This window comes from Kribbella sp. NPDC051718, assembly GCF_040681515.1.
Lineage (GTDB): Bacteria > Actinomycetota > Actinomycetes > Propionibacteriales > Kribbellaceae > Kribbella.
On record NZ_JBFAYZ010000005.1, the window covers coordinates 1 to 55367 of the forward strand.

Annotated in this window: 52 protein-coding genes, 7 tRNA genes and 1 riboswitch (1 of these 60 running past the window's edge); of the genes, 28 read left to right on the forward strand and 31 right to left on the reverse strand. The window is 67.5% G+C overall.

Annotated features, from left to right (window positions below; genetic code table 11):
• The 4 genes from cysD to AB0M15_RS19235 form a co-directional block, all read right to left on the reverse strand.
• The coding region (gene cysD, locus AB0M15_RS19220; protein ID WP_363820286.1) for a sulfate adenylyltransferase subunit CysD at positions 1-623 on the reverse strand (623 nt) is incomplete at its 3' end.
• Positions 620-1303: a phosphoadenylyl-sulfate reductase gene (locus AB0M15_RS19225; RefSeq protein ID WP_363820289.1), complete on the reverse strand. Its 684-nt coding sequence runs from the start codon at positions 1301-1303 to the stop codon at positions 620-622. The genes AB0M15_RS19225 and cysD, both read right to left, overlap by 4 nt.
• On the reverse strand, positions 1300-1449 hold the full coding sequence (locus AB0M15_RS19230) for a hypothetical protein (protein ID WP_166678852.1): 150 nt from the start codon (positions 1447-1449) through the stop codon (positions 1300-1302). Before AB0M15_RS19230 ends, AB0M15_RS19225 begins: the two co-directional genes overlap by 4 nt.
• Positions 1446-3134 carry a nitrite/sulfite reductase gene (locus AB0M15_RS19235; protein WP_363820292.1) on the reverse strand — a complete coding sequence of 563 codons (1689 nt, stop codon included), beginning with the start codon at positions 3132-3134 and terminating at the stop codon, positions 1446-1448. Before AB0M15_RS19235 ends, AB0M15_RS19230 begins: the two co-directional genes overlap by 4 nt.
• A gap of 383 nt (positions 3135-3517) precedes the next feature.
• Here AB0M15_RS19235 and AB0M15_RS19240 point away from each other — a divergent pair, with 383 nt between their 5' ends.
• Both AB0M15_RS19240 and AB0M15_RS19245 read left to right on the forward strand, forming a co-directional pair.
• Positions 3518-3940: a winged helix-turn-helix domain-containing protein gene (locus AB0M15_RS19240; protein ID WP_363820295.1), complete on the forward strand. Its 423-nt coding sequence runs from the start codon at positions 3518-3520 to the stop codon at positions 3938-3940.
• A 105-nt stretch (positions 3941-4045) separates the two neighbouring features.
• Entirely contained in the window at positions 4046-5896 is a 1851-nt protein-coding gene (locus AB0M15_RS19245; RefSeq protein WP_363820298.1) for a glycoside hydrolase family 9 protein, read from the forward strand.
• Here the strand turns inward: AB0M15_RS19245 and AB0M15_RS19250 are convergent.
• From AB0M15_RS19250 to AB0M15_RS19260, 3 genes are all read right to left on the reverse strand, one after another.
• The gene (locus AB0M15_RS19250; protein ID WP_363820301.1) at positions 5893-6366 is read right to left on the reverse strand and encodes a MarR family transcriptional regulator; all 474 of its coding nucleotides are present in this window, start codon (positions 6364-6366) and stop codon (positions 5893-5895) included. The two genes, AB0M15_RS19245 and AB0M15_RS19250, sit on opposite strands and share 4 nt — an antisense overlap.
• 83 nt (positions 6367-6449) lie before the next feature.
• Entirely contained in the window at positions 6450-7898 is a 1449-nt protein-coding gene (locus AB0M15_RS19255) for a glycine hydroxymethyltransferase (RefSeq protein WP_363820304.1), read from the reverse strand.
• A gap of 44 nt (positions 7899-7942) precedes the next feature.
• A riboswitch (ZMP/ZTP riboswitch) is annotated at positions 7943-8026 on the reverse strand.
• Between the two features lie 22 nt (positions 8027-8048).
• Positions 8049-9674: an acyl-CoA dehydrogenase family protein gene (locus AB0M15_RS19260; protein ID WP_363820306.1), complete on the reverse strand. Its 1626-nt coding sequence runs from the start codon at positions 9672-9674 to the stop codon at positions 8049-8051.
• An 18-nt stretch (positions 9675-9692) separates the two neighbouring features.
• Here AB0M15_RS19260 and AB0M15_RS19265 point away from each other — a divergent pair, with 18 nt between their 5' ends.
• The 3 genes from AB0M15_RS19265 to AB0M15_RS19275 all read left to right on the forward strand — a co-directional run bounded on the left by AB0M15_RS19265 (position 9693) and on the right by AB0M15_RS19275 (position 12975).
• Positions 9693-10976 carry a YihY/virulence factor BrkB family protein gene (locus tag AB0M15_RS19265; RefSeq protein ID WP_363820309.1) on the forward strand — a complete coding sequence of 428 codons (1284 nt, stop codon included), beginning with the start codon at positions 9693-9695 and terminating at the stop codon, positions 10974-10976.
• Positions 10977-11139: 163 nt separating this feature from the next.
• Positions 11140-12207, forward strand: a complete 1068-nt coding sequence (rsgA, locus tag AB0M15_RS19270; protein WP_363820312.1) for a ribosome small subunit-dependent GTPase A — start codon at positions 11140-11142, stop codon at positions 12205-12207.
• 24 nt (positions 12208-12231) lie between these two features.
• Positions 12232-12975: an SDR family oxidoreductase gene (locus tag AB0M15_RS19275; protein WP_363820315.1), complete on the forward strand. Its 744-nt coding sequence runs from the start codon at positions 12232-12234 to the stop codon at positions 12973-12975.
• Between the two features lie 143 nt (positions 12976-13118).
• Here the strand turns inward: AB0M15_RS19275 and AB0M15_RS19280 are convergent.
• From AB0M15_RS19280 to AB0M15_RS19290, 3 genes are all read right to left on the reverse strand, one after another.
• Positions 13119-13190 (reverse strand) — tRNA-Val (locus AB0M15_RS19280).
• A 31-nt stretch (positions 13191-13221) separates the two neighbouring features.
• A tRNA-Cys gene (locus AB0M15_RS19285) sits at positions 13222-13292 on the reverse strand.
• 29 nt (positions 13293-13321) lie between these two features.
• Positions 13322-13394, reverse strand: a tRNA-Gly gene (locus AB0M15_RS19290).
• Positions 13395-13588: 194 nt separating this feature from the next.
• Between AB0M15_RS19290 and AB0M15_RS19295 the strand changes: the two genes are divergently transcribed.
• The gene (locus tag AB0M15_RS19295) at positions 13589-14032 is read left to right on the forward strand and encodes a pyridoxamine 5'-phosphate oxidase family protein (protein ID WP_363820318.1); all 444 of its coding nucleotides are present in this window, start codon (positions 13589-13591) and stop codon (positions 14030-14032) included.
• 272 nt (positions 14033-14304) lie between these two features.
• Here the strand turns inward: AB0M15_RS19295 and AB0M15_RS19300 are convergent.
• The 3 genes from AB0M15_RS19300 to AB0M15_RS19310 all read right to left on the reverse strand — a co-directional run bounded on the left by AB0M15_RS19300 (position 14305) and on the right by AB0M15_RS19310 (position 14589).
• A tRNA-Val gene (locus AB0M15_RS19300) sits at positions 14305-14376 on the reverse strand.
• Between the two features lie 17 nt (positions 14377-14393).
• Positions 14394-14464 (reverse strand) — tRNA-Cys (locus tag AB0M15_RS19305).
• 52 nt (positions 14465-14516) lie between these two features.
• Positions 14517-14589, reverse strand: a tRNA-Gly gene (locus AB0M15_RS19310).
• Positions 14590-14769: 180 nt separating this feature from the next.
• On the opposite strand from AB0M15_RS19310, the gene AB0M15_RS19315 reads away from it, so the two are divergent.
• The gene (locus AB0M15_RS19315; protein ID WP_363820320.1) at positions 14770-15603 is read left to right on the forward strand and encodes an aminotransferase class IV; all 834 of its coding nucleotides are present in this window, start codon (positions 14770-14772) and stop codon (positions 15601-15603) included.
• A 101-nt stretch (positions 15604-15704) separates the two neighbouring features.
• On the opposite strand, the gene AB0M15_RS19320 is transcribed toward AB0M15_RS19315, so the two are convergent.
• On the reverse strand, positions 15705-16265 hold the full coding sequence (locus AB0M15_RS19320) for a CGNR zinc finger domain-containing protein (RefSeq protein WP_363820323.1): 561 nt from the start codon (positions 16263-16265) through the stop codon (positions 15705-15707).
• A 121-nt stretch (positions 16266-16386) separates the two neighbouring features.
• Here AB0M15_RS19320 and AB0M15_RS19325 point away from each other — a divergent pair.
• Positions 16387-16458: transfer RNA gene (locus tag AB0M15_RS19325), tRNA-Val, on the forward strand.
• A 209-nt stretch (positions 16459-16667) separates the two neighbouring features.
• Here the strand turns inward: AB0M15_RS19325 and AB0M15_RS19330 are convergent.
• From AB0M15_RS19330 to AB0M15_RS19345, 4 genes are all read right to left on the reverse strand, one after another.
• A complete protein-coding gene (locus AB0M15_RS19330) occupies positions 16668-17120 on the reverse strand; it encodes an Imm1 family immunity protein (RefSeq protein ID WP_363820326.1) in 453 nt (150 codons plus the stop codon).
• A gap of 16 nt (positions 17121-17136) precedes the next feature.
• Positions 17137-17868, reverse strand: coding sequence for a DddA-like double-stranded DNA deaminase toxin (locus tag AB0M15_RS19335; protein ID WP_363820330.1), 732 nt, complete (start codon positions 17866-17868; stop codon positions 17137-17139).
• A gap of 86 nt (positions 17869-17954) precedes the next feature.
• Entirely contained in the window at positions 17955-18359 is a 405-nt protein-coding gene (locus AB0M15_RS19340) for a hypothetical protein (RefSeq protein ID WP_363820332.1), read from the reverse strand.
• Positions 18337-18594 (reverse strand): hypothetical protein, encoded by a 258-nt coding sequence (locus tag AB0M15_RS19345; protein WP_363820335.1) that lies wholly within the window; start codon positions 18592-18594, stop codon positions 18337-18339. The genes AB0M15_RS19340 and AB0M15_RS19345 overlap by 23 nt, the downstream gene beginning before the upstream one ends.
• A 12-nt stretch (positions 18595-18606) precedes the next feature.
• Between AB0M15_RS19345 and AB0M15_RS19350 the strand changes: the two genes are divergently transcribed.
• From AB0M15_RS19350 to AB0M15_RS19370, 5 genes are all read left to right on the forward strand, one after another.
• The gene (locus AB0M15_RS19350; protein WP_363820337.1) at positions 18607-18744 is read left to right on the forward strand and encodes a hypothetical protein; all 138 of its coding nucleotides are present in this window, start codon (positions 18607-18609) and stop codon (positions 18742-18744) included.
• A 148-nt stretch (positions 18745-18892) separates the two neighbouring features.
• On the forward strand, positions 18893-20086 hold the full coding sequence (locus AB0M15_RS19355; protein ID WP_363820340.1) for a helix-turn-helix domain-containing protein: 1194 nt from the start codon (positions 18893-18895) through the stop codon (positions 20084-20086).
• Positions 20083-20619 (forward strand): flavoprotein, encoded by a 537-nt coding sequence (locus AB0M15_RS19360; RefSeq protein WP_363820343.1) that lies wholly within the window; start codon positions 20083-20085, stop codon positions 20617-20619. The genes AB0M15_RS19355 and AB0M15_RS19360 overlap by 4 nt, the downstream gene beginning before the upstream one ends.
• 423 nt (positions 20620-21042) lie before the next feature.
• On the forward strand, positions 21043-22176 hold the full coding sequence (locus tag AB0M15_RS19365) for a hypothetical protein (RefSeq protein ID WP_363820346.1): 1134 nt from the start codon (positions 21043-21045) through the stop codon (positions 22174-22176).
• 592 nt (positions 22177-22768) lie between these two features.
• A complete protein-coding gene (locus AB0M15_RS19370) occupies positions 22769-24253 on the forward strand; it encodes a M28 family metallopeptidase (protein WP_363820348.1) in 1485 nt (494 codons plus the stop codon).
• A gap of 14 nt (positions 24254-24267) precedes the next feature.
• Here the strand turns inward: AB0M15_RS19370 and AB0M15_RS19375 are convergent, their stop codons facing one another.
• The gene (locus AB0M15_RS19375) at positions 24268-25755 is read right to left on the reverse strand and encodes a glycosyltransferase family 39 protein (RefSeq protein WP_363820351.1); all 1488 of its coding nucleotides are present in this window, start codon (positions 25753-25755) and stop codon (positions 24268-24270) included.
• A 131-nt stretch (positions 25756-25886) separates the two neighbouring features.
• Here AB0M15_RS19375 and AB0M15_RS19380 point away from each other — a divergent pair, with 131 nt between their 5' ends.
• The 4 genes from AB0M15_RS19380 to AB0M15_RS19395 all read left to right on the forward strand — a co-directional run bounded on the left by AB0M15_RS19380 (position 25887) and on the right by AB0M15_RS19395 (position 31068).
• Entirely contained in the window at positions 25887-27020 is a 1134-nt protein-coding gene (locus AB0M15_RS19380; RefSeq protein WP_363820353.1) for a GntR family transcriptional regulator, read from the forward strand.
• A gap of 47 nt (positions 27021-27067) precedes the next feature.
• Positions 27068-28678: a histidine kinase gene (locus AB0M15_RS19385; protein WP_363820356.1), complete on the forward strand. Its 1611-nt coding sequence runs from the start codon at positions 27068-27070 to the stop codon at positions 28676-28678.
• Complete coding sequence (locus AB0M15_RS19390; protein ID WP_363820359.1) at positions 28675-29343, forward strand: response regulator transcription factor; 669 nt, start codon at positions 28675-28677, stop codon at positions 29341-29343. Before AB0M15_RS19385 ends, AB0M15_RS19390 begins: the two co-directional genes overlap by 4 nt.
• 207 nt (positions 29344-29550) lie before the next feature.
• Positions 29551-31068: a chromosome partitioning protein gene (locus tag AB0M15_RS19395; protein WP_363820362.1), complete on the forward strand. Its 1518-nt coding sequence runs from the start codon at positions 29551-29553 to the stop codon at positions 31066-31068.
• 105 nt (positions 31069-31173) lie between these two features.
• On the opposite strand, the gene AB0M15_RS19400 is transcribed toward AB0M15_RS19395, so the two are convergent.
• Genes AB0M15_RS19400 through AB0M15_RS19410 form a run of 3 tightly spaced genes read right to left on the reverse strand, consistent with a single transcriptional unit; the run spans position 31174 to position 33523 of the window.
• Complete coding sequence (locus AB0M15_RS19400; protein ID WP_363820364.1) at positions 31174-31971, reverse strand: ABC transporter permease; 798 nt, start codon at positions 31969-31971, stop codon at positions 31174-31176.
• Positions 31968-32612: a DedA family protein gene (locus AB0M15_RS19405; RefSeq protein WP_363820366.1), complete on the reverse strand. Its 645-nt coding sequence runs from the start codon at positions 32610-32612 to the stop codon at positions 31968-31970. The genes AB0M15_RS19400 and AB0M15_RS19405 overlap by 4 nt, the downstream gene beginning before the upstream one ends.
• Positions 32609-33523 carry an ATP-binding cassette domain-containing protein gene (locus tag AB0M15_RS19410; protein ID WP_363820369.1) on the reverse strand — a complete coding sequence of 305 codons (915 nt, stop codon included), beginning with the start codon at positions 33521-33523 and terminating at the stop codon, positions 32609-32611. Before AB0M15_RS19410 ends, AB0M15_RS19405 begins: the two co-directional genes overlap by 4 nt.
• Before the next feature lie 217 nt (positions 33524-33740).
• Here AB0M15_RS19410 and thrS point away from each other — a divergent pair, with 217 nt between their 5' ends.
• Complete coding sequence (thrS, locus tag AB0M15_RS19415; protein ID WP_363820372.1) at positions 33741-35765, forward strand: threonine--tRNA ligase; 2025 nt, start codon at positions 33741-33743, stop codon at positions 35763-35765.
• Entirely contained in the window at positions 35762-36340 is a 579-nt protein-coding gene (locus AB0M15_RS19420) for an HIT domain-containing protein (RefSeq protein ID WP_363820374.1), read from the forward strand. Before thrS ends, AB0M15_RS19420 begins: the two co-directional genes overlap by 4 nt.
• On the opposite strand, the gene AB0M15_RS19425 is transcribed toward AB0M15_RS19420, so the two are convergent.
• Positions 36333-37337 carry a hypothetical protein gene (locus tag AB0M15_RS19425; RefSeq protein ID WP_363820377.1) on the reverse strand — a complete coding sequence of 335 codons (1005 nt, stop codon included), beginning with the start codon at positions 37335-37337 and terminating at the stop codon, positions 36333-36335. The genes AB0M15_RS19420 and AB0M15_RS19425 overlap by 8 nt on opposite strands.
• A gap of 131 nt (positions 37338-37468) precedes the next feature.
• Between AB0M15_RS19425 and pgsA the strand changes: the two genes are divergently transcribed.
• The 3 genes from pgsA to AB0M15_RS19440 are packed head-to-tail and all read left to right on the forward strand — an operon-like array spanning position 37469 to position 40193.
• Positions 37469-38224, forward strand: coding sequence for a phosphatidylinositol phosphate synthase (gene pgsA / locus AB0M15_RS19430; RefSeq protein WP_363820381.1), 756 nt, complete (start codon positions 37469-37471; stop codon positions 38222-38224).
• 3 nt (positions 38225-38227) lie between these two features.
• Positions 38228-39094 (forward strand): phosphatidylinositol mannoside acyltransferase, encoded by an 867-nt coding sequence (locus AB0M15_RS19435; RefSeq protein WP_363820384.1) that lies wholly within the window; start codon positions 38228-38230, stop codon positions 39092-39094.
• A 1-nt stretch (position 39095) separates the two neighbouring features.
• On the forward strand, positions 39096-40193 hold the full coding sequence (locus AB0M15_RS19440; protein WP_363820387.1) for a glycosyltransferase family 4 protein: 1098 nt from the start codon (positions 39096-39098) through the stop codon (positions 40191-40193).
• Here the strand turns inward: AB0M15_RS19440 and AB0M15_RS19445 are convergent.
• Entirely contained in the window at positions 40190-40594 is a 405-nt protein-coding gene (locus AB0M15_RS19445; RefSeq protein WP_363820389.1) for an HIT domain-containing protein, read from the reverse strand. The two genes, AB0M15_RS19440 and AB0M15_RS19445, sit on opposite strands and share 4 nt — an antisense overlap.
• Positions 40595-40642: 48 nt before the next feature.
• On the opposite strand from AB0M15_RS19445, the gene AB0M15_RS19450 reads away from it, so the two are divergent.
• The 3 genes from AB0M15_RS19450 to AB0M15_RS19460 are packed head-to-tail and all read left to right on the forward strand — an operon-like array spanning position 40643 to position 43205.
• A complete protein-coding gene (locus AB0M15_RS19450; RefSeq protein WP_363820392.1) occupies positions 40643-41092 on the forward strand; it encodes a hypothetical protein in 450 nt (149 codons plus the stop codon).
• Complete coding sequence (locus AB0M15_RS19455; protein WP_363820395.1) at positions 41089-41964, forward strand: tetratricopeptide repeat protein; 876 nt, start codon at positions 41089-41091, stop codon at positions 41962-41964. The genes AB0M15_RS19450 and AB0M15_RS19455 overlap by 4 nt, the downstream gene beginning before the upstream one ends.
• Complete coding sequence (locus AB0M15_RS19460) at positions 41961-43205, forward strand: AAA family ATPase (RefSeq protein ID WP_363820399.1); 1245 nt, start codon at positions 41961-41963, stop codon at positions 43203-43205. The genes AB0M15_RS19455 and AB0M15_RS19460 overlap by 4 nt, the downstream gene beginning before the upstream one ends.
• Before the next feature lie 6 nt (positions 43206-43211).
• Here AB0M15_RS19460 and AB0M15_RS19465 read toward each other — a convergent pair whose 3' ends face one another.
• Positions 43212-45350, reverse strand: a complete 2139-nt coding sequence (locus AB0M15_RS19465) for an elongation factor G-like protein EF-G2 (protein ID WP_363820403.1) — start codon at positions 45348-45350, stop codon at positions 43212-43214.
• Positions 45351-45426: 76 nt separating this feature from the next.
• A complete protein-coding gene (locus AB0M15_RS19470) occupies positions 45427-46506 on the reverse strand; it encodes a hypothetical protein (protein ID WP_363820406.1) in 1080 nt (359 codons plus the stop codon).
• Between the two features lie 149 nt (positions 46507-46655).
• On the opposite strand from AB0M15_RS19470, the gene AB0M15_RS19475 reads away from it, so the two are divergent.
• Both AB0M15_RS19475 and AB0M15_RS19480 read left to right on the forward strand, forming a co-directional pair.
• Positions 46656-47912, forward strand: a complete 1257-nt coding sequence (locus AB0M15_RS19475) for a tyrosine-type recombinase/integrase (protein ID WP_363820411.1) — start codon at positions 46656-46658, stop codon at positions 47910-47912.
• 29 nt (positions 47913-47941) lie between these two features.
• The gene (locus AB0M15_RS19480; RefSeq protein WP_363820416.1) at positions 47942-49837 is read left to right on the forward strand and encodes a DUF2207 domain-containing protein; all 1896 of its coding nucleotides are present in this window, start codon (positions 47942-47944) and stop codon (positions 49835-49837) included.
• A gap of 104 nt (positions 49838-49941) precedes the next feature.
• Here AB0M15_RS19480 and AB0M15_RS19485 read toward each other — a convergent pair whose 3' ends face one another.
• The 4 genes from AB0M15_RS19485 to AB0M15_RS19500 form a co-directional block, all read right to left on the reverse strand.
• Complete coding sequence (locus tag AB0M15_RS19485; protein WP_363820423.1) at positions 49942-50469, reverse strand: ferritin; 528 nt, start codon at positions 50467-50469, stop codon at positions 49942-49944.
• A 74-nt stretch (positions 50470-50543) separates the two neighbouring features.
• The gene (locus tag AB0M15_RS19490) at positions 50544-50966 is read right to left on the reverse strand and encodes a hypothetical protein (protein WP_363820428.1); all 423 of its coding nucleotides are present in this window, start codon (positions 50964-50966) and stop codon (positions 50544-50546) included.
• A gap of 17 nt (positions 50967-50983) precedes the next feature.
• Entirely contained in the window at positions 50984-52894 is a 1911-nt protein-coding gene (locus tag AB0M15_RS19495) for a DUF2264 domain-containing protein (protein ID WP_363820431.1), read from the reverse strand.
• Positions 52891-54027, reverse strand: coding sequence for a hydroxyacid dehydrogenase (locus tag AB0M15_RS19500; RefSeq protein WP_363820434.1), 1137 nt, complete (start codon positions 54025-54027; stop codon positions 52891-52893). The genes AB0M15_RS19495 and AB0M15_RS19500 overlap by 4 nt, the downstream gene beginning before the upstream one ends.
• A 215-nt stretch (positions 54028-54242) precedes the next feature.
• On the opposite strand from AB0M15_RS19500, the gene AB0M15_RS19505 reads away from it, so the two are divergent.
• Positions 54243-55157: a PAC2 family protein gene (locus AB0M15_RS19505; protein ID WP_363820438.1), complete on the forward strand. Its 915-nt coding sequence runs from the start codon at positions 54243-54245 to the stop codon at positions 55155-55157.
• Positions 55158-55202: 45 nt separating this feature from the next.
• Here the strand turns inward: AB0M15_RS19505 and AB0M15_RS19510 are convergent, their stop codons facing one another.
• Positions 55203-55367 carry the 3' portion of a DoxX family protein gene (locus tag AB0M15_RS19510; RefSeq protein ID WP_363820450.1) on the reverse strand. Its footprint extends 294 nt past the window's final position, so the window shows 165 of its 459 coding nt (coding positions 295-459); its start codon lies off the right edge, out of view; the stop codon is at positions 55203-55205.

Below are 55367 nucleotides of genomic sequence, written 5' to 3' on the forward strand. Positions count from 1 at the left end.
AGCGCGATCTGCTCGCGCTCGATGTAGTTCCAGATATCCAGCTCGGTCCAGTTCGACAACGGGAACACCCGGACATGCTCACCCGGCTTGTGCCTCCCGTTGTACAGCGACCACAACTCCGGCCGCTGGTTACGCGGATCCCACTGACCGAACTCATCCCGCAGACTGTAGATCCGCTCCTTGGCCCGGGCCCGTTCCTCGTCACGGCGACCGCCACCGAAGACCGCGTCGAACCGGTGCGAGTTGATTGCATCGAGCAACGGAATGGTCTGTAGCTGGTTCCGGGTGCCGTCGGAGCGCTCGCGCAGCCGCCCGTCGGCGAGGTAGTCCTCGACCTTCGCGACCTCGAGCCGCAGGCCCAGGGCCGCGACGGTCGCGTCGCGGTAGTCCAGTACCTCGGCGAAGTTGTGACCGGTATCGACGTGCAGCAACGTGAACGGCACCGACGCCGGCGCGAACGCCTTCCGCGCCAGATGCAGCATGACGATGGAGTCCTTGCCACCGGAGAACAAGATCACCGGCCGCTCGAACTCCGCCGCAACCTCACGGAAAACGAAAATCGACTCGCTCTCCAGCGCGTCCAGTTCGGTCACGACCGACGGCGGCAACGCGGTGGCCGTCATGTGTGCAACCCGCATTCGATCTTGCCTTGGCCGGCCCAGCGGCCACTGCGCGGGTCCTCGCCCGGCGCGACCTGCTTGGTGCACGGCTGGCAACCGATCGACGGGTAGCCGTCGTACTGGAGTAGATTGACCAGTACACCGTTGTCGCTGATGTACCCGTCGAGGTCTTCCTGGGTCCACGGCGCGAGCGGGTTGAGCTTGACCATGTCGCGCTTCTCGTCGTACTCGACGACCTGCGTGTTGGCCCGGGTCGGCGCCTCTTCGCGGCGTACACCGGTCACCCAGGCCTTGTAGCCGGAGAGCACCCGGTTGAGCGGCTCGACCTTGCGCAGCGCGCAGCACTTGTCGGGCTCGTGGGCGAACAGGTCCTTGCCGTACTCCGCGTCCTGCTCCTCGACGGTCTGCTTCGGGGTCGCGTTGATCAGGTGGATGGGCAGGGTCGCGGCGACCGCGTCCCGGGTGCCGATCGTCTCGGCGAAGTGATAGCCGGTGTCGAGGAACAGCACGTCGACGCCGGGCGCCGCCTCGGCCGCCAGGTGGGGGAGTGCTCCGTCGGCCATCGACGCGGTGACCACCAGCTCGTCACCGAACGTCTCCCGCGCCCACGCCAGCACCTCCAGCGCCGAGGCGTCGGCTAGTCGTTCGTTCGCCTCTTCGGCGATCTCCTTCAGATTGCTCATTCGACGCTCACCCGCAGTCCGATCATCTTCAGCTGGAACACCCGTGCACAAGGGCGGCACTCCCAGGCGCCATGGCCCTCTTCGGAAGGACGCAAGTCCTCGTCACCGCAGTACGGGCAGTACAACGGCGCTGCTCGTTCGCTCATTGCAAAGCTCCTTCCTCGGCACGGACGACCCACTGGGCGAAGCGCTCGCCCTCGGACCGTTCTTTCAGGTAGTTCTGGGTGATCCGCTCGACGTAGTCGGCGAGCCCTTCGGAGGTGACCTTGTGGCCTCGCAGCTTGCGGCCGAAGCCGGCGTCCAGCCCGAGCCCGCCGCCGAGGTGGACCTGGTAGCCCGGTACTTGCTTGCCGTCGGCATCGAGTACCAGCTGGCCCTTGAGGCCGATGTCGGCGACCTGGATCCGGGCGCAGGAGTTCGGGCAGCCGTTCACGTTCACCGTGATCGGTACGTCGAGATCGGGGATCCGCTCCTCGAGCTCGTCGATCAGCTCGGCGGCGCGGGCCTTGGTCTCGACGATCGCCAGCTTGCAGAACTCGATCCCGGTACAGGCCATCGTGTTCCGCCGCCAGGCCGACGGCCGGGCCTGGAAGCCGAGGTCGTCCAGCGCGGAGACCAGCGACTCGACCTTCGACTCCTCGACGTCGAGCACGATGAACTTCTGCTGTGCGGTGGTCCGGATCCGGTCCGACCCGTGCGCCGCGACGACGTCGGCCACCTTGGCGAGAGCGCTCCCCGAGACCCGCCCGACGACGGGCGCGACGCCGACGTAGTACCGGCCGTCCTTCTGCTTGTGCACGCCGACGTGATCCCCCTGTACCGCGGGGATCTCCGGCGCCGGGCCGTCGATCAGCTTGCGGCCGAGGTACTTGTCGGACTCGAGGATCTCGCGGAACTTCTCCATCCCCCAGTCGGCGACCAGGTACTTCAACCGCGCCCGGGTCCGCAGCCGGCGGTACCCGTAGTCACGGAAGATCCCGATGACGCCCTTCCAGGCCAGGTGTACTTCGTCCAGCGGGATCCACGCCCCGACGCGCTGAGCGAGCATCGGGTTGGTGGACAGGCCGCCGCCGACCCAGAGGTCGAAGCCGGGGCCGTGCTCGGGGTGGACGACGCCGACGAAGCTGATGTCGTTGACCTCCGGCACCACGTCGTGCGACGGGTGACCGGTCATCGCGGTCTTGAACTTGCGCGGCAGGTTGGAGAACTCGGTGGTACCGATGTACCGCTCGACGATGTCGTCGATGGCCGGCGTCGGGTCGATGATCTCGTCCGCGGCGATCCCGGCGACCGGGCTGGAGATGATCACCCGCGGGACGTCACCACACGCCTCGGTCGTGTACAGCCCGACGGCTTCCAGCTTCTGCCAGATCGCCGGGATGTCCTCGACCCGGATCCAGTGCAGCTGGATGTTCTGCCGGTCGGTGATGTCGGCGGTGTCGCGGGCGTAGGTGCTGGACACCTCCGCGATCACCCGGAGCTGCTCGGCGCTCAGCTGGCCGCCCTCGATCCGGACCCGGAGCATGAAGTACTTGTCGTCCAGCTCCTCCGGCTCCAGGGTGGCCGTCTTGCCGCCGTCGATGCCGGGCTTGCGCTGCGTGTACAGGCCCCACCAGCGGAACCGGCCGCGCAGGTCGGCCGGGTCGATCGAGTCGAACCCGCGGTGGGCATAGATGTTCTCGATCCGGGCCCGGACGTTCAGGCCATCGTCGTTCTTCTTGTTCTCTTCGTTCTTGTTCAGCGGCTCGCGGTAGCCGAGCGCCCATTGGCCTTCACCCTTGCCCTTGCGGGGCCGGGGGGCTTTGCGGGGTACTGATGAGACGCCAGTCATCCGGAACGGTGTCCTTGTCCTAGAGACAGGTGCGTCCGCGTGAGGCTAGCTCGAAGCGTCGTCGATTCGATCTGGTCTGCGCGGTGCGCACCCAGCAGATGTTTCGAGCGGGGTGGCTGTCAGAGCATCGAAGGACGACAGATGGCGCTGCGCATGCGACCGAGGTCGACGTGAATCCGACCTACGAGATGAGTCGAGCGGGCAGCGAGCATGCTGATAAGCGTCAGCGGAATCGGCCGGTAAATCAACTCCCATTCCTACATCGTGAGATGCAATCTCACGATGTGACTATGTGTACCAGTCTGCTGCGGATTGTTTCAGGCGTGAAAGGTCACCAGCAAGAACTCTTGTACAAGAATTCTTGTGGAAGCTAGCGTGGCCTGATGACACCCGCCAACCGCCGGACCGTCGACTCCCCGGCCCCGGCCGCGATCCACCATCCGCTCCGGCATCGGATGCTCGATCTGCTGCGTGCCGACGGACCCGCGACCGCCAGCCGGCTGGCGGAGGCGACCGGCGAACTCGTCGGCAACATCAGCCATCACCTCAAGGTTCTGGCCACCGCAGGTGTCATCGCGGAGGTGCCGGAGCTGGCCAAGACCCGGCGTGAGCGGTGGTGGCGGGTGGCGACGGCAGCCGAGTACTCCTGGTCCACCGAGAGATGGCTCACATTGACGCCCGAACGGCTCGACGAGCTCAGCTCGCGGATCGAGAACCTGATCCGGGAGTACCACGACGACCCGTCCGGAGGTGACGACGCCCGCGAGGTCTTCGTCTTCGCCCATGCCGTCCCGGCCCGCCGATGACCCGGATTGCCGGGCTCCGGACGGTGTACGCCGAGGCACTGCTGCGCTAGCGTGTCGGCAACCAATAGGAAGGTTTCCTAACGGTTGTTGGAGGGGAGCTCCGCGATGGGAACGTTGCGCCGCGTCATCTCGATCACTCTGGCTGCCGGGTTGGCGGTGTCGCCTGCTGCGGCTGCTGCTCATTCGCCGCTGTACTCGGGGCTGATCCGGGTGAACCAGCTCGGCTATACGGGGGCCGCGGGCGAAGCGGCGTACCTGATGACCGGGCAGGTCGCGGCGGGTGCGCGATTCGAGGTGGTTGATCGGCGCGGGCATCGGGTGCTGACCGGACGTGCTGGGCAGGACGCGGGGGCGTGGAATACGGCGTACAAGCATGTCTACAAGCTGGATCTGTCCGGGTTGCGGCGGCCGGGGACGTACCGGGTGAAGGTGGCGGGAGTGTCGACCTCACCTGCGTTTGAAGTGGGCTCCGATCACCGGTTGCTGGGCGGGGCGAAGGACAAGGCGGTGACGTTCTTCACCGAGCAGCGGGACGGGGCGAACGTCGTGAAGGGGTCGCTCGGGCGCAAGCCGGCGCACCTCACGGACCGGGCCGCGTCGGTCTACGACACGCCGAAGTTCGTCGACCCGGACACCGATCAGACGGTGGGGGAGCTGCGCAAGATCGGTGGGCCGGTGGACGTGGAGGGCGGCTGGTACGACGCCGGCGACTACCTCAAGTTCACCCACATTGCGGCGTACTCGGAATCGTTGCTCTGGGCATCGGCCCGGGACAGCCGGTGGCCGGATTCGACCGTCCTGAAGGAAGCCCGGCACGGACTGGCCTGGCTGGACAAGATGTGGGACGAGAAGACGAAGACGCTCTACATCCAGGTAGGCGCGGGCACCGGGAACGTCGAGGAGACCTTCATCGGCGACCACGACATCTGGCGGCTGCCCGAGGCGGACGACCACGACAACGCGCCCGGCCACCAATTCATCAAGAACCGCCCGGTCTTCCGCGCGGCCGCTCCCGGCAAGCTGTTGAGCCCGAACCTTGCCGGTCGTACCGCCGCCGCGTTTGCCCTTGCTGCACAGGTGGAAGCGCGCACCTCACCTCGCCGTGCGCGCCAGCATCTGGCGACCGCTGCGCAGATCTTCGCCATGGCGCAGACGACCAACGTCAAGCAGCTGACCACCTCGCTGCCGTTCGCCTTCTACCCGGAGAGCGCTTGGCGAGACGACCTCGAGCTCGGTGCCGCCGAGCTGGCCCTGGCCGCGCAGAAGCTTCGCGATCCCCGAGCGCGTGGTTGGCTGAAGACTTCGCAGTACTGGGCGGGGGAGTACCTCAAGCACGAGGCGGGTGGCGACACGCTCAATCTGTACGACGTGAGCGCGCTCGCGCACGCGGACCTGATCCGTGCCGCTCGTTTCGACCGCACGGTCGATGTTGCTGCGTTGAAGAATGATCTCCGGGCGCAGTTGGAGATCGGGGTGAAGCGGGCCACGAAGGACCCGTTCGGCGCCGGCGCGCAGTACGACAACTTCGACGCCGTCCCGCACGCCTTTGGCCTCGCCGCGACCGCCCGCCTCTACCGCGCCGCCACCGGCGACCGCCGGTACGACGCCTTCGGCAACGGCCAGCTCAGCTGGAACTTCGGCGCCAACCCCTGGGGTGTCTCCTTCATGATCGGCATCGGCGAACCCGCCGAACGCTGCCCCCACCACCAGATCGCCAACATCGTCGGCCGTCCGCTGGTCGGCGGCGTGGTCAACGGCCCCAACTCCGCCGACCTCTTCGAAGAAGGCCTCGGCGACAACCTCGACAACATGAAGCCCTGCCCCGCCAACGGCATCGACTTCTACAACCAGTTCACCGGCAAAGGCTCCCGCTACGTCGACGACGTCCGCTCCTGGCAGGCATCAGAACCCGCCGACGACTTCGCCGCCATAGCTGTCTACGCCCTCACGCGTTAGCGGGCTGGGTGGTCGGTTCGCCAGTTCTTGATCATCTGGTTGAGGTCTTCGCGGATGAAGGCGAAGAACTCGGCGTTCTCGGCCAGGCGCCGGCCTACGACTGACTCCTCGCCGAAGAGGTCGACGCCGGACAGGACCGAGGACTCCCATTCGCCGAGGGCGTTGTTGCGGCGTTCGAGGATGGCGGTGAAGACGTCGTCGCGGATCCGGTAGTGGTCCTTGCGGGAGCCGGGGAGCCGCTCGCGGGTGATGAAGGAGACCTGGATCAGCTGCCGGACGGCTCCGGAGACGGCCGGTTGGCTGATCTTCAGGGATTCGGCGAGCTCGGCGGCGGTCATCGTGCCGTTCGGGCTGACCAGCATGCACGCCATCACCCGGGCCGACATCGTCGGTACGCCGCTGTTCGCGAGGACGCCGGCGAACCGTTCGACGAACTGGCTGACCTCGGCGGGGGTCGGTTCCGGTGGCATGTCGAAACCCTACCTCAATTATTACAAGATTCGGATAGTTGAAACGGCCGCCCCCGAAGGAGCGGCCGGTTCAAACGCCGTGCTCAGTTCAGGTCGAGGCCTGGGTAGAGCGGGTGCTTGTCGAGCAGTTCGGCGGACGCCGCGCGGACCTTGTCGGCCACGCCGTCGGCGAGCACGTACTTCGCCTTGGAGGCGGCACCGGCCGACGTGGTGGTCGGGGTGACGCTGGACAGGACGTCCACCATCAGCTCGGCGACCTTGTCGAACTCGTCGGCGCCGAAGCCGCGGGTGGTGAGCGCCGGCGTACCGATCCGGACGCCCGAGGTGTACCAGGCGCCGTTCGGGTCGCGGGGGATCGCGTTGCGGTTCGTCACGATGCCCGCGTCGAGCAGCGCCGACTCGGCCTGGCGGCCGGTGATGCCGTACGACGAGACGTCGAGCAGTACCAGGTGGTTCTCCGTGCCGTCGGTGACCAGCTTGACGCCACGCTTCATCAGGCCCTCGGCCAGCGTCACCGCGTTGTCGGCGACGTTCTGCGCGTAGGTCTTGAACTCGGGGCGACGGGCCTCGGCGAGCGCGACGGCCTTGGCCGCCATCACCTGGCTGAGCGGGCCACCGAGCACCATCGGGCAACCGCGGTCGACGGCGTCGGCGTACTCCGGCTGGCACAGCACCATGCCGCCACGCGGGCCGCGGAGCGACTTGTGCGTGGTGGTCGTGGTGACGTGGGCGTGCGGTACCGGGTCGTAGTCGCCGGTGAAGACCTTGCCGGCGACCAGCCCGGCGAAGTGCGCCATGTCGACCATGAAGGTCGCGCCGACCTCGTCGGCGATCTCGCGCATCTTGGCGAAGTTCACCTTGCGCGGGTACGCCGAGTATCCGGCGATCAGGATCAGCGGCTTGAACTCACGGGCGGTCGCGGCGACCTTGTCGTAGTCCAGCAGACCCGTCTCCGGGTCGGTGCCGTACGAGCTCTGGTGGAACATCTTGCCGGAGATGTTCGGCCGGAAACCGTGCGTCAGGTGACCGCCCGCGTCCAGGGACATACCGAGCATCTTCTGGTCGCCGAGCGCCTTGCGCAGCTTGGCCCAGTCCTCGTCGGACAGGTCGTTGACGTGCTTGGCGCTGGCCTCGGCCAGTGCCGGGGCCTCGATCCGGTTGGCCAGGATGGCCCAGAAGGCGACCAGGTTCGCGTCGATGCCGGAGTGCGGCTGGACGTAGGCGTGGGCGGCGCCGAACAGCTCACGAGCGTGGTCGGCCGCGGTCTGCTCGACCGTGTCGACGTTCTGGCAGCCGGCGTAGAAGCGGTGCCCGACGGTGCCCTCGGCGTACTTGTCCGAGAGCCAGTTGCCCATCGTCAGCAGGGTCGCGGGGGAGGCATAGTTCTCGCTGGCGATCAGCTTCAGCGAGGACCGCTGGTCGGCCAGCTCGGCCTTGATCGCGCCGGCGATGGTGGGCTCCACCGCGCCGATCACCTCGAGCGCGTTGCGGTACGCGGCCGACGCCGTCGCGGCGTCGAAGGGTTGAGTCATCTTCGTCTCTCTCCTGAGGTCGCACAGGGTTTCCTGTGACAAGGTCGTAGCACCCAGGCGCACGGTGCCGACGGTCTTTTCGCTCCCCGGTGGTCGATCCCACCTCAGCGCCAGTCGCGACGCCGTAACCCTAGCGTGTGGGGACCGTCGCTAGAGGATGCGGTCGATGATCGGACGGTACGCCGTGGTGCGCGGCAGCGTGCCGAAGACGCCACCCCAGTCACCGGCCAGCCGCGAGCCGACGAAGGCGTCGGCCACCTCGGGTGTCGAGTGCCGCACCAGAAGCGATGCCTGCAGGCAAACGGCCATCCGGGCGGCCAGTCGCCGCGCGCCCGCTTCGGCACCGGCGAGGTCCGCCAGCGACTCCAGTACGTCCGTCACCGCAGCGTCCAGCCGCTGGTCGGCGCCTCGGGCCGCGCCGACCTCGAGCAGCCAGGCCTCGAGCGACTCAGGTCGTCTCAATGCCCGCAGCACGTCGAGGGCGTTGACCGTGCCAGAGCCTTCCCAGATCGAGTTGAGCGGCGACTCGCGGAACAGCAGCGGGAGACCGCTCTCTTCGACGTAGCCGTTGCCGCCGAGACACTCCAGCGCCTCCGCGACCGTGAACGACGTCCGCTTGCAGACCCAGAACTTCGCCAGCGGCAAGGCGATCCGGCGGAACGCAGCTGCCTGCTCGTCACCAGCCTGCGAGGCGTCCATCGCAGCCGCCAGGCGCATCGAGAGAGCGGTTGCTGCCTCGCTCTCGATCGCGAGGTCGGCGAGCACGTTCTGCATCGCGGGCTTGTCCTTGAGCAGGTCGCCGAACGCGCTCCGATGCGCGGTGTGCCAGGTCGCCTCGACCAGCGCCCGGCGCATCAACGCGGCCGAGCCGAGCACACAGTCGAGCCGGGTCGCCGCGACCATCTCGATGATCGTCCGGACGCCGGCGCCCTCGTCGCCGAGCCGGTAGCCGACGGTCGCGTGGAACTCGACCTCGCTGGACGCGTTCGACCGATTGCCCAGCTTGTCCTTCAGCCGTTGCAGGGCAAACGCGTTCCGGTTGCCATCGGCAAAGACCCGCGGGACGACGAAACAGGTCAGGCCGTCCGGGGCCTGGGCCAGGACGAGGAACACATCGACCTGCGGGGCAGAGCAGAACCACTTGTGCCCGTTGAGGATGTACTCGCCTTCGGCGCCGGTCGGGGTGGCGGTGGTGAGGTTGGCCCGGACGTCGGAGCCACCCTGCTTCTCGGTCATCCCCATTCCAGCCAGCGCGCCGGCCTTGTCGGCGGGTGGGAGCCGTCGGGGGTCGTATTCGGTGGCCGCCAGGTGGGGCACCCATTGGTCGGCCAGCGTCTTGTCTGCACGGAGGGCCGGTACGGCGGCGTACGTCATCGAGATCGGGCAGCCGTGGCCGGGCTCGACCTGCGACCAGACGTAGAAGCCGGCAGCGCGGGTGAGGTGTGGGGACGGGCGGTCGCTGGTCCAGGGCGCTGCCTGGAGTCCGAAGCCGACCGCCTTGCTCATCAGCCAGTGCCAGGACGGGTGGAACTCGACCTCGTCGATGCGGTGGCCGTAGCGGTCGTGCGTACGGAGTACCGGGCTGTTCTGGTTGGCCGGGAGGGCGTGGGAGAGCGCTTCCTCCGAACCGGCCAGTTCGCCGATCTCGGTCAGGCCGGGATCGGCGTTCAGGTCAGCGTACGGACGCAGAGAGTCACCGAGAGCGGTGTCCCGCGTGAAGAAGTTCACCCCTTGCAGTGGGGGAGCCTGATTCGTTACAGCGTTTGGGTCCGCCATGTCAGTACGGTAAGCGGTATGGCACGCTCTGGGTCCGAGACCTCCGTCTCATTTGGATGGGCCCGACGACTCCCCGGGACGACGTGGCGGTTGCTGACCCAGACGGTCGGCACCTGTCTGCGCTACCGGGTCACAGGTCTGGCCGCGGAGGCGGCGTTCTTCGCGATCCTTTCGCTGCCGCCGCTGATCTTCGGACTGGCCGGCAGCATCGGTTTCATCGCCGGCAAGTACTTCCAGGTCGAGACGATCGACGACATCAAGCTGCAGATCGCCGAACTGGCCGGCCGGGCGCTGACCGCGGACGCCGTCAACAACGTGATCGTGCCGACCCTGGAGAAGGTGCTCGACGACGGCGGCCGGCCGGACGTGATCTCGGTCGGTTTCGTGCTGGCGCTGTGGTCCGGCAGCCGCGCGCTGAACGTCTTCGTCGACACCATCACGATCATGTACGGGATGGGCGGCCGGCGCGGCATCATCCGCACCCGCGCACTGTCCTTCAGCCTGTACTGCGGTGCGCTGGTGATCGGCGTGATCGTCCTCCCGCTGGTGCTGGCCGGCCCCGGTGCCGTCGACGCCCTGCTGCCCCAGCGCCTCGACTTCCTGAACCAGCTCTACTGGCCGGTCGTCACGATCCTGTCCGCAGGCTTCCTGAACACCCTGTACCACCTGTCGGTACCCGTGCGGACCCCGTGGATCTCCGACCTCCCCGGCTCGTTCCTCGCGCTCTCGATCTGGATCCTAGGCAGCTTCGTCCTCCGCTGGATCCTGCAGACCACCGTCGGCGGCACCTCCATCTACGGCCCCCTAGCGGCCCCCATCGCCGTCTTGATGTGGCTCTACATGACAGCCATCGCCGTACTAATCGGCGCTGCCCTGAACGCGGTGGTCGACCGCACGTGGCCCCACAAGTCCCGCAAACACGCCACCGCGGAGGCCTCCGAGCCGGTCATGAAAGCCGACTCGAAGATCCACCACGAAGAGGACACCGCCCCGGACGACGAGCGCCCCGAAGTCAAAATGGCCAAAGCCATCGAAGCCCTCGGCGAGCCGCGAGTCCCCGCCTCCCCGGCCCAAGTCGTCGAGCCGGTGGAGGTCTCGCCGCCCGCGCCTTCCAGCAGCCCAGAGCCCACTGCCACCCCGCCAGCGCCCGCCCCGCAGTCGCCCCTCGCTGCGGCGCCCTCGCCTTCATCACCTCCCGCCGTTTCGCCGGAGGCGAAACGGCGGGAGAAGCCGGTGGAAGAGCGGAAGCCGGCGACTGTCGGAAAACCCGGTGCGCCTACCGAGCCCGACGACCTAGGCTGATTGCGACGTGACAGCAGCGTTCCGGATCTGCGGAGCGACCAGGACATGGAAGGGAGCTGACGGTGTCATGAGCTCGTACCAGGCCCATCGGGCCGTCGTCTCCCACTTCGTCCGTCCGCTGAGCTGAACTCGCGGCCGGGCCTCCCGAAAGGTTCGTCGCAAGATGTCAGCAGAACTTCTGGCCCTCGGGCTCGACCCCGAAACGGCCGACTTCCTCGCAACCCAGTCCGAAGAACTGGTACCGGGCCGCGTGGTCCGCGTCGACAAGGGTCTGTCGACCGTCCTCACCGAAGACGGTCCGGTCCGCGCCAGCTGGTCCGGCGCCGTACTAGCGGCCATCGCCACCGACCCACAAGCAACCCCGTGTACCGGCGACTGGGTCGCGCTCCGCCAGTGGCCCGACGACCGCATCACCGTCGAGGCGGTCGCACCACGTCGTACCGCGATCGTGCGGGCCGAGGTCGGCGGCAGCTCGCGCGGCCAGGTACTCGCGGCCAACATCGACGTGGTCGCAATCGTCGTCGGACTGCACCCCGAGCCCAACATCGGCCGGATAGAGCGCTTCCTCGCCCTCGCTTGGGAGAGTGGCGCGCGCCCGGTGGTAGTACTGACCAAGGCCGACCTGGTCGGCGACGCAGACACCGTTGCCGAGGACGTAGCGACCGCGGCGCCCGGCGCCGACGTACTCGTCTGCAGTGCCACCACAGGAGAGGGCCTGGAGACTGTACGGGCCCTCCTGGACGGCAACGCCACCATGGCCCTGCTCGGCACGAGCGGCGCCGGCAAATCCTCCCTGGTGAACGCACTGGCCGGCGTGGAACTCCTGGACGTCCAGGCGATCCGCGAGGACGGCAAGGGCCGCCACACCTCGGTACGCCGCGAGCTGATCCTTCTACCCGCCGGCGGAGTCGTCATCGACACCCCTGGCCTGCGGGGGATCGGCCTGCAAGAGCACGGGGAAGGCCTGTCAGCCGCCTTCCCGGACGTAGCCGCCCTAGCCGAGCAATGCCGCTTCAAAGACTGCGTGCACCTAACGGAGCCAGGCTGCGCAGTACGCGAGGCTCTCGACGAGGGAGCGCTCTCCGTCCGCCGCTACGAGAGCTGGGTAAAGCTCCAACGCGAGGCCGCCTACATGGCCCGCCGCGCCGACAGCCGCCTGCAGGCCGAGGCCCGCAAAGCCTGGGTCCGCCAAACCAAGGACTACCGCCGAGACATCAAACCGCGCCCTTAACCCTCGGGTGCAAGACTCGACCGCATGGATCGCTCTGTCTTGGTAACCGGCGCCTCCCGCGGCATCGGCGCCGCCACCGCCCACGCCTTCGCCGCCGAAGGAGACCGGGTAGCAGTCCACTACGGCTCCTCCCGCGATTCCGCCGAGAAGGTCCTGAACGACCTGCCGGGGGAGGGCCACGTCCTGGCCCAAGCCGACCTGGCCGACCCCGACGCCATCCACCAAATGGTCACCGAGACCGCAGCCGCTCTAGGCACCATCGACGTCCTCGTGAACAACGCCGCCATCTACGAACCCCACCCCATCCGCCAAACGACGTACGAGCAATGGCAGACGGCCTGGCGCAACACCCTCAACGTCAACCTCACCGGCACCGCCAACGTCACCTGGTGCGCAGCCCAACACATGACCCGAGGCGCCCGAATCATCAACGTCTCCTCCAGAGGCGCCTTCCGAGGCGAACCCAACCAACCCGCCTACGGCGCCAGCAAAGCCGCCATTGTCTCCTTCACCCAGTCCCTAGCCAGATCCCTAGGCCCAGAAGGAATAGCAGTAACCGCCATAGCCCCCGGCTGGACCACCACAGACATGGCCGCGGCCGCCCTCTCCGGAGACGGCTACGACAGAAGGCGCTTGGAGAGCCCCCTGGAAAGGGTGGCCGCACCCTCCGAGGTAGCCGCAGCGATCGTCTACCTGGCATCACCGCTGGCAGAGTTCGCGACAGGCACAGTTCTAGATTTCAACGGAGGCTCCCACCTCCGCATGTAGACCGGCAAAGCCAAGCCAGACAAAGCAGAAGGGGGTGTGGGTGGCGAAGCCCCCACAACGCGGCAAGCGAAGCGCAGCCGCACAAATGACGAGAGCGACCCGGCCTGCCGAACCTGGCAGGCACGAGTCGCCCATCGATCTCGTGGACGATACTGGGATCGAACCAGTGACCTCTTCCGTGTCAGGGAAGCGCGCTACCGCTGCGCCAATCGTCCATGCAACTACACACTGCTTCAGAATGTTTCGAGGTGGAGACGGGATTCGAACCCGTGTACACGGCTTTGCAGGCCGTTGCCTCGCCTCTCGGCCACTCCACCACAGAGTCTCAGCCTACTGACCTGTACCGAGCGAACGACCGGGTTCGAACCGGCGACCTCAACCTTGGCAAGGTTGCGCTCTACCAACTGAGCTACGTTCGCATCGCGCTGAGCTGTTCGAACTTCTTCGACCTGCTCGGTGCGAGAGTAGAACAGTAGCGCACTTTCCGCACGGGTGGAAATCGGATTAGAGGCAACCACGACACACCTTTCCAGGCGTGAATCTCACCACTCCAGCCCCACGAGTTGCACCCATCCTCAAGCATGATGAAGCCCCCCGACGAGATGGAACCCCCATGCCACACGCCCCCGCCCGCACCCCCGAAACCCGCAAAGCCGACACCCTGCACCGCCTAGCCACCGACGTAGACGCCTGGGTAGCAACAGCCTCCACCGACGGCACGCCATACCTGATGCCACTGTCATTCCTGTGGCTGGACAACGCCCTACTCCTGTCCACCGCCCGCAAGAACCCCACCAGCCTCAACCTCCAAGCAACAGGCCAAGTCCACCTGTCCCTAGGCCAGACCCGCGACGTAGTCCTGATCTGGGGCACAGCAGAGCTAGCAACACCCGTCCCCACCCCCCACGCAGACGCCTTCGCCGAGAAGGCCGGCTTCGACCCCCGCCAGTCCAACTACCCGTTCTTCCGAGTAACCCCCACCCGAATCCAAGCCTGGCGAGAAGTAAACGAGATCCCCGACAGAGACCTAATGCTCGAAGGCAATTGGCTGATCTAACCCACCACGGCAACCACAACAGCACCGACGGCAATTCGGCCGGGCGCACCCGAGTCGAGGGCCAACGAGGGTGGGGCGAGCCGGCGAGGGTAGGGCCGGGGTAGTGAGGGTGCCGGGGGTGTGAGGGTGCCGGGGCAGCGAGAGTAGGACGGGGCGGAGGGGGGTGTGGGTGGCGAAGCCCCCACAACGCGGCAAGCGAAGCGCAGCCGCACAAATGACGAGGACGACCCGCTCCGCCGACTTTGGCGGACACGCGTCGTCCTCGCTCCGAGTGGACGATACTGGGATCGAACCAGTGACCTCTTCCGTGTCAGGGAAGCGCGCTACCGCTGCGCCAATCGTCCAAGCTTAAGAATGTTCGAGGTGGAGACGGGATTCGAACCCGTGTACACGGCTTTGCAGGCCGTTGCCTCGCCTCTCGGCCACTCCACCAGGTGAGAAAGGCTGGCCTGCCGACTTCTCGACCAGAGGATGGCCCTCTCCGAGCGAACGACCGGGTTCGAACCGGCGACCTCAACCTTGGCAAGGTTGCGCTCTACCAACTGAGCTACGTTCGCGTTGCAACCGGGTTTTCGTTCCCCTCGGTGCGAGAAGAACACTAGCGCACCGTGCGGGTGAGTTCAAAAACGGGGGTCACCTTCCGGCCCACCGCGTGTCATCGACTGGTCACTCGCGGACGCCGTGGCGGGCCCCGGATGCCTTGCGGCATAGGGTGTCCGGCGTTGGAAGGAGCAGGAATGAACATCTGGCTGAACGGCGCTCTTCAGGACGCCTCTGCCATCGCCGGCGGGGCGGCCGTCTCGCCGCTCGACCACGGCCTCACCACGGGTGACGGCGTCTTCGAGACCATCAAGATCGTCGACGGGCAGCCGTTCGCCGTCACCCGGCACCTGGACCGGCTGGTCGCCTCCGCGACCGGGCTCGGCTTGCCGGCGCCCGATCTGGCGCTGGTACGGGACGCGATCGCGACCGTCGTGAAGGCCGATCCGGACATCGCGTTCGGCCGGTTGCGGATCACGTACACCGGCGGGGTCTCGCCGTTGTCGTCCGATCGCGGTACCGACGGCCCGACGCTGATCGTCGCGGCCCAGGCGATCGAGAAGCCCGCACCGAGTTCCGCGATCGTCACGGTGCCCTGGGTGCGCAATGAGCGCAGCGCCGTCGCCGGACTGAAGACCACGTCGTACGCCGAGAACGTCCGGGCACTCGCGTACGCCAAGGAGCGTGGCGGCAGCGAGGCGATCTTCGCAAACACCGTCGGCGACCTGTGCGAGGGCACCGGCTCGAACATCTTCTGCGTCTTCGACGGCGAGCTCGTCACGCCGACGCTGAAGTCGGGCGCGCTGTCCGGCGTCACCCGCAATCTGGTGCTGGCGTGGTTCGGCGGAGTCGAGCGCGATGTGCCGCTGGCGAAGCTGGCCGAGGCCGATGAGATCTTCCTCACGTCGACCACCCGCGACGTCCAGGCGATCCATCGCGCTGACGACCGCGACCTGGCAGTACCGGGTGAGGTGACGACCGCAGTGGCGAAGGTCTTCGCCGAACGCTCCGCCGACGACCTCGACCCGTAACGGCGGACACGCCGGCCTCGCGGGGCGCGCAGCGTCCGTAGTACCGGCTGAAACGACAGCGTCCGGAGTACCAGACTGGTACTCCGGACGCTGTTCGTCGTCTATTCGCCGGCCGTCTTGCGGCGTTCGCGGTAGGCCGCGACGTGCAGCCGGTTGCCGCAGGTGCGGGCGTCGCAGTACCGCTTGGAGCGGTTGCGCGACAGGTCGATCAGCGCGTCGTCGCAGTCCGGCGCCTCGCAGCGCCGCAACCGCTCGCGCTCACCGGCCGAGATCACCTGGGCGAGCGCGATCCCGCACTCGACCGTGATCCGGCAGGTCAGCGACGAACCGTCGCGCGAGTAGTGGATGTGCCACGGGTGACCGTCGTGGTTGGTCAGCCGGGGCGTCGTCGTACCGCTCGCGACGATCGCGTTGATCATCGCCGCCGCCTCGGCATCGGACGCCGTCGTGAACACCGGCGCGAACAGCGGCCGAAGCTCCCGGATGTCCTGCAGGTCGGTCTCGGTCAGGTTGCCCACCGCGCTGAACTCCTGCTCGTGGACGAACTTCTCCAAATCCTCGAGCGTTGCCATGGTGTCCACCTGGCTACTCGGCCCGGGCAGCGTGTTCACCAGCCGGACCAGCGTGCCGAGCGCGTGCTCGGTGTCGTGCGAGAAAGTCACAATCACGTCTCCAACGCGACGGGGTCTCCGTCTTGCAGCAAGAGTAGCCCGGCCCGATTCGTACGTCGCGGACCAATGCGCTATGGTTTCACCCGCAACACAGTACGACGCAAGCAGATCCGGGCGATTGGCGCAGTGGTAGCGCGCTTCGTTCACACCGAAGAGGTCACTGGTTCGAACCCAGTATCGCCCACCCGAGATTAAGCCGGTCAGCCCCAAGGCGACCGGCTTTTGTCTTGCTCCTGTCGAACCCCACGCGCCCGCCGCCGCTCGCTCGTCCCTCGCTCCCAGCTCTGGCCGCTCCCACCCACCCTCTTTTGCCGCTCCTTCGTCGCGGTGACCGCGCCCCGCCGGCTCACCCTTGGACCAGGGGCCATCGGCCGCAAGTCGGGGGTTGCACCGTCAGGCGACGCCTAATGGCCAGGCCTGCCACTCAACCGACCCAGGGCGCTCGCCGCCGCTTCGAAGAAACTCCCTGACCGCCTCTCGGATCATTTCGAGCGGCAGTTCTGAGTCGAGCGGAAGTGCCTCCGGATGGCCGGCGTACTCATAGACAACCTCATCGTGCTGCGACGCTGTCCCGATGGCATACCAGACGCCTGCGGCCCCATCGACCGTTCCAGCGAACTTCATGCCGCCAAGCTTGCGCTCGGCGTTGATGCCTACGCGGAAGTCGTGGTCGGGATAGCCCTGCTCCGTCAACGGACGCTCGGTCAGGTACAGCGCAGCCATCGTGTGATCGAACAACTCGGCCAGGAGAGCATCCACCAACTGGTCGACGTCAGCGTCCGTCCGGATCACGACCGGTTCGTCGTCGTGTTCATGCCGGAAGTAGGCTTCAATGCTGTAGCTCATCTGTGCATGAGTCTTTCTACTCGGGATAGGTCCGCTTGAAGTTGTCAGGGCCATACACGGTCAGGCGGGCACCGTCCGGAAGGAACCTCCACAGGTTCCGGTGACAACCGTACGGACCGGGACAGGGCTTGTTGTTGATCGTGATCGTCGCATCGGCCAGACCTTCTCGGCGCATCCGCAGGGCGAACTTGACCTCGACATGCGAGCCGAGTGTGTCAGCGCCAGGCGCGATCCTGATCCGATGCTCCACCATGAACTGGTCGACAGCCGTCGTGTATTCATCAACCCCGCTGATCAGCTCGTGTTCGTGACCATCAGCGTCGATCCAGATACCGCGGGTCTTGTCTGTCGGCTCCCGCCGAGGAAGTCGTTCCAGAATCTCGCGGGCAACAGGCTCGAACGCGTCGGGTTGACCGTTTCTGTCTGCAACCTCGCCGTGCATTTCAGACTTCGGCGGGTTCCCGTTCTGCCGGCGGTCTTCGGGCGGCGTCCTCCTCGCTGGGACGCTGCGACTTTGCGGAATGCTGCCACCGGCCGGTTCCGCCGGGCGTCCGCCGCCGACCGCCCGGTCGGCCCAGTCACGGGCTTTCGGTGCGGCCTGTGCGAGGTAGCGTGACGCTTCTTCGCAGCGCCGGGCTGCTTCGTCCAGTTGCATCGCGGCCACTTGTGCCGCGGGGCTATTGGACAGGTGACCGACTTCCTCCGCGTTCTGCCGACATTTCTGCGCGGTACGGAGTAGGTAGTCCACTACCCGCGGCGCCTCCTCCAGAGCACCGGCCAAAGCCTTGGCGACCCGCTGAAGTTCGGAAGACATCTCTCCGTGCCCGCGGACTGCTAGATCTGATCGGCGTAGCTACGGCATCCCTGCGCAGCGATCTGCAACGACTCAACCGCCTGCTCGAGCGATCGTCCTGCAGCGTCCAGCAATTCGGAGATATCGCGGTCAGCGCCAGTGGCAGAGCCCGCGATGAGCGCCTGGACCTGAGCCCCGGTCTGTCCGAACTTCTGTCGGTAACCCGCCAGGCTGCCGGCGCCCTGTTGGGCTTCGGCCATGAGTTGATAGAGCTGAGCCTTCAACCGCTGGACGTCGGACATCGTGTGCCTCGCTTTCTGGAACGGCTGGCGCAGAGCGGAGTCGTTCGCCGCGCCGCGCCAGCCGGCTATTGGGTTCTTGCGGGTAGATCGGGCGGCCATGGCCTGCGCTAGACGGTGCCGCTCAGCCGGGGTGGGTTCGCGCATCGGCGACAAGGACGCACGCGCCTGTCGCGCTCTCGAAGTGCTCCCTGAAACCTGCCGTAGCATCAAGCGCGGCGAAGTGCAGCAGGCTCGGTACCACCACAGCCGCGACCTCGTACCGTCTGACCGCCTCGACCAAAGCCTCAAAGGCTGCAGGCCAACTGTCGGGCCGCTCGACGTAGGTGAATCCCATCGAGTAGCCCTCTGCTCGGGCGAACGCGGCGAACTGACGCTTCACACTGTCGACCTGATGGTCAGTGACCAGGAGTTGCCGCTGGAGATATCCGAGCAGCAGCGGCCGGGTGAAGTCCTCCTCAAGGGCCCCTGGAACGTGACTCGCCGATGGAGTCGAATCTGGCGGCCCGACATCTCGCACCGCCAGCGGTGAATTCGCAGATCGATCTGATGTCATGTATCCAGAGTCAGGTGAGAGTGCCTTGCCTCTGCGCAGTCAGCGCCTTGCGAACTTTTATGCGCATTGCGTGGTCAGAACGGAGGTTGACTAGACGCACGACGGTCGCGGAAGGTTGGGCGAGATGCAGATCGGTGAGCGAATCGCGGCGTACCGCAAACGGCGCGGCATGTCGCAGGACGCCCTGGCCGGTCTGATCGGCATGTCGCGGTCATGGCTGTCCCAAGTCGAGCGGGGCATTCGCGGCGTCGACCGTCTGTCCACGCTGAACGACCTAGCAACCGTTCTGCGTATCGAGGTTGCCGACCTCATCGGCCGCGACTGGGTCCTGGCTCCTGACGCCGGAGAGCAGGTGACGGCTGTGGACGCCGTCCGCAGTCAGCTCGCTGGCTATCACCACCTGTTGGGGGAGCAGGTGACGCCTTGGCCGCTCCCGCAGCTCCGCAACGGTGCTGTCCTCGTGCACCAGGCGTACCAGGCCGCCCGGTACCAGTCGGCTACGGCGATGCTTCCCGACCTCATCCAAGCCGCCGACTCGTACGACGGCTATCAGGGCCGCGACGGGCGAGAGACGCACCTTGCGCGTTGCTCGGTCTACTCGGCCGCTGCGAAGCTCCTGACGAAGGTGGGGGAGCACCAGCTCGGCTGGCTCGCCGCCGACCGAGCGACTCACGCCGCCATGGCTGCAGAGTCCAAGACGGCGCAGGGAATGGCCGCATACCAGGTTGTCTGTGCGCTCCTGCGAAGCCAGCGCACCGACGACGCGGAGCGCGTCGCTGTCCGATCGGCAGAGAGCCTCATGCCGCTCACAAGCTCCGATGCCCCTGATGCCGTCTCTCTGGCCGGTTCGCTGTGGCTCATCTCGGCAGTGATCGCGGGCCGACGTTCCGACCGGGCAGCCTCCACCGAGCGTCTGGCGACTGCAGACCGCCTGTCTGGCCTGCTAGCCCACGACGGCAACCACTGGTGGACGGCTTTCGGTCCTACCAATGTGCTGATCCACAAGGCGTCTGTAGCTGCCGAGTTCGGAGACCCTGCCGGTGTCCTGCGGGTAGCGACGGAGATCGACACTGAGACTTTGCCGGCCGGACTCCAGGGTCGCCGCTCCCGCCTGCATCTCGACCTGGCATGGGCTCAGGCGCACGCGAAGAACGACATGGAAGCGATCCTCCACCTACAGCAAGCCGAACGCGTCGCCCCCGAGTCGATCCGCTACCACACCATCGCCCGCGAGCTGGTCCGCGAACTCCTCAAGCGCTCCCGCAAACCCACCCCAGCCCTAACCGCTATCGCAACCCGCGCAGGAGTCCTCGCGTGACCAATCGAACCCTCTACATCGTCGTCTGCGGCGCACCCCTCGCCTCCCGCACCGCAGACGGCGTCCAGGCCGCCCGAGCCAACGGCTGGGACCCCTACGTCATCCCCACCGATGCCGCCATGCCCTGGCTCGCAGACCAGGACCTGGGAGATGCTCCCGTCATCACCGGCAACCGCACCCCACATCAGCCGAAGCGCACCCCACCGGCCGACGCGGTCGCCGTCGTCCCCATGACCTTTAACACCCTCAACGCCTGGGCCAACGGCAACGCCAACACGTACCCGCTCACGACGCTTTGTTCCGCCCTTGGTTCGCGCACACCGACCGCAGCGACCCCATTCGCGAAGCGCGACTTAGCCGGTCACCCAGCGTGGCTTGCTTCGCTCGCGGTGCTCCGATACGCGGGGGTGACGATCGTCGACCCGCAGAGTGGATCAACCTCCGCAGTCGATGCAATTGCATCCGGAACTGGCGCGGAAGCCGCATCCGGCTTCAGCTGGGAATGGGTGTTGGCGGCACTCGATCCCCGCTAGACCTTCAGCGATGCGACCTGATCACACCAGGTGGGGCGCCACTGCCCGGCCTGTGAGGCGACTTCTTCTCGGTTCACAAACGCACAAGAGTCAGGCCCATTGGCCACCTAAGCAGATGAAAGCGTTGGCAGTGGGGGGGATCGGATCCACCCCCTAAACGTCGCAGGAAGCCATAGGTGGCCTGTGAGCGGTAGTCACAATCGATGTAATTCTTTGGTTATCGATCCGTTATGGCAGTATGGGGGCAGCACGATAGAAGACCCCGGTCGGGCAATCCGAACGAAGGTCGGAAGCCGAGCCGGGGTCTGCTGCGTCCTTTGCCGGGTACGCGCATCAGACCCTACCCACTCGTCGTGGGTGGCGTACACCAGGTGCGCCCTTGCAGGCTCGGCGGTGTGACTCCACGAGGAGAGACCGCGATCCATGAGCGTCACGATGTACCGCAGCCAGCACAAGCAGAAGAGTCAATCTCAGGCCGCCGCCGCGAAGCAGGCGGCGGAGCTTCGCCGGAAAGAAGCCGCCAAACGTCATGACGCCGCTAAGGCCCAGGAGTCCGCGTCCAGGACGTCCAGCCTCTACACGCAGAAGACGCGGCTGTCGGAGGCCAACCGCGCTGCCGCTGCTGCCAACAAGTACGGCAAGGACGCGGCGGAACTGGAGGCCAAGGCGGCGAAGTACGGAGCCGAGGCAGCTGGCCTCTGGGAGAAGCTGACCAAGGCCGAACTGACCGAAGCCAACAATGCCGAGCGGAAGCGCAAGGCAGCGGCTGATCAAGCGGAGCGCCGACGGAAGTCGGAAGCAGACCGCGCTGAGCGTCAGCGCAAAGCCGAGCAGTTGAGAATCGAGCAGGAAGCCGCTGCGCACCGTCTGAGCCTTGAACAACGCATCAACTGGACCGAGGCAAAGGCCGACCACGCCCTACGCCAGCTCAGCAAGCCGAAGCCCGAGCGTCTCCGCGTGTTGATGCTCGCCGCATCACCCGAGGGCGATCTGCGAATCGGCCGGGAGCAGGGCAAGATTCAGCGAGCCGTCGAGGCGACCTTGCACCGCGACTACGTGGATCTACGGCTGTGCCCATCAGCGACCACCGACGATCTGTTGGACGGCATCACCAAGTTCCGCCCGCATGTTGTGCATTTTTCCGGACACAGCAATGACCGGGTCATCGAGTTCGAGGCCGACGTCGACGACTTCCACGAGGGAGTGATCGTCACCGCAGAGGCTTTTGCGAACGCCTGTAGGGCGACCGACGATCCGCCCACTTTGATTGTGCTCAACTCCTGCGAGTCGGCTGGGCAGGCCGACGCCCTGGTCGATCTGTTCGCACCGTTGGCTATCGGAATGACTGGCACGATCGATGACTCGGACGCCATCACGTACGCGACTCGGCTCTACGCCGCGATCGCGAACGGCCAGTCCGTCAACTCGGCACACCTCTCGGCCCAGGCGGCGGTGCAGCTCCTCGGAGGCGAGCATGACCGGCCGCATCTGGCGGTCGCGAGCGACATCGACCCCGCGTCGGTGATGCTCGTCAAAGTGCCGGACGACGCTCACTAGCATGCGGACGACGTGTCCGAGACCATGGCGAGTCCAATGGTCTCGGACACGCTCCGAGGAATCGGCCGTCGCACACCAAGGGCAGCGAAAAAGCAGCAAGACGAATGGTTTGCCGCGACGGGAGATGACGGGCGACGCTACGGCGGCAGTCATCTACGAACCACCGCACGGCTATTGGGACGGCGCATCCGCCTTCACACCGAAGAGGTCACTGGTTCCAACCCAGTATCGCCCACGAGATCGATGAGCGACCTGTGTTCGCCGAAATAGGCGAACCTGGTCGCTCTCGTCATTTGTGCGGCGGCGCTTCGCTTGCCGCGTTGTGGAGGCTTCGCCATCCACACCCCCTTGTCTGTGGTTGAGTTTGCTAGTTGGCGTCCCGCGGTGGCTGACCCCGCGGCTCGCCTCGGGCTGTTGATTCGCGACGCTGTGCGTCTGCCTGGTGGGAACCCTGGACGGTGCCCCTTCATGGCAGTCACAGAGGGTCTCGGCGGCCACGTGCGAAGACTTTGCGGTGACGGGCTGACGTGGTGCGCGGTGCGTGCCAGAGTGAGGACGAGGCGCAAATGTCCCGCCACGCCCAGGAGGCGCCATGTCTGGCTCCGATCCGTCTCGATCCTCGTCTCCGCGCGCGAGCCGCCGCGCCTTTCTGGCCGGCTCAGGCGCTGTGGCGGCCGGTACCGTCGGCGCATCGCTGGTAGGACCTGCCGCCGAGGCGGCTGTCTCGTACGCCGATCCCGCCCTTGCAGCACCGACTGGACCTGATGCCGCCCTCGGGCCCTCGAAGTTCGACTCCAAGCTACGAAGATTGCTGCGGGACGTCGATCCCCAGCGGATCGGCGCAACGATCCAGCGGCTGACCGAGTTCGGCACCAGGCACACCCTGTCCACCCAGACCGATCCGGTGCGTGGCATCGGAGCGGCCACGGAGTGGGTAGGTCAGCAGATGGATGCCATTGCCGCCAGGTCCGGCGGCAACATGACGGTGCAACTGCAGTCGTTCATCCAACCGGTCGCCAGCCGGATCCCGGTCCCCACCAGAATCACCAACGTCATCGCTACCTTGAAGGGAACCGCGACACCCGAGCGGTTCTACGTTGTCACCGGCCACCTCGACTCACGAGTGACCGACGTCATGGACTTCACCAGCGACGCACCCGGTGCCGACGACGACGGATCCGGCGTCGCGTGTGTGCTCGAACTCGCGCGGGTGTTCGCGACCCATCAGTTTCCCGGCACGATCGTCTTCGCCACCGTTAGCGGAGAGGAACAAGGGCTGTACGGCTCCTCCTTCATGGCACAGCAGATGGCGGCGGCCGGCAATGACGTCCAGGGCATGTTCAGCGACGACATCATCGGGGCCAGCCGGTCTTTCGATGGCCACGAGCCCGACCCGTTCAGCGTGCGGATGTTCCTGGAGGGGGTTCCGACCAACGTGACGCCTGCCCAGATCTCCCTCCTGCAGTCCGCCGGCGGTGAGAACGACGGGCAGGCTCGCCAACTCGGCCGCTTCGTTCACTCGGTCGCGCCGCACAGCTTGACCGGTATGAAGATCCGGCTGATCTGGCGGCGCGACCGGTTCCTCCGCGCCAGCGACCACGTCTCGTTCCAAGGCCAGGGCTACCCGGCCGCCAGGTTCACCGAGCCTCGGGAGAACTTCAATCACGAGCACCAGAACGTCCGGATCGAGGATGGCGTGCAGTTCGGCGACCTGATCGAGTTCGTGGATATCGACTACATTGCCAGGGTGACCAGGGTGAACGCGGCTGCACTGTGGGGGCTTGCGTCCTCCCCAGGCACCCCCAAGAATGCCCAGATTCATACGACACCGCCTGGCATCCTCTCGGGCACCAACCTCACCGCGCTTTCCTGGAATGCCAACCCCGAAACGAACCTGACCGGGTACGAGGTGGTCCTGCGGGAGACCACGGAATCCGATTGGAGCAGCGCGGTTCCAGTCGGGAACGTCACCACGGCGACGCTCGACATCTCCAAGGACAACGTGCAGATGGGCATTCGTGCGGTGGACCGGAACGGGAATCGGAGCCCGGTCGCATTCCCCCGGCCCGTGGCCTAGCCGTCCGCCGGTCGTTAGTAATACCGGCGGAGAGCCGGCCAGGTTTGGGACCACGGTGCCTTCGTGCCGGAGCATAGGACCAGGGCGGTGCCTTGTTCTTCGTTGTCTGCGCCTACGCCGTTGTCGACGGTGCCTACTTGGTGGCAGTTGGTGAAGTTGGCTTCGTAGGTGGGGGTGCGTTCTTGTTCCACCAGGAGGACTGGGCCGTTCTGCATGTCTGAGGGGTGGGACCAGTCGTGGAAGCTCATGTGGCCTGAGTAGGGGCGGGGGAGGCCAAGAGCAGGCCCGTACTTCGTGAGCGCGCCGGCTTGGCCGTAGTTGCCGGCGAAGAGGACTGCTCGGGCGCGTTGGGCTTCGGGGATTTGGTGCCAGGCGGTGGCGGCCGCGGTGGTCAGTTCTTGCCAGCCGATCTGTTCGCCTTGTTCGGGGTTGATGGGGATGACGAAGTTGACTGCAGACGCGGGGAGGATCGGCAGGGTGAAAAGGGCTGAGGTCAGGGCGGTGAGGGTCAGGCCGATGGTCAGGGTGGTGCGGCGGGATCGGGTGCGGGCGGCGGTTAGCCAGTTGATGGTGGGTTGGCAGCCGGCTGCGATCAGTACCAGGAGTAGGGGGAGGGCGTAGTACGGCTTGCCGCCTAGGGCTAGTACTACGACGCAGATGATCGGGTAGGCGAGGGCGATCGGGCGGGCCCAGCGCAGGGTGGGGGAGCGCCAGAGGTTGAGGAAGCCGGCTATCCAGAGCGGGACCAGGAACGGGGAGAGCTGGAGGATCTGGAGCGGGACGAACATGATGCGGTTCTCAGTGCCGTCGTCCTCGCTGATTCCGCTGGCGACTGTGAGTTGGGGCCAGTCGTGGGTTGCTTGCCAGATCAGGTTGGGGGCGGCGATGAGGGCCGCTACGGCTAGGCCGGCGGGGAGCCACCAGGTACGGAGTACCGAGCGTGGGCCCGTGATCAGGACGGCTATCAGGAGTGCGCCTAAGGGAAGTACGACCAGGTACTTGTTCTCCAAGGCGATGCCGGCTGCTAGACCGAGGGCTACCCACCAGCGGGGGTTGTTGGTGTGGAGGAGCTTGATGGCCAAGAGCGCGATGGTCATCCAGGCGAGCAGGTCGTAGGTCGCGGTCGACGCCAGATGGCCTACGCCCATCACGAAGCCCGAGACGGCGGTGCAGATGGCGGCGAGGATCTGGGCTCGGCGGGTGGCGTTGAACTCGCGGGCGATGAGGGCGACCACGACGACGGTCAGTGCGCTGCTGAGCGTCGAGATCACCCGGATGCCCATCGGGGTCTCGCCGAAGATGGTGGTGGAGATGTGGACCAGCAGCGGCGTGAGGGGCGGCTGGTCGACGTACCCCCAGGCGAGGTGATCGCCGGCGACGAGGAAGTACAGCTCGTCGCGATGGAAGCCGTAGCGCCCGGACAGAGCGGTCAGTACGACGGCCAGCGCCACCGCGACCCCGGCCACCGGCCGCGTCGCGAACCCCACCCCGGGACGATTCATGGCGGCATGCTGTCAGCCCATCGGGTGCACCGGGAAGCTTTCGCCCTCAGCCGGGCCGGGGCAACAGGTTGGTATAGGTCAACCGGCTTACTTGCCTCGGGGGAGCAGGGCTGGTTTGGTATATCAACCTGTTGAGCGGGAAGGCGATCGCTGTGGTTCTGCTGTACGAGCGGATCAGTACGCATGTGCTCGAGGAGATCCGCAGTGGGGTGCTCGGGCCGGGCGACCGGGTCGCGTCGGAGATGGAGCTGGCGGCGCAGTTCGAGGTCAGCCGGATCACCTCCAAACGCGCTCTCGAGGTACTCCGGGAAGCCGGCCTGATCGAACGGATCCGCGGCAAAGGGTCGTTCGTCGTCAAGCACCTGCCGGACCTGGAGGGCGTGACCGCGCCCCTCAGAGGCACGCTCCGTCCGGCCCGCCGCAACCATGTTCCGGGGACGATCGCCCTGCTCATACCGGACGTCTCCGAGGCCTACGGGCTGGAGTTGCTGCAGTCGATCGAGGAGCACTGCGCCGAGGCGGGCGCGAATTTGATCGTACGGCGGACGCGCGGCCGTCAGTCGGACGAAGAGCAAGCGGTCGAGTCCCTGGTCGCGTCGGGCGAGGTGGACGGGCTGATCGTCTTCCCGGTGCACGGCGACTTCTACAACGCCAGCCTGTTGCGGCAGGTGCTCGACGGGTTCCCGCTCGTGCTCGTCGACCGGCATCTGTCGGGCATACCGGTGTCGGCCGTTCATACCGACAACGTCGCCGCGTCGCGTGCCTTGACCGAGCGGCTGCTCGATCGGGGGCATCGGCAGATCGCGTTCGTCTCTCCGCCGCCGTTGAACACGTCGAGTATCGAGGACCGGCTGGAGGGATTCCGGGCGGCGTTCGCCGGGCGGGCGCCGGGTCGGTACCAGCCGCATCAGCTGACCGAGCTGCGCAGTACGTTGCCGGGATCGTTCACGCCGGAGAGCGTCCGCTCCGATCTCGAGCTGATCCGGGCGTTCCGGAACCGCTTTCCCGAGGTGACCGCGTTCGTGGCTTGCGAGTACAACCTGGCCCGGATGCTGGATCGCGCGCTGAGACCGAGCGAGCTGGTGATCAGTTGCTTCGACTCGCCGGGTGATCCGATCGCCGGGCCACCCTTCCTGCATGTCCGGCAGGATCAGCGCGAGATGGGCCGGCAGGCGGTCGACCTGCTATTGGCCCAGCTCCGCGGCGAATCGGTCCCCAAGCTGTCCCTGGTGCCCTTCCGGCTGGTCGATGCCGACAACAACTGACTTTCGGCAGTACGCCGGGGAGCGCTCTCCTGTGTAGCGTCGGGGAGGTGAAGTGGACGCGCGCGGGGGATCTCGGCTTGTGGGCCGGACTCTCGTTGCTGGTGCTCACCGAGAGCGGCGCCCGCAACGATCCGCTCTGGATGCGGGCCGGCTGCCTCGCCGTACTGGCCGCTGCTGTCCTTCTCCGTCGTCGGCGTCCGGTGATCGGGCTGAGTCTGGTGATCGCCACCGAGGTGGTGATCCTGGCCGGCAGTCTCGGTACGACGATGGGCGTTCCGATCGCGCTGATCCCGGCGATCTCGTTGCTGAGTTACGTTTCCGGGCGGCGGGAGACGCAGCTACGGCAGTTCGTGATCATGTGCTGCGTCGAGCTGGCGGCGTTGCTGATCCTCAGCCTGACCGTGCATCGCGACGTACCGGTCACCGAGGCCGTACTGACCTGGCTGCTGATCTTGCTTCTCTCGCTGCTGGTCGTCGTCCTGCCGTGGCTGATCGGCCGGTACCGCGCGCAGCAGGCGTTGCTCGCCACGGCCGGCTGGGATCGCGCTGAACGGATCGAGCGCGAGCACCGGATGGAGATCACCCAGGAACGGCTCAGAGAGCGCTCCCGGATCGCCGAGGACATGCACGACTCGGTCGGCCACGAGCTCAGCCTGATCGCCCTGCGAGCCGCCGCACTGGAGGTCGACGCGGAGCTGCCCGAGCGGCATCGCCGAGCCGCCACCGAGCTCCGCGAGGCTGCCGCCACCGCGACGGAACGGCTCGGCGAGATCATCGGCGTACTCCGGGACGGCGAGGCGTCCGTCGTACCGGCGCAGGAAAGCGTGGCGGAGCTGGTCGACCGCGCAGCCGCGAGCGGGCTGGCCGTGAAGCTGGTCCAAGAAGGCAGCGCCGACCTGCCCCCGATGGTCGATCGAGCTGTCCACCGAGTTGTCCAGGAGTCACTCACCAACGCGAGCAAACACGCACCGGGTGCCGAGGTGTCTGTCACCGTCTCGTACGGCGACGACCAGGTCGACATCCGAGTGCTGAACGATGCTCCATCCGGCTTGGTGAACACCGACGCAGTTCGTGGGTCTGGTGGGCGAGGGCTGGCTGGGTTGAGGGAGCGGGTTCGGTTGGTGGGCGGGGTGTTGCGGGCAGAGGCTCGGAGTACCGGGGGATTTGAAGTAGTGGCTCGGATCCCGCGCGTGGGTGGGCGGGTCGAGGCCGAGGTGACGGCCGAGTCGGGGACGGCAGATGAACGGGCGACCGTACGCCGGAACGCCAGGCGCGGCCTGATCACCGCCGTCACCGTGCCGGTCGCGATCGGCGCCGTCGTCGGATTGGTTGCCCTTGGCTACTACCTGATCGTCGGGTACAGCTCGATCCTGCGGCCGGCCGACTATGACGCGCTCCAACTGGGGCAGCCGATCGACCAGGTGGAGACCCGGCTGCCGGCGATGCAGATGGTCGACCCGCCGAGTGACCGGGTGGAGCAGCCGAAGGAATGGACCTGCCGCTTCTACCGTCCGGACGTACCGTTCTCGACCACCTACGCCTACCGCCTGTGCTTCCAGAACGGAGCGCTGGTGGCCAAGGACGTCGTCCAAACCGGCTCGGTCCGACCCGAGCTCCCCGCCACCGAGGGCCGACCGACCACCGAAGGGACGCCGTGACGATCAGGGTGCTGCTGGCCGATGACGAAGCCATGGTTCGGGCCGGGGTGCGGGCGATTCTCGGCTCGGACGAGGCGATCGAGGTGGTTGCCGAAGCGGCCGACGGGCGGGAAGCCGTCGCACTTGCTCTGCGCCATCGACCCGACGTCGCCGTGCTCGACATCCGGATGCCCAGGATGGACGGTCTGGCGGCCGGTGCCGAGATCCAGCGGACCGTTCCGGAGACGGCCGTCGTGATGCTGACCACCTTCTCCGAGGACGCCTACATCGCCAAGGCACTCGGCGACGGCGCTAGCGGCTTCCTGCTGAAGTCCGGCGATCCTCATGAGCTCATCGCTGGGTTGAAGGCGGTCGCCGGAGGCGCGGCGTACTTGTCGCCGAAGGTCGCCCACCGGGTGATCGCCGAGCTCAGTGCCGGTACGGGCGGTGGCCGGATGGCACGCGCCGCGGCTGCCAAGGAGCAGATCGACGTACTGACGCCGCGCGAACGCGAAGTACTGGCCCTGGTCGGCGCGGGATTGTCTAATGCCGAGATCGCCGGCCGGCTGTACCTGGTCGAGGGGACGGTGAAGGCGTATGTCAGCGCGGTGCTGACCCGGCTCGCGGTGAAGAACCGGGTCCAGGCCGCGATCGTCGCCTACGAAGCCGGGCTGGTCGCGGATTGACCGTTACCGGCCAGCGCCGGTGGGCGGGCAGTATCCGGGGTGGCCGGCCGACGCTCCGGCGGGTGACATCGCCTGGACACCCGGTCATGGGATAGTGGGACCTCCCGGGCGGATCGTTACCCGGGATATCCAGCCCAGACACCCAGTTACCAGCCCCAGGGGAGCGGCAGCCCCGCCCCCCTCTCACAGAATCGGGGGATCTAGGTCGTGACCGACTCGCACAACTCCGGACAGCACAAGGACCGGGAAGCGGCAGCGGCCGAGGTCCGGAGGATGTGGCAGCCGACCCCGTCCTGGACCCAGCCGGATCCCAACCCAGCTCCCACCACGCCGCCACCCCCGCCTCCCGCGCAGAAGCCGCCGGTGAGCAGCCAGGCGACTCCCGACCCGGAAGAGGTCGAGGAGGAGGCAGTGGAGGAAGAGCAGCCGGACGCGCTGTCCCAGGAGTTCCCTGGCGACTCGTGGTCGCAGCCCGCCGAGACTCCCACCGCCACTCCGGACCCGTGGACCCAGCAGCCGGCAGCCGAGCCCGCTGCCGACGCGTGGTCCAGCCAGTCGTCTGCAGAGCCGGTCGCACGGAGCAAGGAACCTGCTGCGGACCCGTGGAGCAAGTCCGCTGGGTATGAGCCGACAGGCGAAGCCTGGACGCGTTCCAGTGAGCCCGCAGGCGACCCGTGGACGCAGCCCGCCCAGGAGCCCGGCCAGCCAGCAGGGCCTCAGCTCTCGCCTGCCGCCCAGCACTTCTTCCCGCAGGGCATTCCCGGTCAGGGCGCGCCGCCGCCGGATCGGCAGGTCTCGTACCGCGCTGACGAGTTGCTGCAGGCACTACCGCTGCCGCGGGAGGCTCCTGCCGAGAAGGGCGTTCGCAGCGTACTGCGCTTGCGCCCGGGCACCTCCGAGCGGCTGGAGCGCATTGCGCGCGCCACCGCGGCGACCGCCTTCCGGCGGCCCGTGACGGTGACGATCGCCAACCCGAAGGGCGGGTCGGGCAAGACGCCGACCACGCTGCTGCTGGCCGGCGCGCTCGGTCAGGCGCGCGGTGGCGGGGTAGTGGCCTGGGACAACAACGAGCTGCGCGGCAACATGCATCTACGCACGCACGACACCAACAGCCGCTCGACGGTGACGGATCTGCTGCAGGCGATGCAGATGCTCACGCAGCCGGATGCGCGGCTCGGGGACGTCGGGGCGTACCTGCGTCATCAGGTGTCGGGGCAGTACGACGTACTGACGTCGGCCACGACGACGTACGCGCAGATCGAGGCCAAGGACTTCGATCAGATCCACCGGCTGCTGAGCCGCTTCTACAAGGTGCTGGTGATCGACACCGGTAACAACGAGGGCTCCAGCAACTGGCGCGAGGCGATGAAGGCGTCCGACGTCCTGGTCATCCCGATCAAGTGGAAGAGCCTGTCCTGCGCCGCCGCCGTGCAGATGCTGGAGGAGCTCGACCACCAGGGTCCGGACGCGCAGCGGTTGATCCGCCGCGCGGTCATTGCGGTCAGCAACGGCCCCGGCGACGTCAACAAGGAGGTCGAGAAGCAGCTCCGCCCGTACTTCGAATCGCGCGCGGCCGCTGTCGTCGACATCCCCACCGACCCCCACATCGCCGCCGAGGGCCCCCTGGACCACTCAGCCCTCCAGCCAGCCACCCGCCGCGCAGCCCTCGAGCTCGCTGCCAAGGTAGCCGAACAAATCACCATCGCCCTCAACGTCCCGCGCTGAGCCCCGACCGCCCCGCCGAGAAGCTGCGGCCTTGAACACCAACTGGCGACCTTGAACACGTAATAACGTGTTCAAGGTCGCCATTTCATGTTCAAGGTGCCAGGTTCAGGCGTCGCGGCGGGTGAGGATTGCGGTGCCTGTGAGGAGGCCGGCTGCGGCCCAGACGATGAGTACCAGGAAGCTGAGGGTGGGGGACAGTGGGTCGGTGGAGCCTGACAGGAAGTTCTGGCCTGCTCCGCCGGGGAGGAGGGCGGCCAGCCAGACCAACGCCCGGATGCTGCTCTGGGCGAGCATCATCGGAATGACGATCAGGAACAGGAACGCGGCCGTGAGGGTGCCGGCGGTGCTTCTGATGATGAAGGCGATGCCGGCGGTGAAGAGTCCGGCGAGGGTCACGTAGGCCGCCACCGCGAGCAGGTCGACCACGAGGGCGGCCAGATCCCAGTCCGCCCATTGGCCCATCGCCAGGCCGCCGGTGACCGACGCGACGATGCCGAGCAGCAGGCCGTATAGGAACAGCACGGGCGTGAGGACGATGGCTTTCGCCAGTACTACGTTCGGGCGTACCGGCGTCCACTGCAGGGTCGAGCGGATGCTGCCGGTCGAGTACTCCGATGTCACCAGCAGCATCGCGAAGGCCGCGACCACGATCTGCACGATCGTCATCGCCGAGACCGCCACCCCGCCGACGGCCGTCTTCTCCATCACGCCTTCGTATGAGCGGTTCTCGTAGTCGTAGGCAGTTGAGAAGCCGAACTGCAGAGCCAGCAGGCCGGTCAGTAGCAGCGCGGCGATGATGTTGAGCCAGCTCGACCGGACCGTCCAGAGTTTCGTCCACTCCGACGCGACCGCGCCCCGCAGCCCGCTCGACCTGCGCTGGACGGTGATGGTTGCCGTCGTCATCGTTCTCCTGCCTCGACTAGTTCGGTCTGACCCTCGACCTGAGGTTCAGGGGTCCGGCGGTGGTGGCGGATGGCCTCGACGATCAGGGTCACGCCGAGCGCCAGGCCGATGCCGAGTGCGACGCCCTTGAGCGGGTTGTCCTCGAAGGCCTTGCCACCCAGGTAGCCGACGAGCGAGCAGTACAGGCCCCAGCTGACGGCGGCCAATGCCGCGAAGAGGGAGAAGTTGCGCAGCGGATAGCGGACCGCGCCCATCGTCAGCGTCACGGCGGTCCGCCCACCGGGGACATAGCGAGCGACCACCAGGACCAAGCCGCCGCGCTCTGACAGAGCATTGCGTGCCCAAAGAGTCAGCTTGTGCCGCTTCGTCCCCGGTTCGAAGCGATCGAGTAGCCGACCTCCCGCGCCTCGGCCGAGCGCATAGGAGACGTGGTCGCCGAGGAAGGCGCCGGCCGCGGCCATCGCGATCACGACGTACAAGTTGGGTCCGCCGGTCGCCGCGAAGACGCCGGCCGTGACGACGAGCGTCTCGCTCGGTATCGCCGGAAAGAACCCGTCCAGCGCGGCGAAGCCGAACAGGGCGAGGTAGATCCACCACGACGACATCAGTTCCTGGGTGAAGTGCAGGATCGAGTCGCTCATCCCGCCACCACCCCGTACTGGACGCTGTCCGCGGTCAGCTCCATGTACGCCTCCTCGAGCGAGGCGCGCTCGGTATGCAGCTCATGCAGCCGTACTCCGAGCTCGTGGGCGAGATCACCGACCCGCTCAGCCGGTACGCCGGTGACGATCAGCTGGCCCGGTAGCGATTCGACCTGCTCCGCTTCCGCGATCAGCCGATCCCGGAGTACCGCGAGGTCGACCTGCGACGGGATCCGGATGCGGACGGTCGTACGCGACGATCCCGCGATGACCTCGGCAATCGGCGCATCTGCGATCAATCGGCCGCGACCGATCACGACGAGCTGGTCGGCCGTCAGTTGCATCTCGCTCATCAGGTGGCTGGACACGAAGACGGTCCGTCCCTCGGTGGCGAGCCGGCGCATCAACCGGCGTACCCAGCGGACGCCGTCCGGATCGAGACCGTTCACGGGCTCGTCGAACATCAGCACCTCGGGATCCCCGAGCAATGCGCCAGCGATCCCTAGTCGCTGGCCCATGCCCAGGGAGAACTGCCCGGAGCGCTTGCGGCCGACCTCCTCCAGGCCGACGATCGTCAGCACCTCGTCGACCCGGCTGACCGGGATGCCGTTGCTGCGCGCCATCGCGATGAGGTGGTTGCGGGCCGTCCGACGGGGATGCAGGGCCTTCGCGTCGAGCAGGGCTCCGACCTTGGTGAGCGGGACCGGCCAATCGGCGTACGGGCGTCCGTCGACCAGCGCGCGGCCGGCGGTGGCGGTGTCGAGGCCGAGGATCATCCGCATCGTCGTCGACTTGCCCGCGCCGTTCGGGCCGAGGAAGCCGGTGACTCGGCCGGGGGAGATGGTCAGGTCCAGCGCGTCCACGGCGGTGGTCTCGCCGTAGCGCTTGCTGAGTGCTTCGAGGGTGATCACGCGGAGCCTTTCCCGGTTCGCCAGTGTCACTACGAACCTAGGAATCCGGGAGGGGCCGGCACATCGGACTATGGGAGGCAGCGACCCCTGACTTTCGTCAGGTGCGGGCGGTTCCGCGTCCCCCTGTGGATGGGCCGCAACGCTCGCCGGCGCGACTCGATACCATCTGCGATGTGACGGGCCGCGCACGGCGGACCGGCGTACTCGAGGAGTGAACGTGTCGGAAGTCAAGGTCCATCTGATCGGCGTCGAGGGCGAGGCTGAGCGGAGTGTGACCGAGACGACGACCGTCGGAGAGCTGTTCGCCGAGATCTTCGGTCAGGACCGCTCCGCCATCGCCGCCAAGGTCAACGGCGAGCTGCGCGACCTGGCCCGGGTGGTCGCCGACGGCGACGAGATCGAGCCGGTGCTGGCGTCGTCGCCTGACGGGCTGGCCATCATCCGGCACTCGACCGCGCACGTGCTCGCGCAGGCCGTCCAGGACCTGTTCCCGGACGCAAAGCTGGGCATCGGCCCGCCGGTCGAGAACGGCTTCTACTACGACTTCGACGTGGCCACTCCGTTCACCCCGGAGGACCTGGGCAAGCTCGAGAAGAAGATGCAGCAGATCATCAAGGAGCGGCAGCGGTTCAGCCGCCGGGTGGTCTCCGACGACGATGCGCGCGCAGAGTTGGCGAACGAGCCGTACAAGCTTGAGCTGATCGGCATCAAGGGCTCGGCCTCCGCGGACGCTGCCGAAGGTGCTTCGGTCGAGGTCGGCGCCGGTGAGCTGACGATCTACGACAACATCCGGCGCGACGACTCGGTCGCTTGGAAGGACCTGTGCCGCGGTCCGCACGTCCCCGCGACTGGATACTTGGGCAACTTCAAGCTGATGCGGGTCGCCGCGGCGTACTGGCGGGGGAGCGAGAAGAACCCGCAACTGCAGCGCATCTACGGCACCGCGTGGGACACCCGCGACGCGTTGAAGGCCTACCTGAACCACCTCGAGGAGGCCGCCAAGCGCGACCACCGCAAGCTGGGCACCGAGCTGGACCTGTTCAGCTTCCCCGACGAGATCGGCTCCGGCCTGGCCGTCTTCCACCCCAAGGGCGGCGTGCTCCGCAAGGTGATGGAGGACTACTCGCGGCAGCGGCACGTCGAGGACGGCTACGAGTTCGTCTACACGCCGCACATCACCAAGGCGCAGCTGTTCCAGACCTCGGGTCACCTCGACTGGTACGCCGATGGCATGTACCCACCCATGCACCTGGACGAGGAGCGCGGGCCGGATGGCGAGATCCGCAAGCAGGGTCAGGACTACTACCTGAAGCCGATGAACTGCCCGATGCACAACCTGATCTTCGACTCGCGCGGCCGGTCGTACCGGGAGCTGCCGCTGCGGCTGTTCGAGTTCGGCACGGTGTACCGGCTGGAGAAGTCGGGCGTCATCCACGGCATGACCCGGGCCCGCGGCTTCACCCAGGACGACGCGCACATCTACTGCACCCGTGAGCAGATGCGTGACGAGCTGAAGAACCTGCTGACCTTCGTGCTCGGCCTGCTGGCCGACTACGGCCTGGACGACTTCTACCTCGAGCTCTCCACCAAGAACCCGGAGAAGTTCGTCGGGTCGGACGAGGTCTGGGAGGAAGCCACCGACACGCTGCGCGAGGTCGCGGAGGGTTCCGGGCTGGAGCTGGTCCCGGATCCGGGCGGCGCCGCGTTCTACGGACCCAAGATCTCCGTCCAGGCGCGGGACGCGATCGGCCGGACCTGGCAGATGTCGACGATCCAGCTGGACTTCAACCTGCCGGAGCGGTTCGAGCTGGAGTACACGGCGCCCGACGGCTCCCGGCAACGCCCGGTGATGATCCACCGCGCGCTGTTCGGCTCGATCGAGCGGTTCGTCGCCGTCCTGACCGAGCACTACGCCGGCGTCTTCCCGCCGTGGCTCGCGCCGGTCCAGGTGATCGGCATCCCGATCACCGACGGCCACGTCGACTACCTGTACGAGATCGCCAAGCAGCTCAAGGCCGAGGGGATCCGGATCGAGGTCGACGCCTCCGACGACCGGATGCAGAAGAAGATCCGCAACGCCCAGAAGGCCAAGGTCCCGTACATGCTGATCGCCGGCGACGAGGACATGGCGGCCGGCTCGGTCTCCTTCCGCTACCGCGACGGCACCCAGAAGAACGGCATCCCGATCGCCGACGCGATCGCGGAGATCGTCGAGGCAGTCAAGAAGCGCGTCCAGGTATGACCGATCTCCCCGGCGATACGCCGTACGAGCTGGAGGGTGTGGAGGAGCAGGACGGGGTCGGTACGCCGGATCCGTTCCTGCGGTTGTGGACTCCGCACCGGATGGCTTACATCGCCGGGGAGAACAAGCCGACGACGGGTGAGGCGGGGCAGGGGTGCCCGTTCTGCCGGATTCCGGCGTTGGCGGATGTGGACGGGTTGATCGTCCGGCGGTCGGAGGCGGCGTACGCGGTACTGAATCTGTATCCGTACAACCCGGGGCATCTGATGGTGGTGCCGTATCGGCATGTTGCCGACTACACCGAGCTGACGCCGGACGAGGTGTCGGACGTGGCGACGCTGACGCAGCAGGCAATGCAGGCGGTGCGGATCGTCTCGGCCGCGCGTGGGTTCAACATCGGGATGAACCAAGGCGAGATCGCTGGGGCGGGGATCGCCGCTCATCTCCATCAGCATGTCGTGCCGCGGTGGGGTGGCGATGCGAACTTCATGCCGGTGATCGCCCAGACGAAGGTGCTCCCGCAGTTGCTGTCGGAGACTCGCGCCCTGCTCGCGAAGTCCTGGCCGACTACTTGATAAACAGCGGTAGCAGCGGGCCGACCACACCTAGAAGGGTTTCGAGTGGAACTTCGCGGGATGGGTTGGTCAGGCCGCTGACGCGGACGACGCGGCGGCCCTGGCGGAAGACGAGTTCGCCCTGGTCGGGCAGGTAGTAGCCGGGTTTGCCGATCGGTGCGAAGCGCGGCGGTGGGGTGCGGACCGCTTCTGGGATCGTGTCGGCGTGGAAGGACTCGACGATCGAGACGGTCGCGTCGAAGCTGCCCCAGATGCAGGTCAGCGCGCCGTTGACCCGGTAGTCGCGCCGGAGCTGGACCAGCGTGCCGATGAACTTCTCAGCCTCTGGCGTCGACAACTGACACGCTGAGTCCGTCTGGCGCGCAGTACGAAGCAAACTCGGTACTACGTCCCGCACCGCCCGACTGATCGCGACGGCCTTCACCCGGTCGATCCCAGTTGGATACCGATCGATCCCGCCGGTCGAAAGCACCCTGATCGCCCGGTCATCGACCGGGAACACCACTCGCGACGGGCTGATCCGCGCATCCGGCCCGAGCTCGGGCAGCAACTCCAGCGTCCCGGATCCTGCGGCCAGCCGATCAACCGAGTCCGGCTGCTTCGCCAGCGCGGTGACTCCGACGGTCACCGCCCGCCCGTCCAGCAGCAGCGTGCACAGGTCGAGTGCTGGTAACCCACCGTCGTTCCACGAGAACGGCTTGGCGGTCACCGTCACGCCGAGCTCCTTGCTCAGGGGCCAGGCGACCGCAGTACAGATATTCACGCCTGCCTCACCCGACGTCCCGTCCAACCCTTCCGCCTGAGGCGGCGCGATGGCAGTAGGCACCACCGCAGGCAGCACCGGAGTCGGCGGCAGCCCCTCGTTGGCCCGCCGAGCCACCGAACACGCCACCAGGAGCGCTCCGACGACGGTCCAGCACGCCGCTGTGCGCAGTACGGCCGCCGCCTTGGTCAGGCGTGGTGAGGCGACCGTCGGCACGGGGCGGGGTGCGATCATCTGGACCTCCCAGCTGGGTGGGGGAGACCGATCCGGTGTGCCCATGGTGCGCCTGGGAGTGGGGGCCGCGAAAGTCGTCCGGGGTGGCGCTTCACCTGCCGGTGCCCGGACTGGTCTACGATCGCGTCGCCATGCTTAACAGATTCCGGCAGTTCTGGACCAAGGTGATCTCACCGATCGCCAACCTCCTGCTCAGGCTCGGCGTGAGCGCCGATGCCGTCACGCTGGTCGGCACCATCGGCGTCTGCGCCGGTGCGCTGATCTTCTACCCGCGCGGCCACATCTGGCTGGGCACGGTCGTGATCACCTGCTTCGTCTTCTCCGATCTGATCGACGGCTACATGGCCCGGACCTCGGGTACGTCGTCGAAGTGGGGCTCCTACCTGGACTCCACGCTGGACCGGCTGGGCGACGGCGCGATCTTCGGTGGACTGGTGCTGTACTACGCGGGCAGCCACGGGCACACCCCGTGGATGGCGGGCGTGACGCTCTGGGCGCTGGTGATGGGCGCGACCACGTCGTACGCGCGGGCGAAGGCCGAGAGCCTCGGCCTGCACGCCAGCGGCGGCCTGGCCGAACGCTCGGACCGCCTGGTCTCCGTCCTGGTCATCGGCTTCTTCTCCGACGTCTTGAACCTCCCCATCCTCCTCAAGATCGTCCTCTGCGCCCTAGCGGTCGCCAGCACCATCACAGTCGTCCAGCGCACCCTCTCAGTCCGCAAACAAGTCCTCTCCGACCCCGCCAACGCCGGCCTCGGCACCCCAGCCGGTACTACGCCGGCCAGTCCGACGCCAGCAGCCGACCCAACGGACGGAGTGGCGCCGAGCGACCTTGGTTTGGGCGGTCCGGATGGCGGCACGCCTGGCACGCCGCCGAGCTCTTCCTGACCGGTGGAGGCTTTACGGCAGCGTGTGGTTGATCTGGCGTTCGCGGCGGCGTGGGCGCTGGTGCGGCGGTTGCCGGAAGGAGTCGTGTCGGCGGTCTTTCGGCGGGTGGCGGACTTCGTCATACGCCGGAACGGGCGAGGGGTGCAGCGACTGCGATCCAACCTCGCCGTCGTCCGGCCGGAAGCGACGAAGGCTGAGCTCGACGCCCTGACAGCTGCCGGGATGCGGTCCTATCTCAGGTACTGGCAGGAGGCGTTCCGGCTGCCTGAGTGGGATGACGAGCGGATCGTCGGCCGGGTGCGTACGGTCAACGAGAAGTTCCTCCGCGACGCCCACGACGCGGGCCAGGGTGTCATCTGCGCCCTCCCGCACCTGGCCAACTACGACCATGCCGGCGCCTGGGCCGGCCGTACCGGTATGCCCGTGTCGACCGTCGCCGAGCGCCTGCGCCCCGAGTCGTTGTTCGACCGTTTCGTCGCCTACCGTGCCAAGCTGGGCATGGAGGTGCTTCCCCTGACCGGAAGCGACGAGCACGTGTTCGGAGTACTGGCGGAGCGACTGCGATCAGGCGGCTTCGTCTGCCTCGTGGCCGACCGTGATCTCTCCGAGCGAGGCGTCCCGGTGACGTTCTTCGACCGCCGATCCCGGATGCCCGCCGGCCCCGCAGCCCTCAGCGTCCGCACCGGCGCCCCACTGATCCCCGCGACCCTGCACTACGACGGCCCCGATCTGGTCATCACCTTCCACGACCCGATCGACCGCACCGGCGGCCCGGCGCAGATGACCCAGCGCTGCGCCGACGCCTTCGCTCTCGGCATCGCCGAACACCCGCAGGACTGGCACATGCTGCAGCGAATCTTCTTGGACTGAGATGAAGATCGGCCTGGTCTGCCCGTACTCACTCGGTACGCCGGGTGGGGTCCAGAACCATGTCCGCGACCTGGCCGAGGCGTTGCTTGCCCTAGGCCACGAAGTCTCGGTGCTCGCGCCGGTCGACGACGACAACGGCCCGCCGTACGTCGTCTCAGCCGGCCACGCCGTCGGAGTGCCCTACAACGGCTCGATCGCCCGCGTGACCTTCGGACCCCGTACGGCCGCGCGAGTCAGGAATTGGCTGACGGAGGGCGCCTTCGACGTCGTCCACGTGCACGAGCCGATGACGCCGAGCGCCTCGATCATCGCGCTCTGGGCCGGTGACGGGCCGTTCGTGGCGACCTTCCACACCTGGCAGGTGCGTTCCCGGGCGATGAGTGCCGCGGCCGGATTGCTACGTCCCGCGCTGGAGAAGCTGGACGCGCGGATCGCGGTCTCGGAGAACGCGCGGTCGATGATGGTGCAGCACATCGGCGGTGAGGCGGTGGTGATCCCGAACGGTCTCTATACGGGCAACTTCGCGGGCCGGATCCGGCCCGAGTGGCAAGGTGCCCACGGGACGATCAGCTTCCTCGGCCGGATGGACGAACCACGCAAGGGGCTCGGCGTCCTGATGGCAGCCGTACCGAAGCTGGTCGCCATCCGGCCGCAGGTGAAGGTACTGGTCGCGGGCACCGGACAGGCTGACGAGGCTCGCCGGTCGCTGCCGGAGCACTGCCGGCAGAACGTTCTCTTCCTCGGCGCGATCGACGACGAGGCCCGAGCCGACATGTTGGCCGGCTCAGACGTGTACGTTGCCCCGCACCTCGGTGGCGAGAGCTTCGGGATCGTACTGCTGGAGGCGATGGCCGCCGGCGCTCCCGTGCTGGCGAGCGATCTGGCCGCCTTCCGGCAGGTGCTCGACGGCGGCCGGCTGGGCGAACTGTTCGAGCCGGGCAACCCGGATGCGCTTGCCACGCAGGCTGCCCGGCTGCTGGCCTCGCCGGACGAGCGCGAGAAGCTGCGGATGGCCGGCAAGGCCGCAGTACCGGCGTACGACTGGGGTGTTCTGGTGGGCGACCTCGTCGCCGTCTACGAGTTGGTCGCCAGGCGTTAGCGCAGTGAAGCGGCGGTGGCCGCGATGGCGTCGAAGTCGCCGGGGGTCGGGTGCCAGGGGAGTTGCAGCGGGTCGTCCTTGTACCGCGGGATGACGTGCAGGTGCGTGTGGAACACGGACTGCCAGGCGTCGGCGCCGATGCAGCTGAGCAGGTTGGCGCCGTCGGCGTCCAGCCGGTCGATCACGCGACTGACCAGGGACTGGGCGAGCAGTGTGGCGGCGGTCAGGTCTTCGGGAGCAGCCTCGCGCAGATCGGTCGAGTGCTCGCGCGGGATGACGAGCAGATGCCCGCGGGTGGCGGGGTTGATGTCCATGAAGGCGATCGCGCGCTCGTTCTCGGCGACCCGCTGGGACGGGATGGTGCCGGCCACGATCCCGCAGAAAAGACAGTTCTCGGTCATCGCCCCAGGCTAAACTGCGCCAACCCGCTCCATCCCTGAGGGAGTCCCATGTCCGACGAGTTGCTGCGCCCGACGATCGGCGCGGACGTGGACGTGACCGTGCGCCCCTGGCGGTTGATGTCGCAGGCGTACGTCGCGTTCTTCGGCGGGGTCCTCGCGGTCACCGCGATCGCCTGGCTGAACGCGCGTCGGCTCGGCGTACCGGCTCGTGGGCGGTGGCTGATCATGGGCTCCGGGTTCGCCGGTTTCGTGGTCGTCGCGGTGGTGCTCGAGTTGCTGACGGGTGAGGTGACGATCGCGTCGGGGACGCGCGTGGTGATCCGGGTGATCGCGGTGCTCACCTGCCTGGTCGAGCTGCGGATCCAGCAGCCGATGGATCGCGCGTACCAGTTGCGCGGCGCGGAGTACAAGTCGCTCTGGTGGCCTGGACTGGCCGCAGTGATCGCCGGCGGCGTGGTCGAGGTTGCCCTGCTGATGCTGATCGAGGCAGTGCTGTGAGCGAGCCGACCGAAGCGAGGCTCCAGATGGCCGGCCACTGGCTGCAGATCGGCCACCCCGAGCGCACGCTGGACGAGCTCCAAGGGCTGTGGGGTGATGCGGCGCTCGACTACCGCGCCTTCCTGTTCCGGGGCGCCGCTCTGCACGCTCTCGATCGCAACAGCGAGGCAATAGACGTACTACGTGCCGGGCTGTCGCACTATGGCCAGTCGGCGCCTTTGCTCCAACTACTCGGCTCCGCTTTGCGTGCGGCCGGGCAGTTGCAAGAGGCCGAGGCGGTCTACCTCCAAGGCCTCAGCCTCGATCCGAATGAGCCGGACCTGTTGCTCGGATACGCGATCGTCTGCCTGGCCGCGGGTCAGACGGAGAAGGCGTCTGCTCTGGTCGAGCGAGCCGCTTCCTTCGCGCCGGAGAGCGCGGCCGTGTCGTCGGCCCGCGCCCAGGTCGCCTTCGCGCAAGGCCGCCACAAGGACATGCGGCGGCACAGCCAGGAAGCGCTCTCTGTCGATCCCGAGGACCCAGGCGCCCAGGCACTGCACGGTACGGCGTCCATGCTCACCGGCGACGCGCGGTCGGGATACCGCTCTCTCGCCTCCGCTGCCGCGAGCAACCCGGCCGATGGCGATCTGCGCGGAGCGGCGCGGGAGGCCAAGCTGATCAACCATCCGCTGCTGCGGCCCCTGCTGCCGTTCCAGCGGTTCAATCCGCTGGTGGTCTGGATCTGCGCGATCGCGATCATCTACGGCCTCCGGTACGCCGGGTTCGGGGTCCTCGCGAGTGTCGCGGCGATCGGCTGGTTCGCGTTCTGCATCTACTCATGGGTCGCGCCGCCGCTGGTACGCCGCATGATCAACCGGAAGTGGGGTTCATGACGAACGACCGGATCTCCGCGCTGCGCAAGGCCGTCGAGGCCAGCCCGGACGACGTGCTGCTGCGGCTCATCCTCGCCGAGACGCTGGTCGCCGCGGACGAGACCGATTCGGCGCTCGACGAGTACGTCGTGCTGCTCGATCAGCACGGCCTGCCGACGGATCAGTTCGTGCCGGTCGGCGAGTTGGCGGCGGCCAATGGGCGGCTGGCGTTGCTGCGGAGTTGCCTCGAGGCGGCCCGGCAGGCTGGTGTGGTCGAAGGGACGGGGCGCCTACAGCAGTTGGCCGACGAGATGATCGCCGAGCGTAGCGGCGTACGGGTGAAGGTCGGTCCGGAGGACGAGCCGGAGTTCGAGGCCGACACTGCGAAGGAGACGACCACCTTCGACCAGGTCGGTGGGATGGACGAGATCAAGCGGGTCATCCACCGGATGGTGATCTTGCCGCTGAGCCGGCCCGAGCTGTACTCGAAGTACGGGCGGAGGTCGGGCGGTGGCGTGATGCTCTACGGGCCGCCCGGTTGTGGCAAGACGCTGCTAGCGCGGGCGACGGCGGGGGAGTGTGGGCTGCCGTTCGTGAACGTGCGGATCGAGGACGTGATGGATCCGTACCTCGGGGTGTCCGAGCGGAATCTGCATGCCGCCTTCGAGCGGGCGCGGGCGAACGCGCCGTGCGTGTTGTTCCTCGACGAGCTGGACGCGCTGGCGTTCGCGCGGCACAAGCACGGCGGGTCGGAGTCGCGGCGCCTGGTCGACGTACTGCTGCAGGAACTGGACGCGATCGGCTCGGAGAACGAGGGCCTGCTCGTCCTTGCCGCGACGAACGCGCCGTGGGATGTGGACGAGGCGATGCTGCGGCCGGGGCGGTTCGATCGGGTGATCTTCGTACCACCGCCGGACGAGCCCGCTCGCGCGGACATCCTCTCGGTGGTGCTGAAGGACGTGCCGACGACCGGGGTGGATCTGAAGGCTCTGGCAGGCCAGACGCCGATGTTCAGCGGTGCCGACCTGCGGGCGCTGGTCGAGCGCGGGGTCGATCGCGTGATCGACGAGGCGCTGGCCAGTGGTGGGGAGCCGCCGTTGACGATGCAGCATCTGTCGGCCGCGCTCCCGACCGTGAAGCCGTCGACGCTGGACTGGCTGCATCGGGTCCGCTCGTACATCGAGTTCGCCAACCAGTCCGAGCGCTACGACGACGTCGCCGAGTACCTCCGCAGCAAGGACATTCGTCGCCGGCTCAGCTGAGCTCCCTCAGACCGTGGACTTGACCCGGGCGGCGGCTGAGTCGGGCATGGGTTCGTACCGGGCGAAGCTGCGGGTGAAGGATGCCGCGCCGTGTGAGAGCGAGCGCAGATCGATGGCGTAGCGGGTGATCTCGACCTGAGGCACCTCCGCCTTCACCAGCGTGCGGCTCTCGCCGACTCGTTCGGTGCCGAGCAGACGGCCTCGACGGCCGGACAGGTCGCTCATCACCGCGCCGACCAGATCGTCGGGCGTCAGTACCGACACCAGATCGACCGGCTCCAGCAGGTTCACCTTCGTCGCGGTCGCCGCCTCCCGCAGTGCCAGTCCGCCGGCCATCTGGAACGCCATGTCGGACGAGTCGACGCTGTGCGCCTTCCCGTCGAGCAGTGTCACCCGGATGTTGACCATCGGATACCCGGCGCCGACGCCGCGCTCCATCTGCGCCCGGATGCCCTTCTCCACACTCGGGATGAACTGCCGCGGTACCGCCCCGCCGACCACCTTGTCGACGAACTCGAAGTCCGCCCCGTCCGGCAACGGCTCGACCTCGATATCGCAGACGGCGTACTGCCCGTGCCCGCCCGACTGCTTGACGTGCCGCCCGTGGCCCTTGGCCTTGCCGCCGAACGTCTCCCGCAACGGCACCCGCAACTCGACGGTGTCCACGGTCACGCCGTACCGGTTGGCGAGCGCGTCCAGTACGACGTCGGAGTGCGCCTCGCCCATGCACCACAAGACGATCTGATGCGTCTCCGGGTTCTGCTCGATCCGCATCGTCGGGTCCTCGGCGGCCAGTCGCTGCAGTCCGACACTGAGCTTGTCCTCGTCGGTCTTCGCGTGCGCCTGTACTGCGATCGGCAGCAGCGGCTCGGGCATCGTCCACGGCTTGAGCAGCAACGGATCGGCCTTGTCGGAGAGCGTGTCCCCGGTCTCGGCCCGGGTGAGCCGGCCGATCGCGCAGAGATCTCCCGCGACCACCGCGCTGGCTGGGCGTTGCTGGCGGCCGAGTGGGAACGAGAGCGTGCCGATCCGCTCGTCCTCGTCGTGGTCGGCGTGGCTGTTCGCGTCCCCGAAGAAGGACGTGAAATGGCCCGACACGTGAACCGTCGTGTCGGGCCTGATGGTGCCGGAGAACACCCGCACCAGGCTGACCCTGCCGACGTACGGATCCGACGTCGTCTTCACCACCTCGGCCAGCAACGGCCCGTCCGGATCGCAGGCGACCTGCTTGCGCGGTACGCCGTGCGGCGTGAACACCTCCGGCAGCGGGTGCTCGGGCGGCGACGGGAACCCGCTCGTGGCGACCTCGAGCAGCTCCATCGTGCCGACGCCGGTACCGCTGCAGACCGGGATGACGGGGAAGAACGAACCGCGGGCAACCGCTCTCTCGAGGTCCTCGATCAGTACGTCCTGGCCGATCTCCTCGCCGCCGAGATAGCGCTCCATCAGCGACTCGTCCTCGGACTCCTCGATGATGCCCTCGATCAACGTGCCGCGGAGCTCCTCGACCTGATCGGCGTACTGCGGGTCGGGATCGTGCGTCGTGCGCTTGCCGCCGGCGTACTCGTACTGCGTCTGCGAGAGCAGCCCGACGAGACCACTGCCGTCGGCCGGGAGGTAGAGCGGGAGAACCTTGTCCCCGAAGGCGTTCTGGGCCGTGGAGAGCGCGTTCTCGTAGTTCGCCCGGGCGTGGTCGAGCTTGGTGATCACCACGGCGCGCGGCATGCCGACCTGGTCGCACTCCTGCCAGAGCGCCTTGGTCGGCTCGTCGACCCCCTCGTTGGCCGGGAGGACGAAGAGAGCGCAATCCGCTGCGCGCAGGCCGGCCCGGAGTTCACCCACGAAGTCGGCGTACCCAGGGGTGTCGATCAGGTTGACCTTCACGCCGTTGTGGGGGAGCGGGGCTAGGGCGAGCCCGACCGACCGCTGTTGCCGGATCTCCGCGTCATCGCAGTCGCAGACCGTCGTACCGTCGACGACGGTCCCCGGTCTGTTCAGCACTCCGGAGGCGACCAGCAAAGCCTCCACCAGAGTGGTCTTGCCGGCACCCGACGGCCCGACGAGCACCACGTTACGGATAGCGGCCGGGCTGTCCGCGACCGGAGCAGCACCACCGCCCTGGGAAGCATTCGCCTTGTCTGCCATGACGTTTCCTCCTGGTTCACCCACCATTCCCCCAACCGCCCACCCAGCACAAGCCCCCGCGGGACGGTTGCAGAAGTCAGTCGGCGGAGGAAGCAACCGCGGCCGGGGCGAGCGCGGTGAGCATCGCCCGGAGATCCTCCGGGTGCAGGCGGGCTGCCGGCCGTTCGGCCAGTTCGGTGCGAAGACGGGCGAGTTCAGTGACGTTCTCGGCGGCCGTCTGACGGAGGTGGCTGAGCTCGGCGTCTGTCTGAGCCGACAAGTCGCGCAGGTGACTGGCCTTTGCTTCGGCGCCTGCCAGGGCGGCCTGCAGGTCAACTGCGGTGGCTTCCGCTTGGCGAGCAGTCTGGTGCTGGGCGGCTAGCTCGGCACGTACCAGCTCCAGCTCGGCTCGGCGTTCTAGTTCTCCTCGGAGAGCGGTGTCTCGCTCCAAAGCCGTCCGTTCGAGCGCTGCTGCCAGCTCGAGGCGGTCCCGCTCCCCGTCGTGCAACTGCTGCTCCTTGGTGGCCAGTACTGCCTCCGCCTGGCGTACCGCGTGGTCCTTGGCTTGTACTGCGTCCTCGAGCGCCTGTACTACGTTGTCCCGCTCCCGTAGCGCGTTGTCTCGGGCAGCGATCGCGTCTTGGGTCTGCTGGCGGGCTGCGCCCAGGGCCTCCGTGGCGTCGAGCGCCTGTCGGGCTGCTGCGCCGGCCCGATCGGTCGCCTCGGTCCGTTCCTTGGCGGCTCGTTCCGCGGCTGCTACTGCCTGGCGGGTGCGCTGCTCGGCACTCTCGCGGGCCTCCTCGGCCGCTAGTCGGGCTCGTTCTGCCTCTGCGACCTGCGCGTGGGCAGTCTCGACAGAGGCGACTGCAGCGGCCTCCACCTCGTCCAGGCGGGTGCTTACTGCCGCCAGTGCCGCCGTCAAGGCGTCTACTGGCTCGCGGATCGTCTCCAGGTGGTCTCGCAGGCGCTCGGCGTCCAGCCGGAAGGTGTTGCTGCCGGCGTCCAGGCCTAGTGCTCCCAGGGCCTCCTTCTCGGCCCTCGCCATTTGCGCGCAGGTCCGGCCGCCGTCCCAGCGGGTGTCCCGGCAGAAACTCCGCGGCCTCCCACCCTGCGTCCCCGGCACCGGCAACTCTGCCCGGCACTTGCTGTAACCGCAGCGTCCAGTCTCCTCACTCATGCCCGTGAGCGTAGAGGTTTGCAGATCCAAAACCGCCTAATCGGTTCGGCGTTTCCAAAACCAAACCATCAACCAACGAAACCAGTGTTTTGTGGGTACGTCCGGCGAGCCGCATGAGCTGGACTGGGAGCGCAGACGAAGATGGCCAAATGCCCGCCGAATTGGACGCTCTGGTCGTCCTGGAGACGCTCAGAGAAGTCCCCGCCACAGCTGAACCGCTCGAAGACTGGCCAGGCGTCGAAGATCCGGCGGAACTGCAGGCACAGATCGCCGACTGGTTGACCCAGTACGCCAACGCAGGCACCCGCAAGACCTACGCCTACGCCCTCGGTCTACCCACCGCCTGGGTCGACGCTCTAATGGGTCTTGAAGCGAGTGACACTGCAGTAGGTGAGCGTCGGCCACCAGCTGGGCGGGTCGGTGTGTTGCATCAGTTGGCTTGGTTTCGGTGGTGTGCGGGGCGGGGGATGGATCCGCGGGCGGCTACCGGTGCTGACGTGAAGGCGTGGCTGCATCAGTTGGATGCGGCTGGTGCGGAGAAGCGGACTCGGCAGCGGATGCTGTCCACGTTGTCGGCGTTCTACGGGCACCTGACCGAAGCGGGCGTAGTACCGGCCAACCCAGCAGCACTCAACCGAGCGCGACTTGGACTCGGCAGCACCGCACGGGACGCATCGCCGACGATCAGGCTGACAGCAGGCCAGCTGAGAGCGCTCCTCGACGCAGCGGCCCAGCTACCCAACCGCACCCGCCACAAAGAGCTGTACGCCCGCCGAGCAGTAGCAGTAGTCGGCCTACTGACCCTCGGCCTCCGCGTCTCCGAGCTAGTCGGGCTAGACCGAGACAGCCTCGTTCTGTCCGGCGGCGAGCCCATGCTACGAGTACTAGGCAAAGGCGGCCTCCACCGCGAGGTCTACCTGACCGACCTCGCCGCGACAGCCCTCACCGACTACCTGTCCGAGCGCGACCGCGCCACCGACGCCGCCACCCCAGCCCTTCGAGGCAGGACCAGCGCCAACCGCGCCCCGATGATCGCCACCAAGGACGGCACCCGCTGCTCCCGATTCGACGTCAACGCACTGCTGCGGCGGATCGCAGTACAAGCCGGCCCCGCTCTGGCCGAGGTAGCCGACCGGATCCACCCCCACGCCCTCCGCCACGCCTACGTCACCATCGCCCTGGAACAAGACGCCCGCATCCAGCACGTCCAAGCGGACGTAGGCCACGCCACCATCGCCACCACCCAGTACTACGACCGCGGCCGCCGCACCCGAGACACCACAGCCGCCGACCTGGTAGCCGCCGCCATCCAGGCTGCCGGCGAACCGGCCTCCACCGAGCGGCCGAACCAGGCCGCCGACCCGATGGGGCATTCGGGCGACACACCGGCCAGTCGCGGGTACTGACGGACCCTTGGCGTCGGTACTGTCGCGACATGCGTAGGGGATTCTTCACAGCCGTCGCCGCTGTGTTCGCCGGGCTCGTCCTGGCCGGTTCGGCAGTACCGTCACAGGCGGCGACCACGGGCAGCTCGGACGTCATCGACTCGATGCAGTTCACCTACGAGGTGACCACCGACGGAGTGCTGAAGGTCCGCGAGCAGATCGTCTACCGCTTCCTGCCGGCCGCCGACCGGCACGGCATCATCCGTGACCTGATCACCCGCGAGGTCTACGTCGACGACAAGGCGAAGGATCAGGAGTACCAGATCTCGAACGTGCGCGTCTCCAGCCCGTCCGGAGACAGCGCCGCCTTCACCCAGACGGTCAACAAGACGAACAACGATCGCGACCAGAGCCTCCGGATCAAGATCGGCGACGCGGACCGGACCGTGAAGGGCCCGACCGCCACCTACGTTCTCCAGTACGACGTACGCGGCGCGCTCCGGCACTTCGACGACCACAGCGAGCTCTACTGGGACACCACCGGAACACTGAGCGATGCCGTGACCAGAAACGTCTCGGTCAAGGTCACCGTGCCGAAGGGCGTGCAGCGCGCGACCTGTTTCGCCGGACCGCAAGGCAGCTCGACTCCGTGCGACCAGGCAACGGTGACCGCCGGCACCGCCGTCTACAGCCAGGCAGAGCTCGCATCCCACAACGGATTGACGGTCGTCGCCGCGATCCCGGCCGGTGCCGTGCAGAACGACACCCCGATCGTGATGGACGCCCCCAACTTCCTGCAGCGCAACGGCCTCACCGTCCCCGGCCTGATCGGCTCCGGCGCAGTGAGCTTCGCAGCGATCCTCGCCGCCGTGCTCTACAGCAAGAACGGCAACAAGGACCAGCGCTTCGCCGGGATGCCGCCGGGCAGCTTCCCGCCGGACGGGATGGTCGCGGCGCCGGTCAAGGACGACCTGAAGGAGAGTCAGCTCCCGGTCGCGTTCTCGCCGCCGAGGATCCCGGTCGCCGAGGGCGGCCTGCTGATCGACGCGAAGGCCAACACCACCGAGACCGCTGCCACCCTGATCGACCTCGCGGTCCGCGGCGGGATCCGGATCGACAACACCGGCGAAGAGCAGAAGGCCGTGCTGGTGAACCCCGCGGTGGCGACAGCGCCGCACGAGCAGTACCTCATGCAAGGACTGTTCCCCGGCTTGCAGCCGAACTCGGAGATCGTCCTCGAGCGCCGGCCAACCGGCGACACCTCGATGCGCGAGGCACACGACGCCATGATCGCCCAGCTCCGTGAGCAGATCAGGCAGCGCAACTGGTACGTCCGGATGCCACGCGCCGGCGGCGGAAAGGCCGTATCGGGTGGCGCGAGAGTTGCCTGCCTCGGCATCCTCGGCACCTGGGTGTTCGGCGGACTCGTCGGCGGTACGGCGATCGGTGCGGCCACCGGTGGCCTCGGCCGGGCGATCCTCTTCGGGGTGCCGGCGCTGGCCGTGGTGATCGCGATCGGCATCTGGTTCGGAGTACGGGGCCGTGGGCAACGAACTGCCGCCGGCCGCGCGGTGACCGACCAGCTGGTCGGCTTCCGGACCTATCTGGCGACGGCCGAGGCGGATCAGCTCAAGTTCGAGGAGGGCGAGGACATCTTCAGCAAGTACTTGCCCTGGGCCATCGCTTTCGAACTGGCCGACCGCTGGCAACGCGTCTGCGCCCAACTGGTCGCAGCAGGCCGGATCACCCCGGACCCCTACTGGTACTCCGGCCCGTCCTACTACAGCTCAGGTTTCGCGGCCGGCAGCATCAGCCAGACCGTGGCCAACACCTTCGACCCACCACCAGCTCCCGCAGGCAGCGGCGGCGGAGGCGGCAGCTCCTCAGGGTTCAGCGGCGGCTTCTCCGGCGGCGGTGGCGGCGGAGGCGGAACCAGCTCCTGGTAGTTCAGCTGGCACTACGAGGTACGGCCGGGGCCGCCGCGCGCACGGCGGCGGCCCTGAGCACGGGCGTTGGTGTTCAGGAACGAGGATTCTGAACGGCGCGGAGGTTAGACGGCGCCGCCGGCGGCCTTGGGGGCGGTAGGGTCGGAGCCTTCGTTGCCGACGAGTTCACGGGCGAGGAAGTCCTCGAGGTGGAAGAGGTTGTCGCCGGCCCGCTTCGCGACGTTGACCAGGGTGGTCATCGCGGAGACCTCTTCGACCTGCTCCTTGAGGAACCACTGCATGAACTGCTCGCCGACGTAGTCGCCGTCGTCGCGCGCGGTCCGGGCCAGCGTCTCGATCTGCTTGGTGACGGTGATCTCCTGCTGCAGCGCGAGCTCGAGCGGCTCCAGCACGACCTTGAAGTCGTTGACGACCTCGCCGACGCCGGGGATCTGCGGCCGGATGTCCTTGTCCAGCAGGTACTGCACCATCATCATCGCGTGGTTGCGCTCTTCCAGCGACTGCTTGTAGAAGTGCGACGCGAGCTGCGGGAGATCCTGGTCGTCGAACCAGACGGCCACCGCGGTGTACTGGTGGGACGCCGTGAATTCGTTCCTGATCTGCTCTTGAAGAAGTTTCTCGTACGTGCTCATGCAGGCCAATGTAGTGCTCGCCAACGGATTTCTCACCGTTGGCGAGGCTGGCCTAACGGCGTGTCAGATTGCTGTCAGGTAAGGGTCGCCACATGCGAGCGGATCGCAGGAAGGTTGCCCAAAGGGGCGAAATAGCCCGCGATTCCGTGGTCGAAGGTGATCGCGGCGATCCCTTGCTGCAACCACACCGGCGCCTGCGCGACCGCGTCGTCAGGCGTCAGTGCGAGCACCAGTACTTCGGCGTCGGCCGGGCTCAGCCCGTTCTCGATCGCGAAGCCCCGGGCGCGCTGCGCCGAGGTGAACGCCATCAGGAACGGCTGGTCCTGGTGCACGCCGACGAACGGCTGTGGGTTGTCCGGCTCGCCGCGCTGGACGAACCACCAGCGGTCCAGCCCGAAGGTTGCCGCCCACAACTTCTCTTGGTTGGCCGTACTGGGGTCGGCCGCGACCGCCTCCGACAATGCGTCGGTGGCAGCGGGTTCGATCGTTTCCGTCATACCCCCACCGTACGAGGTCAGTGGTTCCCCAGGCGGACTATTTCGGTGTCGTCACCGGGCAGTGTGAGAGTGATCTCGTGTCCGTCGACGGCTACCGCGATGCCCTCGGCAAGTGCCTCGGGGCGGATCGCGTCACGGGTCAGCAACACCGCGTGCACAAGCACCAACGGCTCCCCGCTGTGAGCCGCGGTCAGGTACGGCGTGGCCGAGTGCGGCCCGAACGGGTTCGCCCCCAGATCGCGGTGCACACCCGCCTCCTCGTACCCGTGCAGGTTGACCACGGCCGCCATCAGCCCGTCGGAGTTCCGCGCCGACGCCCAGGCCGGCCCCTCGCCGACCGTTGCTGTGGGCAAGGATTGCCCGGCAACCGCATACCCACCGCTCCGCACCAGCACGCCGGCCGGCCCGTCGACCAGTGAACACCGGATCTCCCAGCCGCCGTGCACCACCGACGCGGTCTCGATCGCCCACGGGCCGTCGCTGCCCAGCCACGCGTTGTTCCAGGACGCTGCCGATCGCGCCCCCACGCCGAGCCGCCGGATCCGCCCGCGATAGCTCGACTTGCCGTGTTGGTCGACGAGCGACGTCAGGTTGTCCACCCGTTGCAACAAGGCGGCGTCGGAGATCTCCGGCCCAGCATGGTTCGCGTAGGCCAGCCGGTCGTAGTGCGGGTCGGCGGCAGGCTCGATTCCGACAGGCTCGGCCGGGGGAGCGTGGTCCGCGCCGTGATTGATCAGCTTGACCACCTGGTCGTGCCGGCTCGCATGCACCAGCCATCCAGGCGCAGGCATCGCCCGTACCTGATCGGCCTCGTCCAGTGGCACCGTCTCCTCGGGATCCGACCACACCGGGTGCTCCGGCGGCAGCAGCAGCCCGATGAAGCCCTTGGACGCCCAGTACGGCGACCCAGGCCCGGAGTACGGCTGCGTAGTCGGGAGGAACGTGTCGTACCACCCGAGTGTCAACAGCCCCCGCTCATCCGGTACGCCGTGCTGCACGAAGTGCCGCGCAACCCCTGAACACAACCGCCGCGTCTGCCCAGGCGACAACGGCGTCGCGTCGAGAATCTGCCCCATCCAGTACGGCGTGGCAGCCGCCATCCGGTACGTCAGCGACCGCCCCTGATAGACCGGCGCACCGTCGTTGCCGACCAGGTGAACCGCGTCCTCCAGGAACAGTGCGAGCCGCTCGCGATAGACCTTCAGTCGGTCGTCGTACTGCGCTCCCGGAGTCGCCGCCGCCATCCGGGTCCAGATGCCCGGGTAGAGGTGCATGGCCCAGCCGATGTAGTTGTCGAAGTTCTGCCCGTCGCCATCGGAGTACCAGCCGTCGCCGACGTACCAGTCCTCGATCCGGTCCAGCCCGCCGTCGATGTCCTCCTGCGAGTAGGGCGCGCCGACGGAGGCGAGGAACTGCTCGCTGACGACCTGGAACAGCCGCCAGTTGTTGTCGTGCGTGGTCGACCCGATGAAGCCGCCGAGCCACTCCGCGACGTGTTCCTGAGCGCGGGTGTCGAGCCGGTCCCAGATCCACTCCCGGGACTCGTGCAGCGCGACGGCGATCGCGGCCGCCTCGACCATCTGTTGCGAGCGAGGGGTAAGTCGCAGCCACGCCTCGGGGTGGTCGGGGTCGGCCCCGTTGGTGACGCCGCGGGCATACCGCTCGATCAGCTTCTCGCAGCCCTTGCCGCGGACGCCGGCGATCCGAAAGGCGGCCAGCATGAACGACCGGGCGAACCCTTCCAGCTCGTCGGACGAAGTACCGGAGCGGCTCGGCCGGCCGGGCAGGACGACGCGGGCGTTGCCGGGGGAGAAGTACGAGACCAGCGAGTCGAGCAGGTGGTCGGCGAGGGCCTCCCAATGGGCGCGCACCCAGCCGGTCTGGCGGGACAGCACACGGTCGGTGTCAGGGAGCACGAGGCGGCTCATGCGATCCTCCCGAGTTCGGTGGAATTGATGACGTGATGAAGAGGAGCGCCGGCGGCAAAACGTTCCAATTCACTGACGGCCAATTCGCCGAGCCTCGCGACCTCGTTGCCGACCGCGCCGGCGAGATGCGGAGTGAGGAAGACGTTGGGCAGGTCGAGCAGCGGGGAATCCGGCGGCAGCGGCTCCGGGTCGGTGACGTCGAGGACCGCGTCGAGGCGGCCCGCGACGCACTCCCGCTCGAGCGCGGCGGCGTCGACGATCCGTCCGCGAGCGGTGTTGATCAGGACCGAGCCGGCCTTCAACAGCCCGAGCAGGCGGGCGTCGACCAGGCCGACCGTTTCGGGCAGCAGCGGCGCGTGCACGCTCAGGATGTCGCTGCGGCTGAACAACGAGTCCAGCTCGACCAGCTCCGCGCCGAGCTCAGCAGCCTCGGCTGCACTCAGATACGGGTCACTGATCAGTACTTCGAGATCGAACGCGCGCAGCCGCTCCGCAACCATCCGCCCGATCCGGGACGCGCCGAGCAGCCCGACGGTGCTCCCGTAGCTCCCCGGCACCGCGCTCGGATCCGGCCGGTGCTTGTTGATCCTGTACTCCGCTCCGAGCCGGAACGCCCGCTTACCACTCAGGACGATCGTCGCCACGGTGAACTCGGCCACCGGCAGCGCGTTGGCGACGACTGCGGACGAGACCTGGACGCCGCGCTCGAACGCGGCCGGGTCGACGAATCCCTTCACCGACCCGGCCGCGTGGATGATCGCCTTGAGCTTCGGCGCCGCCGCAAGCCCCTCAGGCGTGATCGCCGGACACCCCCAGCCGGTGAGCAGCACGTCTACGTCGCCGAGCGCCGCCCGGATCGCGGGGTCGTCGAGGAACGGGTTGCCCGGCTCGTGCCGTGGGTTGCCGGTGCTCCCCGGACCGACCAGAAGGACATCGGCCACCCGCTCCAGACGCTCGCGGACCGCGGGCACCAGCACGCGCGCCCGGCTGGACTCGTTCATCGCGAGCATCACCGTCGGTCGCCCGGTGACGGCAGCAGTCGGGACGAGCGTCGGAGCCGGCTGGGCCGCGGTCGGGGCGGTCTCCGGGGACGGCGGGAGGGCGGTTGGGGTCGGCTCGGATTCGGTGCGCACAGGAGCACGCTAGCAAGCGCTTTCCCAGATTGCTCGTCCGCGGGCATGTCTGACCGCTTTTGGACACGTCGACGCAGCGGCTCAGGCGCGGAGCGAAGGACGAAGTGAGAAAAGTCCCAGCAGGCGGAATTACCGCCCGGCGCGCGGGCGTTGTTGAGGGAGAAGGCAGGATAGAGGGGCCGACCGCCCTGAAGGCCACTAAGAAGGAGACGACGATGCTGCGACCGGACGACCTCTACGAGATCGTCGACGAGTCGGTGGCGACCGGCCCGGCGGCGACGCCCAAGGTGCTGGTGCATTCGCTCGACGGATTCATGGACGCCGGCCAGGCCGGCCGGGTGACGGCCGACCACCTGCTCGAGGTGCTCGACAACCGGCTGCTCGCGCGGTTCGACGTCGACCTTCTGCACGACTACCGGGCCCGCCGTCCCGAGGTGACGTTCGCCGAGGACCGGTTCATCGACTACAGCCCGCCGCAGCTGTCGCTGCACCTGATGAAGGACGACGCGGGCGTCGAGTTCCTGCTGCTGGAGGGCGTCGAGCCCGACAACCACTGGAACCGCTTCGCCGGTGCTGTCCGTCAGTTGATCGAGATGTACAACGTGACGCTGACCATCGGCGTGCACGGCATCCCGATGGGCGTCCCGCACACCCGCCCGCTCGGCCTCACGTCGCACGCGACCCGGCCTGAGCTGGTCACCCGCTCGAACATCTGGGACGGCGAGATGCGTCTCCCCGCCAGCGCCGCCACCATGCTCCAGGTGCGGCTGGGCGAGGCAGGCAAGGACGCCATGGGCTTCGCTGTCCACGTCCCGCACTACCTGGCCGAGAACCGTTTCCCGGGCGCAGCACTTGCCCTGGTCCACGCGATCTCAGCGGCAACCGGCCTGCTGCTCCCTAGCAAGGCCCTCCTGGACGAGGCCGCCGTAACCGGCCGCCTGGTAGACGAGCAGGTGGAAGCTTCCGAGGACGCCTCCTCGGTAGTCAACGCCCTGGAGACCCAGTACGACGCAGCCGCCGGCTCAGTAAGCCGCGGCAGCCTCCTAGCCGGCTCCACCCCGTCAGCAGACGAGCTAGGCGCCGAGGTCGAACAGTTCCTCGCCGAACTGAACCGCGAGGAAGACAACTAAGTACTTCACAGAAGGCGCCCACCAACTGGTGGGCGCCTTCTGCACTCAGGCGGAGACGGTCGCACGTCCCGTGGCACTCCGCGTGAGGGTGTTGTCGAGGCTGAAGCGGCCGGCGCCGATGGCTGCCAGCGCCAAAGCGAACAGGCCGAGTACTACGACCAGCTCCCAGCCGCCGTCCGCCACGAACACCCCGTTCGACATGTGCACGAA

What these genes read in the sequence shown, in the direction of transcription:
- AB0M15_RS19225 (WP_363820289.1), bottom strand. Translation starts at nt 1,303, where the DNA reads ATGAGCAATCTGAAGGAGATCGCCGAAGAGGCGAACGAACGACTAGCC.
- AB0M15_RS19230 (WP_166678852.1), bottom strand. Translation starts at nt 1,449, where the DNA reads ATGAGCGAACGAGCAGCGCCGTTGTACTGCCCGTACTGCGGTGACGAG.
- AB0M15_RS19235 (WP_363820292.1), bottom strand. Translation starts at nt 3,134, where the DNA reads ATGACTGGCGTCTCATCAGTACCCCGCAAAGCCCCCCGGCCCCGCAAG.
- AB0M15_RS19240 (WP_363820295.1), top strand. Translation starts at nt 3,518, where the DNA reads ATGACACCCGCCAACCGCCGGACCGTCGACTCCCCGGCCCCGGCCGCG.
- AB0M15_RS19245 (WP_363820298.1), top strand. Translation starts at nt 4,046, where the DNA reads ATGGGAACGTTGCGCCGCGTCATCTCGATCACTCTGGCTGCCGGGTTG.
- AB0M15_RS19250 (WP_363820301.1), bottom strand. Translation starts at nt 6,366, where the DNA reads ATGCCACCGGAACCGACCCCCGCCGAGGTCAGCCAGTTCGTCGAACGG.
- AB0M15_RS19255 (WP_363820304.1), bottom strand. Translation starts at nt 7,898, where the DNA reads ATGACTCAACCCTTCGACGCCGCGACGGCGTCGGCCGCGTACCGCAAC.
- AB0M15_RS19260 (WP_363820306.1), bottom strand. Translation starts at nt 9,674, where the DNA reads ATGGCGGACCCAAACGCTGTAACGAATCAGGCTCCCCCACTGCAAGGG.
- AB0M15_RS19265 (WP_363820309.1), top strand. Translation starts at nt 9,693, where the DNA reads ATGGCACGCTCTGGGTCCGAGACCTCCGTCTCATTTGGATGGGCCCGA.
- rsgA (WP_363820312.1), top strand. Translation starts at nt 11,140, where the DNA reads ATGTCAGCAGAACTTCTGGCCCTCGGGCTCGACCCCGAAACGGCCGAC.
- AB0M15_RS19275 (WP_363820315.1), top strand. Translation starts at nt 12,232, where the DNA reads ATGGATCGCTCTGTCTTGGTAACCGGCGCCTCCCGCGGCATCGGCGCC.
- AB0M15_RS19295 (WP_363820318.1), top strand. Translation starts at nt 13,589, where the DNA reads ATGCCACACGCCCCCGCCCGCACCCCCGAAACCCGCAAAGCCGACACC.
- AB0M15_RS19315 (WP_363820320.1), top strand. Translation starts at nt 14,770, where the DNA reads ATGAACATCTGGCTGAACGGCGCTCTTCAGGACGCCTCTGCCATCGCC.
- AB0M15_RS19330 (WP_363820326.1), bottom strand. Translation starts at nt 17,120, where the DNA reads ATGAGCTACAGCATTGAAGCCTACTTCCGGCATGAACACGACGACGAA.
- AB0M15_RS19340 (WP_363820332.1), bottom strand. Translation starts at nt 18,359, where the DNA reads ATGCGCGAACCCACCCCGGCTGAGCGGCACCGTCTAGCGCAGGCCATG.
- AB0M15_RS19350 (WP_363820337.1), top strand. Translation starts at nt 18,607, where the DNA reads ATGGTCAGTGACCAGGAGTTGCCGCTGGAGATATCCGAGCAGCAGCGG.
- AB0M15_RS19355 (WP_363820340.1), top strand. Translation starts at nt 18,893, where the DNA reads ATGCAGATCGGTGAGCGAATCGCGGCGTACCGCAAACGGCGCGGCATG.
- AB0M15_RS19365 (WP_363820346.1), top strand. Translation starts at nt 21,043, where the DNA reads ATGAGCGTCACGATGTACCGCAGCCAGCACAAGCAGAAGAGTCAATCT.
- AB0M15_RS19370 (WP_363820348.1), top strand. Translation starts at nt 22,769, where the DNA reads ATGTCTGGCTCCGATCCGTCTCGATCCTCGTCTCCGCGCGCGAGCCGC.
- AB0M15_RS19375 (WP_363820351.1), bottom strand. Translation starts at nt 25,755, where the DNA reads ATGAATCGTCCCGGGGTGGGGTTCGCGACGCGGCCGGTGGCCGGGGTC.
- AB0M15_RS19400 (WP_363820364.1), bottom strand. Translation starts at nt 31,971, where the DNA reads ATGACGACGGCAACCATCACCGTCCAGCGCAGGTCGAGCGGGCTGCGG.
- AB0M15_RS19405 (WP_363820366.1), bottom strand. Translation starts at nt 32,612, where the DNA reads ATGAGCGACTCGATCCTGCACTTCACCCAGGAACTGATGTCGTCGTGG.
- AB0M15_RS19420 (WP_363820374.1), top strand. Translation starts at nt 35,762, where the DNA reads ATGACCGATCTCCCCGGCGATACGCCGTACGAGCTGGAGGGTGTGGAG.
- AB0M15_RS19425 (WP_363820377.1), bottom strand. Translation starts at nt 37,337, where the DNA reads ATGATCGCACCCCGCCCCGTGCCGACGGTCGCCTCACCACGCCTGACC.
- pgsA (WP_363820381.1), top strand. Translation starts at nt 37,469, where the DNA reads ATGCTTAACAGATTCCGGCAGTTCTGGACCAAGGTGATCTCACCGATC.
- AB0M15_RS19440 (WP_363820387.1), top strand. Translation starts at nt 39,096, where the DNA reads ATGAAGATCGGCCTGGTCTGCCCGTACTCACTCGGTACGCCGGGTGGG.
- AB0M15_RS19445 (WP_363820389.1), bottom strand. Translation starts at nt 40,594, where the DNA reads ATGACCGAGAACTGTCTTTTCTGCGGGATCGTGGCCGGCACCATCCCG.
- AB0M15_RS19450 (WP_363820392.1), top strand. Translation starts at nt 40,643, where the DNA reads ATGTCCGACGAGTTGCTGCGCCCGACGATCGGCGCGGACGTGGACGTG.
- AB0M15_RS19460 (WP_363820399.1), top strand. Translation starts at nt 41,961, where the DNA reads ATGACGAACGACCGGATCTCCGCGCTGCGCAAGGCCGTCGAGGCCAGC.
- AB0M15_RS19465 (WP_363820403.1), bottom strand. Translation starts at nt 45,350, where the DNA reads ATGGCAGACAAGGCGAATGCTTCCCAGGGCGGTGGTGCTGCTCCGGTC.
- AB0M15_RS19470 (WP_363820406.1), bottom strand. Translation starts at nt 46,506, where the DNA reads ATGAGTGAGGAGACTGGACGCTGCGGTTACAGCAAGTGCCGGGCAGAG.
- AB0M15_RS19475 (WP_363820411.1), top strand. Translation starts at nt 46,656, where the DNA reads ATGCCCGCCGAATTGGACGCTCTGGTCGTCCTGGAGACGCTCAGAGAA.
- AB0M15_RS19480 (WP_363820416.1), top strand. Translation starts at nt 47,942, where the DNA reads ATGCGTAGGGGATTCTTCACAGCCGTCGCCGCTGTGTTCGCCGGGCTC.
- AB0M15_RS19485 (WP_363820423.1), bottom strand. Translation starts at nt 50,469, where the DNA reads ATGAGCACGTACGAGAAACTTCTTCAAGAGCAGATCAGGAACGAATTC.
- AB0M15_RS19490 (WP_363820428.1), bottom strand. Translation starts at nt 50,966, where the DNA reads ATGACGGAAACGATCGAACCCGCTGCCACCGACGCATTGTCGGAGGCG.
- AB0M15_RS19495 (WP_363820431.1), bottom strand. Translation starts at nt 52,894, where the DNA reads ATGAGCCGCCTCGTGCTCCCTGACACCGACCGTGTGCTGTCCCGCCAG.
- AB0M15_RS19505 (WP_363820438.1), top strand. Translation starts at nt 54,243, where the DNA reads ATGCTGCGACCGGACGACCTCTACGAGATCGTCGACGAGTCGGTGGCG.